General features: G+C 41.1%; 39 protein-coding genes and 1 pseudogene (1 of these 40 running past the window's edge). 18 read left to right on the top strand and 22 right to left on the bottom strand.

The features are described from left to right. The 7 genes from WA1_RS19870 to WA1_RS19900 form a co-directional block, all read left to right on the top strand. Positions 1–392, top strand: the 3' portion of a protein-coding gene (locus tag WA1_RS19870) for a phage tail protein (protein ID WP_017741802.1). It extends 124 nt beyond the left edge of the window; only the last 392 of its 516 coding nucleotides appear in the window; its start codon lies beyond the left edge, outside the window; its stop codon occupies positions 390–392. 27 nt (positions 393–419) lie between these two features. After that, on the top strand, positions 420–2,366 hold the full coding sequence (locus WA1_RS19875; protein WP_066612925.1) for a hypothetical protein: 1,947 nt from the start codon (positions 420–422) through the stop codon (positions 2,364–2,366). Positions 2,367–3,585: 1,219 nt separating this feature from the next. Then, complete coding sequence (locus WA1_RS19880; protein ID WP_017741801.1) at positions 3,586–4,131, top strand: CIS tube protein; 546 nt, start codon at positions 3,586–3,588, stop codon at positions 4,129–4,131. A 154-nt stretch (positions 4,132–4,285) separates the two neighbouring features. Continuing rightward, positions 4,286–6,238, top strand: a complete 1,953-nt coding sequence (locus tag WA1_RS19885) for a VgrG-related protein (protein WP_017741800.1) — start codon at positions 4,286–4,288, stop codon at positions 6,236–6,238. A gap of 163 nt (positions 6,239–6,401) precedes the next feature. Next, a complete protein-coding gene (locus tag WA1_RS19890; RefSeq protein WP_017741799.1) occupies positions 6,402–6,824 on the top strand; it encodes a GPW/gp25 family protein in 423 nt (140 codons plus the stop codon). A 99-nt stretch (positions 6,825–6,923) separates the two neighbouring features. Further along, on the top strand, positions 6,924–9,146 hold the full coding sequence (locus WA1_RS19895; RefSeq protein ID WP_017741798.1) for a putative baseplate assembly protein: 2,223 nt from the start codon (positions 6,924–6,926) through the stop codon (positions 9,144–9,146). A gap of 2 nt (positions 9,147–9,148) precedes the next feature. Next, positions 9,149–10,150, top strand: coding sequence for a phage tail protein (locus WA1_RS19900; protein WP_033334773.1), 1,002 nt, complete (start codon positions 9,149–9,151; stop codon positions 10,148–10,150). A gap of 50 nt (positions 10,151–10,200) precedes the next feature. Here the strand turns inward: WA1_RS19900 and WA1_RS19905 are convergent, their stop codons facing one another. The 5 genes from WA1_RS19905 to WA1_RS19925 all read right to left on the bottom strand — a co-directional run bounded on the left by WA1_RS19905 (position 10,201) and on the right by WA1_RS19925 (position 17,027). Then, positions 10,201–10,788 (bottom strand): pyruvate kinase, encoded by a 588-nt coding sequence (locus WA1_RS19905; protein WP_017741796.1) that lies wholly within the window; start codon positions 10,786–10,788, stop codon positions 10,201–10,203. 200 nt (positions 10,789–10,988) lie between these two features. Continuing rightward, positions 10,989–12,035 carry a type I glyceraldehyde-3-phosphate dehydrogenase gene (gap, locus tag WA1_RS19910; protein WP_017741795.1) on the bottom strand — a complete coding sequence of 349 codons (1,047 nt, stop codon included), beginning with the start codon at positions 12,033–12,035 and terminating at the stop codon, positions 10,989–10,991. A gap of 228 nt (positions 12,036–12,263) precedes the next feature. Continuing rightward, positions 12,264–14,645 carry a phosphoketolase family protein gene (locus tag WA1_RS19915; protein WP_017741794.1) on the bottom strand — a complete coding sequence of 794 codons (2,382 nt, stop codon included), beginning with the start codon at positions 14,643–14,645 and terminating at the stop codon, positions 12,264–12,266. A gap of 447 nt (positions 14,646–15,092) precedes the next feature. Continuing rightward, on the bottom strand, positions 15,093–15,746 hold the full coding sequence (gene rimM / locus WA1_RS19920; RefSeq protein ID WP_017741793.1) for a ribosome maturation factor RimM: 654 nt from the start codon (positions 15,744–15,746) through the stop codon (positions 15,093–15,095). Further along, entirely contained in the window at positions 15,747–17,027 is a 1,281-nt protein-coding gene (locus WA1_RS19925; protein ID WP_017741792.1) for a valine--pyruvate transaminase, read from the bottom strand. A gap of 246 nt (positions 17,028–17,273) precedes the next feature. On the opposite strand from WA1_RS19925, the gene WA1_RS19930 reads away from it, so the two are divergent. The 3 genes from WA1_RS19930 to WA1_RS19940 all read left to right on the top strand — a co-directional run bounded on the left by WA1_RS19930 (position 17,274) and on the right by WA1_RS19940 (position 21,602). Next, positions 17,274–20,210 carry an NHLP bacteriocin export ABC transporter permease/ATPase subunit gene (locus WA1_RS19930; RefSeq protein ID WP_017741791.1) on the top strand — a complete coding sequence of 979 codons (2,937 nt, stop codon included), beginning with the start codon at positions 17,274–17,276 and terminating at the stop codon, positions 20,208–20,210. An 862-nt stretch (positions 20,211–21,072) separates the two neighbouring features. Beyond that, positions 21,073–21,252, top strand: a complete 180-nt coding sequence (locus WA1_RS19935; protein WP_017741789.1) for a type II toxin-antitoxin system Phd/YefM family antitoxin — start codon at positions 21,073–21,075, stop codon at positions 21,250–21,252. Then, positions 21,249–21,602 carry a hypothetical protein gene (locus WA1_RS19940; RefSeq protein WP_017741788.1) on the top strand — a complete coding sequence of 118 codons (354 nt, stop codon included), beginning with the start codon at positions 21,249–21,251 and terminating at the stop codon, positions 21,600–21,602. Before WA1_RS19935 ends, WA1_RS19940 begins: the two co-directional genes overlap by 4 nt. Positions 21,603–22,086: 484 nt before the next feature. Here the strand turns inward: WA1_RS19940 and WA1_RS19945 are convergent, their stop codons facing one another. The 4 genes from WA1_RS19945 to WA1_RS19960 form a co-directional block, all read right to left on the bottom strand. After that, positions 22,087–24,786 (bottom strand): two-partner secretion domain-containing protein, encoded by a 2,700-nt coding sequence (locus WA1_RS19945; protein ID WP_017741787.1) that lies wholly within the window; start codon positions 24,784–24,786, stop codon positions 22,087–22,089. A gap of 291 nt (positions 24,787–25,077) precedes the next feature. Beyond that, the gene (locus WA1_RS19950) at positions 25,078–25,299 is read right to left on the bottom strand and encodes a hypothetical protein (protein WP_017741786.1); all 222 of its coding nucleotides are present in this window, start codon (positions 25,297–25,299) and stop codon (positions 25,078–25,080) included. Between the two features lie 259 nt (positions 25,300–25,558). After that, on the bottom strand, positions 25,559–27,757 hold the full coding sequence (locus WA1_RS19955; RefSeq protein WP_017741785.1) for an NHLP family bacteriocin export ABC transporter peptidase/permease/ATPase subunit: 2,199 nt from the start codon (positions 27,755–27,757) through the stop codon (positions 25,559–25,561). Positions 27,758–27,822: 65 nt separating this feature from the next. Continuing rightward, a complete protein-coding gene (locus WA1_RS19960; protein WP_017741784.1) occupies positions 27,823–29,088 on the bottom strand; it encodes an NHLP bacteriocin system secretion protein in 1,266 nt (421 codons plus the stop codon). 556 nt (positions 29,089–29,644) lie between these two features. On the opposite strand from WA1_RS19960, the gene WA1_RS19965 reads away from it, so the two are divergent. From WA1_RS19965 to WA1_RS59995, 5 genes are all read left to right on the top strand, one after another. Then, positions 29,645–31,156, top strand: coding sequence for a sigma-70 family RNA polymerase sigma factor (locus WA1_RS19965; RefSeq protein WP_201789106.1), 1,512 nt, complete (start codon positions 29,645–29,647; stop codon positions 31,154–31,156). Between the two features lie 30 nt (positions 31,157–31,186). Then, positions 31,187–32,443: a DUF1822 family protein gene (locus WA1_RS19970; protein WP_158516664.1), complete on the top strand. Its 1,257-nt coding sequence runs from the start codon at positions 31,187–31,189 to the stop codon at positions 32,441–32,443. Between the two features lie 55 nt (positions 32,444–32,498). After that, positions 32,499–34,832, top strand: coding sequence for a CHASE2 domain-containing protein (locus WA1_RS19975; protein ID WP_017741781.1), 2,334 nt, complete (start codon positions 32,499–32,501; stop codon positions 34,830–34,832). A gap of 10 nt (positions 34,833–34,842) precedes the next feature. Further along, the gene (locus WA1_RS19980; protein ID WP_017741780.1) at positions 34,843–35,685 is read left to right on the top strand and encodes a DUF928 domain-containing protein; all 843 of its coding nucleotides are present in this window, start codon (positions 34,843–34,845) and stop codon (positions 35,683–35,685) included. Positions 35,686–35,760: 75 nt separating this feature from the next. Next, positions 35,761–35,895: a DUF6887 family protein gene (locus WA1_RS59995; RefSeq protein ID WP_017741779.1), complete on the top strand. Its 135-nt coding sequence runs from the start codon at positions 35,761–35,763 to the stop codon at positions 35,893–35,895. Between the two features lie 965 nt (positions 35,896–36,860). On the opposite strand, the gene WA1_RS19985 is transcribed toward WA1_RS59995, so the two are convergent. The 4 genes from WA1_RS19985 to WA1_RS20000 all read right to left on the bottom strand — a co-directional run bounded on the left by WA1_RS19985 (position 36,861) and on the right by WA1_RS20000 (position 39,380). Then, positions 36,861–37,478: a GNAT family N-acetyltransferase gene (locus WA1_RS19985; protein ID WP_017741778.1), complete on the bottom strand. Its 618-nt coding sequence runs from the start codon at positions 37,476–37,478 to the stop codon at positions 36,861–36,863. Between the two features lie 239 nt (positions 37,479–37,717). Continuing rightward, a complete protein-coding gene (locus WA1_RS19990) occupies positions 37,718–38,128 on the bottom strand; it encodes a hypothetical protein (RefSeq protein ID WP_017741777.1) in 411 nt (136 codons plus the stop codon). 6 nt (positions 38,129–38,134) lie between these two features. Beyond that, a complete protein-coding gene (locus WA1_RS19995; protein WP_017741776.1) occupies positions 38,135–38,485 on the bottom strand; it encodes a hypothetical protein in 351 nt (116 codons plus the stop codon). A gap of 31 nt (positions 38,486–38,516) precedes the next feature. Further along, complete coding sequence (locus WA1_RS20000; RefSeq protein ID WP_017741775.1) at positions 38,517–39,380, bottom strand: ATP-binding protein; 864 nt, start codon at positions 39,378–39,380, stop codon at positions 38,517–38,519. A gap of 686 nt (positions 39,381–40,066) precedes the next feature. Between WA1_RS20000 and WA1_RS61750 the strand changes: the two are divergent. Together WA1_RS61750 and WA1_RS20010 are read left to right on the top strand one after the other, a co-directional pair. Beyond that, positions 40,067–40,198, top strand: a pseudogene (locus WA1_RS61750) (IS982 family transposase); the annotation flags it as partial. Positions 40,199–40,460: 262 nt separating this feature from the next. Continuing rightward, positions 40,461–42,899, top strand: coding sequence for an NACHT domain-containing protein (locus tag WA1_RS20010; protein ID WP_017741773.1), 2,439 nt, complete (start codon positions 40,461–40,463; stop codon positions 42,897–42,899). A 218-nt stretch (positions 42,900–43,117) separates the two neighbouring features. On the opposite strand, the gene WA1_RS20015 is transcribed toward WA1_RS20010, so the two are convergent. The 4 genes from WA1_RS20015 to WA1_RS20025 all read right to left on the bottom strand — a co-directional run bounded on the left by WA1_RS20015 (position 43,118) and on the right by WA1_RS20025 (position 45,292). After that, the gene (locus tag WA1_RS20015) at positions 43,118–44,008 is read right to left on the bottom strand and encodes a hypothetical protein (RefSeq protein WP_017741772.1); all 891 of its coding nucleotides are present in this window, start codon (positions 44,006–44,008) and stop codon (positions 43,118–43,120) included. Positions 44,009–44,013: 5 nt separating this feature from the next. Then, a complete protein-coding gene (locus WA1_RS20020; protein ID WP_017741771.1) occupies positions 44,014–44,421 on the bottom strand; it encodes a hypothetical protein in 408 nt (135 codons plus the stop codon). 218 nt (positions 44,422–44,639) lie between these two features. After that, a complete protein-coding gene (locus WA1_RS55125; protein ID WP_148662725.1) occupies positions 44,640–44,843 on the bottom strand; it encodes a hypothetical protein in 204 nt (67 codons plus the stop codon). Beyond that, positions 44,828–45,292: a CHAT domain-containing protein gene (locus WA1_RS20025; RefSeq protein WP_017741769.1), complete on the bottom strand. Its 465-nt coding sequence runs from the start codon at positions 45,290–45,292 to the stop codon at positions 44,828–44,830. The genes WA1_RS55125 and WA1_RS20025 overlap by 16 nt, the downstream gene beginning before the upstream one ends. 193 nt (positions 45,293–45,485) lie before the next feature. Between WA1_RS20025 and darG the strand changes: the two genes are divergently transcribed. Continuing rightward, positions 45,486–46,613, top strand: a complete 1,128-nt coding sequence (gene darG / locus WA1_RS20030; protein WP_272819183.1) for a type II toxin-antitoxin system antitoxin DNA ADP-ribosyl glycohydrolase DarG — start codon at positions 45,486–45,488, stop codon at positions 46,611–46,613. A gap of 46 nt (positions 46,614–46,659) precedes the next feature. On the opposite strand, the gene WA1_RS60000 is transcribed toward darG, so the two are convergent. The 5 genes from WA1_RS60000 to WA1_RS20055 all read right to left on the bottom strand — a co-directional run bounded on the left by WA1_RS60000 (position 46,660) and on the right by WA1_RS20055 (position 56,833). Then, positions 46,660–46,809: a hypothetical protein gene (locus WA1_RS60000; protein ID WP_017741767.1), complete on the bottom strand. Its 150-nt coding sequence runs from the start codon at positions 46,807–46,809 to the stop codon at positions 46,660–46,662. Between the two features lie 551 nt (positions 46,810–47,360). Next, the gene (locus WA1_RS20040) at positions 47,361–50,240 is read right to left on the bottom strand and encodes a CHAT domain-containing protein (RefSeq protein ID WP_017741766.1); all 2,880 of its coding nucleotides are present in this window, start codon (positions 50,238–50,240) and stop codon (positions 47,361–47,363) included. Between the two features lie 160 nt (positions 50,241–50,400). Continuing rightward, positions 50,401–54,984 (bottom strand): nSTAND1 domain-containing NTPase, encoded by a 4,584-nt coding sequence (locus WA1_RS20045; protein WP_017741765.1) that lies wholly within the window; start codon positions 54,982–54,984, stop codon positions 50,401–50,403. Between the two features lie 247 nt (positions 54,985–55,231). Next, positions 55,232–56,173, bottom strand: coding sequence for a DUF1822 family protein (locus WA1_RS20050; protein WP_017741764.1), 942 nt, complete (start codon positions 56,171–56,173; stop codon positions 55,232–55,234). Positions 56,174–56,191: 18 nt separating this feature from the next. Continuing rightward, positions 56,192–56,833 carry a sigma-70 RNA polymerase sigma factor region 4 domain-containing protein gene (locus WA1_RS20055; protein ID WP_017741763.1) on the bottom strand — a complete coding sequence of 214 codons (642 nt, stop codon included), beginning with the start codon at positions 56,831–56,833 and terminating at the stop codon, positions 56,192–56,194. Positions 56,834–57,671 lie beyond the last annotated feature (838 nt).

Consider the following 57,671-nt stretch of genomic DNA (forward strand, 5'->3'; position numbering starts at 1 on the left):
TTAAGACAGAAAAGTATTTAGAAGGAGGAGCCAACGATCAACAACGGGTTATCTTAGGACAACCAGAGTTTTCTGATGTCACTTTAAAGCGCGGTATAACTGACAGTTTTGTTTTTTGGAATTGGGTAAATCAAACAACAGGTCATGGAAAAATTGAACGACGTAACATTAATATTTTGCTTTATAACCAAGCAGGAAAAGTCATGCAATGTTGGACGCTAATTGGCGCAGTTCCTGTTGGTTGGAGAACGGCTGATTTACAAGCTTCTGCTAACAATGTAGCTCTTGAAGAATTGACTTTAGCCTATGAGGGTTTGCGAGTTGAAAAATCAGGAGGTGGTGGAGCCATAAAACTTCGTTCTCGCCATTCTTCTGGATATTTTCTTGGTTAGTTTTGTTATTTATATTTTGTAAAAATTATGCATGACAAACCCCTTGGATTTAAATTTCAATTACCACCACTCCAAACTTTAGGACAGAAATATTCGCCGCTTCAACCACCTTTTCCCTTGGGTAAATCCCTCACTCCCTTGGGACGAAAGCTAGAATTACCAGAGTTTTTATCGCCTCTAATTAAAACTCGACAAGAACCCTTTTCTGTCGATGAAGAAATTGATACCTTATGGTTCAATTTTCCTGATATTCCACCACAATCAGAAATCTTAAATTCCCCAATATCGAGGACACAGATACAGCCATCTGTCACTTTCCCAGAAATTCCATCGCTCGATGTTGAAACTACATCCAATCCAGCAACTGCGCCGTCATCTCTGACAAATACTCCCGCACCAATTGCAATTCAACCGACTGTAGATACATCAGCATCCCCAGATACAACTGTAGAACAAATTGAAAATGCACAACTTGAGTATGCTTCTGTAATTGATGATGATGCTTTTTCAACTGTTGTTCCACCACAACCAGAAATCTTAAATTCCCCAACATCGGCGACACAGACACAGCCATCTGTCACTTTCCCAGAAATCTCATCCCTCGATGTTGAAACTACATCTCATCCAGCAATTACACCGTCATCTCTGACAAATATTCCCGCACCAATTGCAATTCAACCGACTGTAGATACATCAGCATCCCCAGATACAACTGTAGAACAAATTGAAAATGCACAACTTGAGTATGCTTCTGTAATTGATGATGATGCTTTTTCAACTGTTGTTCCACCACAACCAGAAATCTTAAATTCCCCAACATCGGCGACACAGACACAGCCATCTGTCACTTTCCCAGAAATCTCATCCCTCGATGTTGAAACTACATCTCATCCAGCAATTACACCGTCATCTCTGACAAATATTCCCGCACCAATTGCAATTCAACCGACTGTAGAGACATCAGCATCCCCAGATACAACTGTAGAACAAATTGAAAATGCACAACTTGAGCGTGCTTCTGTAATTGATGATGCTTTTTCAACTGTTGTTCCACCACAACCAGAAATCTTAAATTCCCCAACATCGGCGACACAGACACAGCCATCTGTCACTTTCCCAGAAATCTCATCCCTCGATGTTGAAACTACATCTCATCCAGCAATTGCGCCGTCATCTCTGACAAATATTCCCGCACCAATTGCAATTCAACCGACTGTAGATACATCAGCATCCCCAGATACAACTGTAGAACAAATTGAAAATGCACAACTTGAGTATGCTTCTGTAATTGATGATGATGCTTTTTCAACAATCATCTCACCACAACCACCAGAAATCTTAAATTCCCCAACATCGGCGACACAGACACAGCCATCTGTCACTTTCCCAGAAATCTCATCCCTCGATGTTGAAACTACATCTCATCCAGCAATTGCGCCGTCATCTCTGACAAATATTCCCGCACCAATTGCAATTCAACCGACTGTAGATACATCAGCATCCCCAGATACAACTGTAGAACAAATTGAAAATGCACAACTTGAGTATGCTTCTGTAATTGATGATGATGCTTTTTCAACAATCATCTCACCACAACCACCAGAAATCTTAAATTCCCCAACATCGGCGACACAGACACAGCCATCTGTCACTTTCCCAGAAATCTCATCCCTCGATGTTGAAACTACATCTCATCCAGCAATTGCGCCGTCATCTCTGACAAATATTCCCGCACCAATTGCAATTCAACCGACTGTAGATACATCAGCATCCCCAGATACAACTGTAGAACAAATTGAAAATGCACAACTTGAGTATGCTTCTGTAATTGATGATGATGCTTTTTCAACAATCATCTCACCACAACCACCAGAATGTTGTTCCACCACAACCAGAAATCTTAAATTCCCCAACATCGGCGACACAGACACAGCCATCTGTCACTTTCCCAGAAATTTCATCCCTCGATGTTGAAACTGCATCCAATCCAGAAATTCCACCAGTTATTAGTGCAGAGGCGGAACCTACCTCACTTGCAAAACAATCTGCACAAGTTGAAAGTGCTGATAACTATTTAACTGTATCCTCACCAGTTGTTCGTGATGCTTTATCAACTTTTGTTCAACCTCAAGCAGAAACTCTTACAGAGCAAGTTCTAACCTTACCAATCGCAGAATCACAAACCCAGAGTGTTTCACATTTATTACCTCTAGCTCAAAAGTCGAATTTCCATATTTCACAATTGATGGCTGAATTTTTAGATAAATTACCAAAAATTTCTCCGGAAATATCGTTATTATCTGAAAATTCTACAACAGAGCTATCAGAAGCATTACTAGAACAAAAACAACCCTATTTACACAATAAGGAGGCGCGTTTAAGCAAGCAAAGTTTACCTTTTCGCAAACCTTTGGGTAATTTACCTCCTCTGGTGCAAAAGTCAAACTTCCAAATTTACCAATCGGTAAATGAATTGACCAATATTTCTCAAGAAATACCAATATTACCAGAGGACACAACACAGCGATCGCTAATCGATCGAGAACATTCCTCAAGCATAGAGAGATCGCCCCATATCAAAAATATACCGGAATTATGGTCAAATATCTCCGAATTGCTCAACCTATCTGATGACGATGTAAACCAAAATCAATCTTCTCTTAATTCCTTAGGCTTTACTCAGTCAGCAAATCTGATAAACGATTTAATACCATCACTTGATGAATTTATTCAGTCAAATAATCAGTCTGCTGACAATCATCAATTTGAATCGGAAATTATTAACCTTAAATCTCAAGTTCCAAAATTAACAAAAGATGCTACTGCTAAAAACTTACCTCTTGATGCACAAACGTTAGAAATTCTAGCCCAACATATTTATACTCTTTTACAGCAAAATTTAGAAATGGAGCAGCCAAGGCTAGGAAAAAAATATTCCGGCTACCCATTTTGGTCTAATAATGATGTGAATTACAGTTATGAAAGTTATTATAAAAATTCTAAAATTTCCAAAAATAGTTATGTAGAAAATAATAAAATTACACCGTTCGATCCCAAATTAAAAGAATTAAGTGATGAAATCTATCTTCTCATTAGAGGACGATTAGAAATAGAGCGAGAACGACAGAGTAAATACTATATATTTAGTATTTATTAGTTTATTAGTATCTAATTTAGTTTTTTGGAGGAAATTATGGTAGTAAATGTATCAGGTAATTTGGTCAAAGCTCAACTAATATCCAAAGATGGTGTACCGCCCATCAAATTTATGTTTAATCCGAATGAATTAATCTTTACAAGAACTGCTGAAATTTCTGAAAACTCCGGTGCTCGTACTGAAGATAAAGGATTACCGAAAGTGAGCTTTTCTCATGTGACTGCTTATGAAGTCACTATCAATCAAATCATGTTTGATACTTACGAAGAAGGTAAAAATGTAGTTACTAAATATATTGAACCATTTAAAAAAGCGCTAGAATTTGTGAGTACAAAAGAACGTACACCCATTTATACGTTTAGCTGGGGAAACCAAGTATACTTGCGAAGTTGCTTTATCGAAAGTCTCACCTATAAACTAACTATGTTTTTACCTAATGGTACTCCAGTACGTGCTGTTATTGATAATCTAACTCTAAAAGAAGCCGAGCAACCAAAACCAAGTGGTTCTGTAGGAACTCAAAATCCAACCAATCAACAACGTCAAGAACCAAGTCTTACTTTGAGCCACACCACTAAATAGAATGAACGCGGATTCTGGCTGGAAGTTAGGATTAGCTTTTTGTCCGAATTTGTTTGCACAAAATGGCTGTATTTTCTTTCCTTCTGCCCTCTGCCTCCTGCCTTTCCTCAATAAAAACCAAAAATCCGTACTTTTATATTCATAGCGAGTTATTATGCCTACTTACCGCGCTCTACCCATACTGGAAATAGAAGGTAAAAAAAATCCTCCTACTTTAATGGAAGATATTCTCCATATTTCTGTAGAAGAAAGCCTGCATCGTCCAGGAATGTTTACTTTGATTATCCAGAATGATTACTATCCTGGTCGAAACGAAGATAAACCTTGGCGTCACAAAAACTTATTACAAATTGGTAAATCTGTTAAAATTGGTTTTAATTCCAGCACCACAGAATCCCCTGATTTTGTTGATGAAAATCCAGGTCAAATTCTAGAAGGCGAAATTACAGCAATTGAAACTAATTTTACTAATAAATCCCAAGCTCATTTCATAGTTCGAGGTTATGATTATTCTCACCGCCTGCATCGGGGACGCTATAATCGTTCTTTTGTCAACAAAACTGATAGCGATATTGTTAAACAAATTGCTCGGGAAACAGGAATCAAAACTGGTACTATAGACTCTAGTGGTGTTGTCCATGAATATCTGTTTCAAGAAAATCAAACTAATATGGAGTTTCTGCGAGAAAGAGCAGCACGTATTGGCTTTGAGTTATTTATCCAAAATGGCAAACTTAACTTTCGCAAACCCAAAGCTGACAAGCAAAAATTAACCCTTAAATGGTTAACAGATTTGCATAGTTTTCGCGTTCGCGTTACCAGTGCAGAACAGGTGAAAGAAGTTGAAGTCAGAGGTTGGGACTACACGCAAAAAAAACCAATTATTTCTAAAGCCAAAACAGGTCAAGTTATTACTCAGACGGAAAATGGTAAAGGTAATACTACGAGTAATAAATTTAAGGGTAAACCACCTACGCCAAAAATGATTTTGGTAGACCAGCCAGTGTTTAAGCCCAAAGAAGCTGATACAATGGCGCAAGCTTTATGTGATGAACTTGAAGGACAATTTATTTACGCAGATGCTAAAGCTGAGGGTGACACACTCATTCGACCAGGACGAGTTGTTAACCTGCAAGAGATGGGTCAGCATAGCGGTAGCTATTATGTTACAGAGACTCGCCACACTTACAGCGATCGCATTTACATCACTGAGTTTAGCGTTCGCGGTTCGCGAGGAGGTGACTTGTTATCAGTTATAGCCCCTCAGACTCAATTACAACCAGGTCAAACCTTTCTCGTCGGTATCGTTACAGATAACCAAGACCCCAAAGGCTTAGGTCGAGTAAAAGTCAAGTTTCCTACCTTGACTGAAGAACATAATAGTAATTGGGCGAGAATAGTAGCTCCGGGAGCAGGTTCTAATCGCGGGATATATTGGCTACCAGAAGTAAACGATGAAGTGTTGGTTTGCTTTGAACACGGCGATATCCACCGTCCTTACATTATTGGCGGAGTTTGGAATGGTAAAGACCCAACTCCCAGAACAATAGCCGACACAGTTGTTAGGGGAAAAGTGCGTCTGCGAGAAGAAAAAACCCGTTACGGTCATAAAACAACCTTTGTTGATGAAGATAAAGGTACTGAGAAACGAGGATACTATATACAAACAGGTACTCGCACTGGTCACTGTCTGCGACTTAATGATAGCGAGCAGTTTATCGAGTTAGAAACTATCGGGGGTCATAAAATCCGCTTAAATGACAGACAAAGAATTGTAGAGATTGCTACATCAGGCAGACAAAATATCAGTTTGAATGATATGAATGGCGATATCAGCATAAATGCTAGGACTACGATTAACAATACCGCAGCTGCTACCATTAGTTCTAGAGCTGCCAACATAAATTTACAGTCTAGTAGTGTAAATACTATTAATACTGGTGGTACAAATATTATGACTGCTGGTGGTGCAACTACTATTAATGCTGGTGGTGTAATTACTATTTCTGCTGGTGGTGCAATTGCTATTAATGCTTCCGCAATTACGCTTAATGCAGGCGTCACTACAGTTACTGGCGCACTGATTTTACATGGCGTACCACTATAAGTTTTACCAACTGTCGAGACGCTTAGTCCTACAAATAAAATTGTTGGCGGTTGTCTTACTGTGGTGATTGGTTGTTAAGTGCTATTAACCTTGTAAAGCCCTGCATAAGTTGAGTTTCATTACAACTATTAATATTGCAGAGATACATAAATACACACCTGGTATGGCACAAAAAACTGATTATATCGGTGCGGGCTTTGCTTTTCCCCTGAGAGTAAACGTACAGGGAGGAATTCAACTAAGTGCAGCTGAGCCAAATATAGAAGAATCTATTATGATAATCCTCCGCACGGGATTAGGCGAACGCCTGTATAGACCTGATTTTGGCTCGCGCTTATCTGAGCTAGTCTTTGAACCACTAAATATTCAAACCCTTTTGCTGATTCGTCTTTATATAGAAGAAGCATTATCCATGTGGGAACCACGCATCATTTTAAAAGAAGTGCGTGCTGACCCAGACCCCATCCGCAGCCAAGTCAATATCATTATCGAATACCAACCTAAAAACAGCCCCGAACCCCGCAGCTTGGTCTACCCATTTTATTTAAGGAACGGGGAACAGGAAATTTTAGATTTTGGATTTTAGATTTTAGATTTTGGATTTTAGATTTTAGATTTTGGATTTTAGATTTTTAAGCGAATTACAACCAACAACTAACAACCAACAACTAACAACTAGCATAAAATGGACTTTAATTTTTTACCCAAATTACCAAAATCAAATCTTGACGATCGCACTTATAAAGATTTAGTTGAAGAGTGTATTCTCCGCATTCCTCGCTATTGTCCCGAATGGACAAACTACAACCCCGGTGACCCAGGAATTACTTTAATTGAGATGTTTGCTTGGCTCACTGACCAAATGTTACTGCGGTTCAATCAAGTACCCAGGCGCAATTATATCACTTTTTTAGAGTTGATGGGAATTCGCCTGAATCCTCCAACACCTGCAAGATGCGAACTTACATTTTACCTAACTCAAGCTCAACCCGATATTGTCAAGATTCCCTTTGCTACAGAAGTATCTACTTTGCGAACCGAAACAGAAGAATCGGTGATTTTTACTACTGACCGTGAGTTGGTAATTGGTAATCCGCAAATCAAGCATTTATTAACAGCAGATACACCAGAAGACATCCCCCAACAATTAAGCGATCGCACTCCAGAAAATGCTCAGTGGGAAAATTTTTACACCACGCGGTTGTTCGAGAATTCGATCCCTGGAAACTGCTTTTATCTGGTACTAGAAGACCCCGAAAATTCCTTAGAGGGTAATGTAATCTCTCTTAATGTCAAAGGCGAAGCAGCTCAAACTACTGGTATTAACCCTGACGATCCTCCCCTTATCTGGTCAGCTTGGAATGGGAAAAATTGGCAAGAAATTCTTCGGGTCGAAGATAACACTAAAGGTTTCAGTTTTAGCGAAATCGCTCAACCTTTAGATGGAGCTGACATTATTCTACATTTACCGCAACAATTGCCCAATACTGTCTTTGGTAATGGTTACAAAGGTCACTGGATACGCTGTATTTACACTCAGCCCAAAGAGACACAACCTAACTACAGTAATTCTCCTAGCATAATCAGTCTAACAGTAAACTCTGTTGGTATAGCTGGAAGTGCTACTCAATGTATCCGTATAGAACATGAACTGCTCGGAGTCAGCAACGGTAAAGCAGGTCAAGTCTTTGAATTACAAAGCGACCCCATCCTAAAGCGGATTCCACATTTGGGAGAACATATCCAAGTCAGGCTCCCAGTTGGAGAAATCCAAGATTGGGTGGAAGTTCCCGACTTTGGCGAATCTAGTCCCGATGACCTCCACTACACCATTGATTCCCAAACAGGTACAGTTCAATTTGGACCCCTGATTCGAGAACCAAGTCAACTTAAACAGCATACACATCAACGGGGATTAAAACAACCAGGGGGAAGAATTGTCAAGCGAGAGAGTGCTAGAACAAACAATTTAGCAACTTATATTCCTCCAGTCGCAGAGGATACAGAACTAGTTGCTTTAGAAAGACAATATGGTAAAGTGCCTCCCATAGGTTCCGAAATATACATGGTTGCCTACCGCACGGGAGGAGGTAGCAAAGGCAACGTCCAAGCAGGAAAAATCACTGTAATAAAAAATTCAATTCCTTACGTTCAAAGCGTTATCAACTACGAACACGCCCGTTCTGGAGCCGATGCAGAATCTCTAGATGAAGCTGTAATGAGAGTGCCTCAGATGCTACGTACCCGTGAAACAGCCGTAACTCCGGAAGATTTTGAGCGGGTAGCAAAAGAAGCTGCTCAAAAGGTTGTTGCTCGCGCCCATTGTCTAACTAAACCGGAACAAACAACAGCTGGGATAGTGCGTTTACTAGTTGTACCTAAAAATGTAGAGACAGATACCTTTGATTTTCGCACCGGAATGAGTCCAGATGAATTTGCTCTCTCTGAGGAACTCAAAGCAGAGATTTTGCAATACATGAGCGATCGCAAACCTTTGGGCATACAAGTAAAATTAGAGTCACCTGAATATGTTGGGGTAAGCGTCAAAACTCAAGTCATATTAGAACCGCACTACAACAATCCCCGCGACCAAGAACGAATTCGCTCTCAAATGCTCGAGCTTTTATACCGCTTTTTAAATCCTCTAGTTGGCGGTTTTGAAGGTAAAGGTTGGGAGTTGGGGCGTCCCGTGTATCCTTCAGATATAGTAGCCCTGTGTCAAAAAATACCTGGTATTCGCTATTTAAGCGTAGTCGAACTATTTGGGCTGTTTAAATACGGTGAAGAATGGTTGCGTGCGGATATGCCAGAACCAGAAATCGACCCTGGTCCGATAGGACTGATATGTTCTTGGTCAGATACAAAATCCGAATTGCAACCGAGCCACATCATAGAATTCAGAGATTAGCAATGATTCAATCCATATCTCAGCCAATGTTGGTGCTGTCACTCACCTCGATGCAGCTCCCAGAAACCACAGCATCAACATCTTTATCCCTAAAAGGGGACGTCCGGGAAGAGCTAGTCAACCAAGATTTGCTAGGGCGTCCTGGAGAAACAAGCGAAATGTTACTTAAAATAGAAAACACTTCAGGTCGTCCATTACGATGGAAACTGGAAATTGAAGGAGATTTTCCCAATAATTGGTATAGTTGGAGTCAGCTAAACTTTGACGAAATTGATCCCAACCAAAAGGTTGATAAAACAATTTCTTTTCATATACCAAATGATTTTTTTGAAAATCAATCGGCATTAAGTTCCGAAAAACGTCAACTCAAAATTAATTATCAAAGCCAAATTTCCCTCTATTTACAATCAGGTGACTCTCAACAACTCATAGACTACCGAACCTTTAACTTAATTGTACGCCCTAAAACTTCTTACCAAAACTTATTACCAGAAATTTATCGAGAAGCAGACTTTGCGGCAAGATTTGTCAGCATTTTTGAGCAAGCTTTCGACCCCGCAGTTCAAATCGCAGAAACCCTTTGGGCTTACTTAGACCCTTTAACTGCACCCAAAGCACTACTCCCCTTTCTCGCCCATTGGGTAGCTTGGGAAATTGATGACCGTTGGACTCTTGACCAGCAACGGCGTTTAATTCGGAACGCAATAACGCTTTACCGTTGGCATGGAACTAGCTGGGGTTTGCGTCTTTATTTACATCTTTACACGGGTTTACCGTTAGAGCAAATTCAAATTCGAGAAATTTTTAATCAAGGTTTTGTGTTCGGTCCAACACGCATCGGTGAAGACTCTATGTTAGGGGGTGGTCGTCCTTATCATTTTCAAGTCGAGCTGCAAGCAAATAATCTCGAACAAATAGATGAAAAACTAGTCCGAGAGATTATTGAACGGCAAAAACCTGGCTTTTGTTCCTATGAGCTTGATATTAAAATTTCAAGCTTCTAATGGTTTAAGATTAGTCGCCAATGCAGAACTCGGCGTTTAATTTATCTCAGCTAAGCAGAAATAGGCTGTCCTATAGTATGTACTTTTACTAATCCTAAATTTCCACGAGCTACCATAATGCCGTCAGCAACTTCTATAATTTTATCGATGTTCTCTACTGCTTCTCGTCTTTCGATTTTGGCGATAATACGAATATTTGTATTTGCTCCTTCAATCATCCTTTGTGCTGGTTCTAAGTCTTCAGGCGATCGCACAAAGGAAACTGCTACTAAATCTACACCAGATTGAATCCCAAAACGCAAATCGCCCAAATCTTTTTCTGTTATGGATGTTACAGGTAAACGTGTCTCTGGCAAGTTCACGCCTTTTTTACTAGATATCAAACCGCCAATGATAACCTGTGCGCGAATCTTATCCGCATCGCGATCGCTAACAATAACTTTGATGCGACCATCATTAATGAGAATGGGTTCTCCACGTCTGACCATAGCAAATAAAGTTGGCAACGGCAGAGGGATTTCGTCAGCACTTTTGCCTTCTTTTTGCAGTACAAAAGTGACTTCTTGACCCGCTTCTACAGTAAAGCCCTCTTGTGGTACGATTCCCAACCGAATTTTTGGACTGCACAAATCTTGCATAAGAGCAAGAGGCTATTAACTAGTTAGTACTTTGCTAATATTTCCTTACTTTTCTTCAAGTATGCTAATATGAGCGGTATGGCTTACATACCACTCAGAGTTGGGTTTTGGTTTTTAATCTAACTGTATCATTTTAATACAATCTTGCATTTGTTGGGTTTCGCTTTCGCTCAACCCAACCTACACCATCCGTGTTGTGTTTAAACTGCGACAGCAGTGCGTTCTAACAATCCTTCTTTTTGTGCCATAGCCAACATCAAGTCAATGACACGATTTGAGTAACCCCACTCGTTGTCATACCAGGCAACAACTTTAAAGAAATTAGAGTTAAGTTCGATACCAGCACCAGCATCAAAAATACTGGAACGAGAATCGCCCTGAAAATCTGTGGAAACCACTTCATCTTCCGTGTAACCTAAAATTCCTTTTAGCTCACCTTCAGAAGCCTCCTTCATAGCAGCACAGATTTCTTTGTAACTAGTAGCTTTAGCAGTTTTGAAGGTCAAATCAACAACAGAAACATCGGGGGTAGGAACTCGGAATGCCATACCGGTTAACTTACCCTTCAACTCTGGTAAAACCAGTGCGACTGCTTTGGCTGCACCTGTAGAAGAAGGTATAATGTTTTGTGCTGCACTACGTCCTCCCCGCCAGTCTTTTTTACTGGGACCGTCTACAGTTGGCTGAGTCGCAGTCATTGCATGAACTGTAGTCATTAACCCTTCGGTTAATCCAAATTTGTCATTGAGTACTTTAGCAACAGGTGCCAAACAGTTAGTAGTACAACTAGCATTGGAGACAACTGTGTTTTTTCCTGGATCGAACAAGTGATGGTTTACACCCACTAACAGGGTGGGAACTTTATCCGGGTCTTTAGTAGGAGCAGAAATTATAACTCGCTTTGCTCCAGCTTGCAGGTGGTTTGCAGCACCTTCAAACGTGGTAAACAAACCTGTAGATTCCACAACATAATCTGCACCTAATTTACCCCAAGGTAATTCCGCAGGATTTCTAACGGACACGCAAGGAATGAAATGTCCATTGACAACAATACCATCTTGCTTTGCCTCGACCTGACCCTTATAACTACCGTGAGTTGAATCGTACTTCAACAGGTATGCCAAGTTATCTGGTGGTACTAGGTCGTTTATGCCAACAAACTCGATGTTAGGGTTGTCTATACCAGCACGAAACACAAGTCGCCCAATACGACCAAATCCATTGATGCCAACTTTCAGCTTACTCAAGATGAAACCTCCTGTTTCGGGATTGGGATTGGGATTGGGAGTTAGGGATTGGGAATTTTTCCAAATTTTCAGTCCCTTCTTGACCCAATCCTGCCAAAATATGTTAGATAAAGCCTAGTTTAATTGGCATCTTTTAAGATTTGTGAGGAAGGGTTAGTGGTTAGTAGCTACTGGTCACTGGTCATTGGTCACTGGTCACTGGTCACTGGTCACTGGTCAACTAACAACTTAATACGGCCACTTCCATTCACGAACTTCTGGCATATCTTCGCCGTACTTGTAAATGTAGTGTTTGTGCTCAATGAGCTTGTCTTGCAGTGTCTGCTTCACGTAAGCTGCTTTATATCCCAGTTTCGATACGCGATTTATTACGTCCATCGCTAGGTGGAAGCGATCTACATCGTTGACTACTGCCATATCAAAAGGTGTAGTTGTTGTTCCTTCTTCTTTATAACCCCTGACGTGGAGGTTTGCATGGTTCTTGCGACGATAGCTTAAACGGTGAATCAACCAAGGATAACCGTGGAAGGCAAAGATAATTGGCTTGTCAGTCGTGAAAATGCTGTCAAAGTCGCCATCGTTGAGTCCGTGGGGATGTTCGCTTGCGGGCTGGAGTTTCATTAAGTCTACGACGTTTACAACCCGTACCTTGAGGTCGGGGAAGTTTTGCCGCAGAATGTCTACAGCCGCCAAAGTTTCTAGTGTAGGAATATCTCCCGCACAAGCCATCACTACGTCTGGTTCCCCGCCTTGGTCGTTACTTGCCCATTCCCAAATACTTACGCCCTTGGTGCAGTGTTTGATTGCCGCATCTATACTAAGGTACTGCAATGCTGGTTGTTTTCCAGCAACGATGACGTTCACATAGTTGCGGCTCCGCAAGCAATGGTCAGTTACCGACAGTAAACAATTGGCATCAGGTGGTAAGTATACCCGAATCACGTTTGCTTTCTTGTTGACCACTAAGTCAAGAAAACCGGGGTCTTGATGGGAGAAACCATTGTGGTCTTGACGCCAAACGTGAGATGTGAGCAGGTAATTGAGAGAAGCAATTGGTCTGCGCCAAGGAATATCATGGGAAGTATCAAGCCACTTAGCGTGCTGGTTAAACATGGAGTCTACAATATGGATAAACGCCTCGTAGCAGGAGAAGAAACCGTGGCGACCCGTCAAAAGATATCCTTCCAACCAACCCTGACAAGTTGTTTCGCTTAGAATCTCCATGATTCTACCGTCGGGTGAGAGAGCATCATCGTAAGGATATTTCTCAGCTACCCAAGTTCGATCTGTCACTTCAAAAATAGCATCCAAGCGATTTGATTTAGTTTCGTCTGGACCAAAGATGCGGAAGTTACGGCTATCTAGGTTACGTTTCATGACATCCCGCAGGAATTTTCCAGATACTTTTGTGGCTTCACCTACAGTTCTGCCAGATTCGGTAACATCGATCGCATAATCGCGGAAGTCAGGCATTTTCAAATCCCGCAGTAAAAGGCCACCATTAGCGTGAGGGTTATCACTCATGCGTCGGTGTCCTTTTGGAGGTAGTTCTAACAGTTCTGGGATCGGTGTACCGTTCTCATCAAAAAGTTCTTCTGGTTTATAACTTCTCAACCACCCTTCCAAGAGTTGTAAATGTTCTGGGTTTCCTTGTAACTCGCCAAAAGGAACTTGGTGCGATCGCCAGTAATCTTCTGTCTTCTTACCGTCAACTTCTTTGGGACCCGTCCAACCTTTAGGGCTCCTCAAGATAATCATAGGCCATTGCGGGCGTTGGGAGAAGCCATTATTACGAGCGTCTTCCTGAATTTCTTTAATCTCGTGAGTTATGGTTTCTAAAGTTGCTGCCATCAACTGGTGCATGGTTTCGGGATCGGAACCTTCCACAAAATAAGGTTTGTAACCGTAACCTACAAACAGGCTTTCTAACTCTTTGTGGCTCAACCGTGATAGCACTGTTGGGTTAGCAATTTTATAACCATTCAGATGCAGAATTGGAAGTACCGCACCATCATGAACCGGGTTAAGAAACTTGTTGGAGTGCCAGCTTGTTGCAAGGGGTCCAGTTTCTGCTTCGCCATCCCCAACAACGCAACCAACAATCAGGTCTGGGTTGTCGAAAGCTGCACCATAAGCGTGGACGAGGGAATAACCCAATTCACCGCCTTCATGAATAGAACCGGGAACTTCCGGAGTACAGTGGCTACCGATCCCGCCAGGGAAGGAGAACTGTTTGAAAAGTTTTTGTAATCCCTCCGCATCTTGGGACACATTTGGGTAATACTTGCTGTAAGTGCCTTCCAGAAATGTGTTGGCAACTATTCCAGGACCGCCGTGACCGGGACCTGCAATATAAATCATGTCCAGATCGTACTTTTTAATGATCCGGTTGAGGTGAACGTAAATGAAGTTCAGACCGGGAGTCGTTCCCCAATGACCTAACAATCTAGGTTTGATATGTTCTATTTTCAGTGGTTCTTTCAGTAGTGGGTTGTCGAGTAAATAGATTTGACCTACAGAAAGATAATTCGCTGCACGCCAATAGGCGTTTATTTTCTGCAGTTCTTCATCTGATAACGGCTTTGTTTGCGGACGGCTAGCTAAAGTCATATCAAAACTCCATCACAAAAGGATGTTTGCAGATTCCCACGAGTAAGTTTATTTGCCTGCGGTATGGGGATTATCTTACCGATAACACAATAGTATAGAACCTGGGGCTATACGAACCTGACCTAAAAGCGTAGGTTTTTCTGAGGTACTATACCCTTTTAGATATCAAAAAAACCAGATAAATAGGTTTAATTACCTTTATGAAAGGCTAACAAATGAAGTCAATTCTTGGTTGATTTGTAACAAATATTTTATTTCAATCTAAAAAAAAATTATTTTTTAATCATTAAAATTCTATTTCTTCCGCTTATCTCTACCTTTTGATAGAGGCTTAATATATAGGACTCCTATTTGATTTTTGAAGTATACGTAGGTAGGGCTAAAGCCCACCAGAAGCTTTATGTGGTGGGCTTTAGCCCTACCTACTAAGATTTTTTCATAAATCGTTTAATTGTGAATTTCCAACAATCCCAATGGAGGCGTAATCTCAACACGACCAGCTTCTAAATCAACAACTGGAACAATTGCCGTTACAAAAGGAATCAAAACAGTCCTTTGTTCTTTGTCTCTTAAAGAATCTAGCTGCACCTCTAGCAAGTCATGTCCTGCTGAGAGGAGATCCACCACCGTTCCTACAAACTCTCCAGATTCTTGCATAAAGACTGACAAACCAATCAAATCCAAGACATGATACTCATCTTCCCCCAATTGAGGACGATCGCTCTCCAACACCAGTAACTTATAGCCCCGCAACTCATCAGCCCGATTGCGATCGCCAACTCCAGCTAACTTCACGATGTACAAATTTTTCCCTTCGACATTGCGTCCTGCTATCAACTCAATAGGTTGCGGTTCCATGTAACCCGGACACCACAACCACCGTTTTCCAGGAACCTCAAATCGTTCGGGAAAATCCGAGTTCGACAAAACACGGACTTCACCATGCACTCCCTGTGGAGAAACAATTGTACCAATCGCTATCCAACCATCAGGGACAAGAGGGGGAGACGAAGGAGAATTTTTCTTTTGCTTCCCCTGCTTCCTCATCTTCCCCTGCTCCTTATTCTCTTTCTTCGCGCTCTTTGCGTCTTCGTGGTTCATTCAAACATTTACAGCCGATACTTGATAAATCTGTTGCACAACCTTTGCCAAACGCTCCATACCAGTAGCAATTTCCTCATTACTACCAGTCAAACTAATACGGACACACTGCTGCTTGTGTACCCACTCCTCCTGCAAGCCAGGGAAAAAGGTACTGCCAGGTACAACTATAACACCCACCTTCTTAAGTTCCTGATAAAACTCCCAATCCGTCATTGGCAAATCTTGCAACCATAACCAAGCAAATATCGCCCCTTCACCTCGATGGAGAAACCAAGGTAAATCCTCAGGCATGAACTCATTCAAAGTACTTTCCAAAACGGTAAACTTGTTTTGGTAAAAAGGACGAATCACAGAAGTAGAAATTTCTGCTAGCGCACCAGATTTAATCGCGATCGCAGCAATTGCCTGTCCGTACCTTGATGCATGGAGACAAGCATTGGTTTGGAAACACTCCAAAACTTGAATCACCTTTTCATCCCCGATAGCGATCCCAACACGTTCTCCTGGCAACCCTGCTTTCGACAAACTCATGCAGTGAACGATGCCATCTCCAAAAATCGGTGTCAAGTCAGTAAAGTTCAATGCTGGGAAGGGAGGACCGTATGCTGAGTCAATAAACACTGGCACATCATAAGGTGCAGCCAGGGCAGCAATTTTCTTCACCTCGTCATCAGTCAGGACATTACCTGTGGGGTTACAGGGACGAGAGAAGATAACACAACCTGTTTTTTCTGTAATCGACAAGTTGCTAAAGTCCGGGCGGTATTTAAACTTGTGCGCCCCTGCATCTATATCTAGTGTTGGTTTGTAAGCAACAAGTGCTTCTGGCACCAAAGTGACACCACCATAACCAGTGTAGTCCGGACTGAGGGGTAAAACAATTTTTTTCAGTTCTCCGCCAGTGGTGTAGCCGCCAAAAGCATTAGCCGCATAGAAGTAAAGACTTTGACTGCCTGGGGTAATCAAGATGTTGCGATCGCTCAAATTTAACCCATAGCGGTGATTAAAATCATTGACAACAGCCTTAATCAATGATGCATAGCCCTGACTCGATCCGTAGCGGCAAACCACCTCGCCATAATCTGGGCTAGAGAGCAGTTGTGCAGTACAATCTCGCCATAACTGCTCAACTTCTGGCACAATCAAGGGATTGCCAGCACTCAAATTTATCAACTGCCCTGTACTAGATCGTAAAGTTTCGATAATATCCTTCATAATGGCTCTAACGCCAGTTAGTTTGGACATATTGACGCCGAATTGAGTCAGGGCAGGGTTCATAAGCGGTACAAAATGACTGTTAATTTACTACATGGACAGATTTAAGGCATGGTTGCTGCTGACAAAAAGAAGTTTGCCAGGAGCCACACTGCCACTTCCTTACCACTGTAACTAGAGAATAGCAGTATCGTACAGCAGTACTTCCTTTATAACTGTTCTTCTCTGTAGAATAAAGATACAAATCTGATAAAAAATACATAGTACAGACCAGACGCAGGCTCAAAAATTCCTTAAGATCTATAAAATATGCTTATTGGTAAAATCACGGGTTTGCCGGGAGAGTGCTATCGATTCAAAAGCAATGAACCTTTACTATTATATGAACCGCAGACAGTTTGGGTGTTGAGATCGGGTTCAATGTCACTATTTGCGCTCGCAGTTAACAATGGCAACCCAGAGGGAAAGCGGCGTTACCTGTTTAGTGTTAAATCCGCAGAAGCAATGTTCTCAACAGCACCAGAGTTTCAAAGCGAGCAGATCCAAATTTTAGCAGTGTCACTTGAGGAAACAGAACTGCTCAAAATATCCCGACAAGATTTTGAGTACATGCTCGCAAACAAACAAAGATATGCGGTGGATTTGGTAGAGCGTTGGATACATCAACTGGGTTCGGCTGTTGCTCGCGAACCCGATCGTAGCTTAAATCTGCGCGGAGCGGAGCCGGGAATTCAGTTCTTCTCCTTAGCCAGTGGCGAGGTATTTCGACCTGAAAATAGCGTATCTTGGGTACAAATCCAACGTGGTTATGCCAAATTAATGGGCTTTCCCGAACTGGTTTTTGAGCCTGCATCTGGTTTATTACCTTTGAGTGCTGATATGTGGTTGCTCTCTGAGGACACATTAGACTTAAAAAGTCTTCGCACTGAAGAGATCCAAGAAGCAGATACTTTAATGGTGAGTCTGGCTCAACTGCAAATGGATTTCCTACAAATGATTCACTTGCTCTCTCAGCAAGAAATTCAGCAAGAAATTTTGAGGTGTCAAGAAAGAGAAAACCTCAAACGTCAGGTGATGGATGAAACATTAGGGGAACTGTCATCCGTACTGCAACAACGGGAAACAAGTACGGAAGCGCAAGTGATACATGGCAGTTTCCCAGACCGAGCTCTGTTAGCTGCTGCTGGGGCTGTCGGACGTGCTTTAGGGATTAGGATTTGCCCTCCATCTCAGTCAGAAGACTTCAAACGCCTCAAAGACCCCCTAGAAGCGATCGCCCGTGCGTCACGAATTCGGATGCGTCAGTTGCATCTGGTAGGGAACTGGTGGAAACGTGACTGCGGTCCGATGCTAGCATACACTTTAGAAGGGGAAAGTTCAGTAGCTTTGTTGCCAGTTCAGGGCGATCGCTATGAAATTTACGATCCTCTCAAGCAAACTCGCACCCCCGTAGATGAGCAAAGCGCTGCTACGCTCTCCACCACTGCTTATGTATTTTATCGACCTTTGCCCGATAAAGACCTCAAAACCTGGGATATATTTCGATTTGCACTGCAGGGTCATTTTAAAGATATAGTTATCATCCTATTCATTGGAATTGCTGTTTCTTTACTAGGGATGGTAACGCCCCTGGCTACTGCTATTCTCATGGACAACGTCATCCCAGATGCTGACCGGGGATTATTGCTACAAATTGCTTTGGGTCTTTCCGCAACAGCTTTTGGAGGTACAATCTTTCAACTGACTCAGGGGCTTACCCTAGTAAGACTGGAGACGTTTGCTGACTCATCCACTCAAGCGGCGGTGTGGGACAGACTGTTGAAACTGAAAGCATCTTTTTTTAGTCAGTATTCTATCGGGGACTTAGAATCCAGAGTTTCTGCCATCAGCAATATCCGTTCCAAACTGAGCGGTACAGTTCTCAAAAGTATTTTCTCTGGCGTGTTTGCCTTCTTAAACCTGGGATTGCTTATCTACTACAACGGTTCGTTAGCTGCGATCGCGATCGTCGCAGCAGTTGTAAATATAGCCCTGACTTTTATCTCTGGTATGCTCACCCTCCGCAAGGTTCGTCCCCTATTGGAGCACCAAGGACAAATTTTTGGCGTGATGGTGCAGTTAATCAATGGGGTTGCCAAATTGCGAGTCGCTGGGGCGGAAGAACGCGCTTTTGCTTACTGGGGTAAACAGTATAGCCAGCAACTCAAATTGATGTTGAGTACCCAAGTGATTGAAGACATTCTTGCCATCTTCAACAAAGTTTTGCCCGGTCTTACATCTTGCGTGCTGTTCTGGTTTACTGCCATACTACTACAACAGAGCCAGCAAACAGAAGGCAGCCAAGCACTATCCATTGGTACTTTCCTGGCGTTCAACGCTGCTTTTGGCATCTTTATAAGCGGTGCCACCAACTTGAGTACAACTATTGTGGATGTTCTTCAAATTGTACCTTTGTGGAAGCGTGCCCAGCCAATTTTGCAAGCCGAACCAGAAGTTAATAATAGTAAAGCAGATCCCGGCCGGCTATCCGGTAGAGTCGTTGTAGACCACGTGGTTTTTCGTTATCGGAATGATGGACCCCCAATCTTAGATAACGTGAGTCTTCGGGCTGAACCTGGAGAATTTATTGCTTTGGTAGGGACTTCTGGAAGTGGTAAATCAACTTTGTTTCGGTTATTACTGGGATTTGAAACTCCAGAATCTGGCAGTATTTATTATGATGGACAGGAGTTGACAGGATTGGATATTCATGCATTACGCCGACAGATGGGTGTTGTGCTGCAAAATAGCCGCTTGATGTCAGCTTCCATCTTTGAAAACATTGCTGGTGGAGCTAATGTTACAATTGATGAAGCATGGGAAGCTGCTCGGATGGCAGGTTTTGCAGATGATATCCAAGCAATGCCAATGGGTATGCACACTGTTGTCAGTGAAGGAGGTGGTAATCTTTCTGGCGGACAACGGCAAAGGTTGTTAATTGCAAGGGCATTGGTATTGAAACCACGAATTTTGCTATTTGATGAAGCGACCAGTGCCTTGGATAACAGAACCCAGGCTATTGTGAGTGAAAGTCTTGACCAATTAAAGGTGACGCGCATAGTTATTGCTCACCGACTCAGTACAATCCGCAATGCTGACCGTATCTATGTGCTTCAGAACGGTCGGATTGTACAGCAGGGTAGTTTTGAGCGGCTTGCCAAGCAAGAGGGGTTGTTTGCTCAACTGATGATGCGGCAGAAGCGTTGAAGAAGGCAAAACCAAAAGGCAAAAGGTGGGTATATATAGCTTAACATAATAGGACTTACGCAAAGCCCCCCTTTTTAAGGGGTTGGAGGGATCTGCAACACGTGCAAACCCCAGAATATCGTTGACGTTGCGTAAGAAAACACGTAGGTTGGGTTGAGGAACGAAACCCAACATTTACAGACATTTGTTGGATTTCTCCAAGGGGTTACCCAACCTACAATTTCCTCAGCCCTTGCAGTATTGACTCCCTTCCCGCCCAAAGATTACCTATCTAAATGAACCGCAAAGACGCAAAGAGCGCAAAGAAAGAGGAACATATGTTCGGTAGTCTATAGGCGAGTTTTGCTAGAACTACCTATTGAAGAACGTAACTTGTTAAAACCGCTACTAAATTTAGGGGAAACATCAAATTGAGATTGAACCGAAATGATGATTGGCGATCGCTCTTCCGGGAAAACTTTTTGGTTTACTGATATTGGGTTATCTCGATCAATTTTCCCGCTAGCCCAAGGCTGTGGCGACCAAGGTGCTCACCCACAAAACCAGGCACTTTCTCAAAAAGCAAAACGCCTCTAGTACATGAATTCTGGAGGCGTTTTGGTCGGGTTATAAAGTTCATTTAGTTATTGTCTGTATATATGGACAGTTTAGTCGGTAAATTCAAATTACGGAGTGAAGAACGCATGAATATATCTGGAGTTTTATCAAAAGACTATTAAGATGGGGCGAACGCGAAAAAGCCCCAGCCAGTACTGGACAATTCACACCCAAATATTTAGACTAGTCTAAAATCAGTCTAAAACTTTATGGAATCAATCGGCTCATACGAAGCAAAGACACACCAACAAGCCTTCTTGAACGAGTGACAAAAGGAGAGGAATTTACGATCGCAAAGTATGGAGTCCCGATTGCACGACTCGTTCCTGTAGAAAAAAGAGTTGATGAGATGGTAGGAAAAATTTTTAAAGGAGATTTGATACATCGAAACGCACTAGATAAAGCATTAGAAAAAATCAAAGAATTAGAAGGTACTGATAAATGACAACGAATCAACCATCAACCATAGAAGAACGATTAAGCAGGCTAGAAACTTTATTTGTTAACGTTGGCGAGAAAGTTGCTCAGCATGACGAAACAATCGTGCAACATGACGGTAACATTGATGTGCTAGTAGCCAACATCCAGGAACTAAAAGAAACCGTCCAAAATTTAACTGAACAAACTACCCGCAACGTTAATAGATTGGCAGAAGAAGCTGCACTTGACCGTCAGCAAGCTGCACTTGACCGACAAGAGTTCCGTAGACAGATGGAGGAACGCCAAAGGGAAATACAGCAAATTTGGCAATACTTGCAGAATCGCAACGGGGGAAGTTCACCACCGCAATCATAATATGTCTCAAAATGTTGTATACTTTGCACGGTCATAAGCTGAATAATTCAAATGAACAACATCCTTTGTAGGGGCGCAATGCCTTGCGCCCCTACACTTGGGTTCAAAAGCGCAATCTATACCCGTGGGAAGTATAATTTATGGGTTACAGCATTGTCTACAGTGCATGGTGGACACTGAAATTGTCAGCAGACTTGACAAAAGTACGCTCATGATTCTTGCAAAAAATCCATTTTTATTGAGAATGAACGACGAACGAATCAGTCTTTAGAAAAAACGTGAGTGGTTACTCTCGCAAATGTTGAGAAAGATCCGGGTAATGCGTAGCCTTATAAAGGGGGGAAACTAGATTTGAGGTTCCCTCCCCTTTCCAAGGTCTGGGTTAGGGTGGGGTAAAAACAACGCTAAAAATACAGTCCATTAGTTATTTCAGACTTGTGTGTACACGGTAGCCTTAAAAAGGGGGGCTTTACGTAAGTCCTGTTCATTTTGCAACTGATACGTCACATCCAGATGGGGAATTCCTAAGCTTGTGAGGTGCGATCGCAGGCGCATTAGCTACAAGTATGACATCCCCATTTGGATTGACTACCCAGCCTTGAGCTTCGACAATTTCATCTATAGATGTACTGACAAAATCCGTATTTCGTAAGTTTTCTCCCTCTCTCCCTCTGTCCCTCCCTCCCTCTCTCCCCCTTGGTACAGCAGTGAGTCGCCAATCTTCCCAAACGGGATCGCTGTTAAGTGTGTTGTTAGGAGAAGGAGGTAAACCACCACGTCCGGTATAAGTGAAGCTACTGTTTGCAATTCTGGCACAGATATTATCATCGACTAAACGCCCCACATCCACCACATCTACTGTTAAGGGAACTAATCCTTGACTGGGATCGATATCAGGTGTGTTGACTTGTACTGTGCCATTGAATTCAGGAGTTTTGCCTATGGCAGTGATGTCACTAGTCAGGGTGCTAGGTGAGTTCTGAAATTGAGCACCGAGCAAGGCTTGTGTATTAATTCTAACTCTACCTCCAAGAGATTCATTAGAATCAGCACTAATATCGCTGTTTTCAAACGCTGCTAGAACGTCAGTATCAATGTTGATATTGCCACCAATGACACCAGTACCTGTAGCATTGGCAGTGATTCGACTCTCATGACGCAGTACCACACTTGCGGAGTTAAGATTGATATTTGCTTGTTGACGAATTGGGTCAGTGGTAACACTGCTTGTATTAGCATCAATGCGAGAGTTACTGTCTAAAAGGATAAAGTCAGCATTTACGTTGACATTGCCTGCATTTCCCCGCCCTCGACTTCTAACTAATACTTCCGCCCTATCTTTTATAGTGAATTTATTTGTATTAATTATTACATCTCCAGCCCTTCCTGTTGAATTTTCTCGAGCCAATGCACCCAAAGCACTGCCAAGAAGTTCTACGGTATCAGAAGCATTTACTATTACATTACCGCCACTACCTGTACCAGAAGTACTAGCGCTGATTTGTGCTCCTTTGTCAAGAAACAAAGTCCGAGTATTAATTGTCAAGTTCCCCGCTACTCCTGTTGCACCTCGAGTATTTTGTTGAGTATATAAGCCACCTGGATTCGTTCTCTGAGGGGTAAGGGGAGCACCAATAAGTTCTACAACACCATCATTAGTATTAACGGTCAAGTTTCCTCCCCTACCATTGCTAGAAGTGCTAGCACTGATAAACGCTCCATTCTCAAGACGTAACAGAGGAGTATTGATTGTTAAGTTTCCCGCATTACCTGTAACAGGTTGTTGTGTTTGAGAGGTTAAAGCGCTGAAGAATCTTTGACCATCAAAAAGATCGGTAAGTTGCACAGATTCAGTAGCATTAACAGTCAAATTAGCTCCATTACCCGAACCAAAAGTGCTAGTACTGATACGTGCTCCATTAGTTAGGCTTAACACGCGAGTATTAATTATTAATTCTGTATTTACATTTGCCAACCCACGAACTTGAATAAATAACCCAGTGGGAAATGGATTACTATTGTTATTGATAAGTTTTACTGTATCAGCATTCACTGTCAAATTTCCAACTCTTCCCGCGCCTTTGGTAACAATGCTGACTTGTGCTCCATCTTGCACTTGCAATAGGCGCGTATTGATGATTACATCTCCTGCTGCCCCTGTGGCGTAGTCTTCTGCTTGAGCGTACAAGCCTCCAGGAAACTTATCATTGCCGTTGCCGTATACACCACTCAGTTGCACTTCATCCGAAGTGTTTACAATCAAATTGCCACCTAACTTTGAACCGAGAGTACTGGTTTCAATTACGGAACCATCGCTTAATTTCAGGCTTCTCGCTGTTACTTGAACATCTCCGCCACCATCGCCCGTGGCATCTACTGCTGTTTGTTGAGATAGTTTAATACTTCCCAAATTTTCCAAACCACCATAGCTTAGAGAAAAGCCTTTTTCTACAGGAACGAGATTCACTAAACGATTAGAACCAGCACTACCTAATTCAATTCGCCCTCCCGCCGTCTTGAGTGTTGCCCCTTCTAAGGAGATATCTCCACCTACTAAAGCCAAGGTTTGATTCTCTTGCACGCGCAAAGCGACATTAGTATCTATTGCAGGAGATGGTGGAATCCTTCGACTTCTGATCCCCTGTCCGTCTCCCTGTACTTGAATTAAACCGGGATTTGCCCCAAATTGTAAACCAATGGGAGTACTAACAGTTAACAGAGGTGTTGTTTGCGGGGTTGTACTATATTCAAACCCATCAGCAAACTTTACGCTATTTGCAGTTGTGGCAAACAAAGAGCCACCAATTTCTAAACGAGCATTTTTCCCCAATACAATCCCATTAGGATTGATAAGAAATAAGTTAGCTGCACCATTCGCTTTAATTAATCCATCAATATTCGAGGTCGATTGACCGGTGACTCGAGTAATAATATTTTGAATGTTCTGGACGTTATTAAAGTAAGCTGCGATCCCATTTGGGAGAGAAAACTCGGAAAAACTATGAAATAAATTGCTTCCCGATTGAGTACCACCTTCAATATTGATGATATTGTCCGTTATTCTAACGCGAGAATTTTCTGGTAGATTAGTATCTGGAATAATTTGAGCGCTTGTAGAACTTCCCCACACGAACAGCGCAATACTGTTTGCAATTCCCAACCATCGCCACCAGTTTAAATGCATATTTATTCCTAATACTTGACTTAAAGAATGGCTTGACTACAAAGCGCTTTTCCTCTTTCTTTGCGCTCTTTGCGTCTTTGCGGTTTATTTAAACAAGTAGTCTTCAGGCGGAAAAAGAGTAACAGATCTCTCTCTTCTTACCTCTGCGTACTCTGCGTCTCAGCGGTTAAATAAATGACTTTTGACCCTTCTAGGCGCAGAGAGCGCAGAGAAAAAAGATGAGGAATTGCCGCCTGAACCACAATTTTATGTGTTACCTTGACAGGGTTATATTCCCAGAGGTTCTTCTACTTACATTGGCGTGGGACTCGAATCCCACCATCCATGGTATCCCGTTGCTGATGGACATCCCGGTCTGCCACCACTAACCGCATCTAAATCGTCTTCATTAACTTCTTCTACACCTGGAATTGATTTTTGTTCGGATGCTAACTCGTTATTTTGGTTGTTCTGAATCTTTTGTTGATTTGTATGATTCTCGGTCATGTGTTGGTTTGCATGATTCTCGGTCATTGTCATTATCTCCTTGTTAATTGGCTTTAGTTAATTAATAAGATAATTGGTATCTATTTTGTGAAGGCGGCTTAACTTGTAGAACTAGCTACGTACATATGACCCGCTCCTCTGAGGTTAAAACCCTTCTACTAACTTATAGGAAACACTCAAGTTGACTTATGCAGTTAAGAATATCTCTGGAGAAGAAAAAAATCGGTGAAATCTTTGATTGGCAGGCATTTCAAGTTTTTTAATTTTTTTTAGAGATATTTTGGCATCAAAGAGCATCTCCCTCACTGTGGATCAAATGCGAGTATGCTCCTTCGATTTGTTGCAATTCTTCATGGGTTCCCCGTTGTACTACCTTTCCTCCTTCCAAGACAATAATTTCATCGCAGTCGCGAATGGTACTCAGTCGATGTGCCACGATAATGCAGGTACATCCGCGCTGACGCAGTTTTTGGTCAATAATTTTTTCCGTTTCAGTATCTAGGGCGCTAGTGGCTTCATCCATGATGAGGATTGAGGGGTTATTCACTAAAGCACGAGCTATTTCCAAACGCTGTCGCTGACCGCCACTCAAATTATTAGCCCCTTCTAAAAGGATGCTATCATAGCCTCCCGGTAGGGAGAGAATATTATCATGGATGGCTGCATCTTGACAAGCCTGCACTAAATGGCTTTCAGGTACAGTGGTGTCCCAAAGAGTCAGATTGTCCCTGACGCTACCAGCAAATAATAAAATATCTTGCTCTACGAAGGCAACAGAATTCACTAGAACTGGGCGAGGAATTTGATTTCTGGATTTGCCATCAAACTTAATTTCTCCCTGATTGGGTTCGTATAGCCCGCATATAAGTTTGGCAATGGTTGATTTACCAGAACCACTTCCACCTATAAGGGCAACTCGCTGTCCTGGTTTGATTGATAAATTAAAGTTTTCAATCAAAGGAGCACCAATTTGGTTATAGCCAAAGGTGACATTCTCCAAATTGACATACCCCTGCAATTTGGGCATGATTCTAGAGAAAGTTAGGGGTTCAGAGGAAGTTTCTCTTATTTCCTCTTTCAAATGAGGAACTACAGGGTTTTGCAAAACATCATCCAATCGATTTAGGCTACCCTCAACTTCTTGGAGATCTCTGCCAAGGCTAACGAGATTATTCACGGGTTCCATAAAATTTTGCATCAGTCCCTGAAATGCCACTAGCATTCCAATAGTTAGGTTGCCATCCATAACCCGCAACCCACCAACGGCTAAAACTAGCATAGATGTGATTGTCGAGAGGAACGATGGCAAAATTCCCAGTCCCTGATTAGTTATATCTATTTCCTGTCGGGCGTTGGTCGCATTGGCGTAATAGCCCGCCCATCGAGTAAAAAAATCAGACTCTAAACCAGATGCTTTTAACGTTTCCATACTTTGGAGACCGGAAATAGCTACCCCGCCTACTTTTCCTTGCTCCTGCATTAATCTGATATTGGCGTCTACGCGCCACCGAGATACTTGCTGCAATGCTAAAAGATTTACAGCGACAAAGACAATCCCAATTAAGGTCAACACTGCATCATATTGCAGCATGACTATTATATAAAAAATGACCATGACTGCTGCGATCGCAGTTGTGGCTAATTTCCCCGACAGAAGATCGGCTAACTCGTCGTTCAGGCGAATGCGATTGCTGATTTCACCAGCAAATCTTTGAGCATAAAAACTGACAGGTAAACGCAGGATGTGCCAGAGAAATCGGCTAGACATACTTACAGATAACTTAATCTTCATCCGTCGCAAGAACCTTAACTGTAGTAATGTCAACAGTCCATCCAAGATAGTTGTAAGTATCATTCCTAACAAGAGCGGTCGCAGCCAATCTTGCCTATTTTCCACCAAAATATTATCGACAAACACTTGAGAAAATATAGGTGATACCAGTCCGGGAATGACGAGTAAAAATCCGGCAAAAATGCAATAGGCAAGTACCTCACCAGACCCTTGCAGACGTTCCCGCAAAGCTAGGATAATGTTAGGCTTGCTACCACCTTTTTGGAATTGTGGACTTGGTTCTAAAAACAGTATAAGCCCCGTGAAACTCGTGTCAAATTCTTGCCAGGATACTGACCTCGGTCCAGTTCCGGGATCGTTCAAATAAACTCGCTGGTTGCTAAATCCCTCTACCACTAAGAAATGGTTAAAGTTCCAAAAAACGATGTAGGGACATTGCAACTGTCGCAGTCCATCCAAGTCGGCTTTCAAACCCTTGGCATTCAACCCGTAGCTTCTAGCAGCATTAAGGATATTTGAAGCTTTGCTCCCGTCCCGCGATACCCCACAATCTTGACGTAATTGCGCTAGGGGTACAATCCGACCGTAATAACCCAAAATAATTCCCAAAGCAGCCGCACCGCATTCCACCGCTTCCATTTGTAAAACAGTTGGGGTACGACGCCGAATAACCCCTTTTTTGTCATTTGTCATTTGTCATTTGTCATTTGTCATTTGTCATTTAATCCAAAATCTAAAATCTAAAATCCAAAATGGTGTTAATTTACACCAGTTAAAGATTTGAGGAAAGGAAAAACAAAGCTGATAGGCGATCGCTCTTCTACAGTGACTTTTGCTGTAGCGGTGGTTCCAGAAGAAACTTTCATCTGTGGACCCTTGGAAGAAGACCACTTGTATTCGCTGAAAGTTGAACTGTCTGGGTGTAGTTCTGCAAACACTTGGATCTGAGGACTTTGAGACATCAAGCTTTCCACAACCTCTGAATTGCCTACCACACTTAAAACCCCCTCTTTCGTCACGGGGAAGGCAGAAACATCAGTGACAGTAGCCATAATGCCACCAAATCGTTCGCGCTCTACTGTGGAGGGTGTAATTTGTACTTTCATCCCCTTTTGAATCTTCTTACCATCCCCAATAGAAAAGAAGGTGAGACCAGTTAGCTTAGCTGATGGCTCCTCTGCTTGAATGGTGGCAATACGAGTTCCTTGGGTAACAACTTGACCGGGAAATGCAGTCACTTCTAAAACTCGTCCTTCATAAGGACTAATAACTTGGCTGTTTTTCTGTAATTGCACTTCCAATTGGGCAATATTTTGCACGATCTCTTGGATCTGATTTTTTCGGGTTGTTGAAGCTTGGAAATTTTGTTCAACCAGACTTTTTTCTCTAGCAGCCAGCCCTTGCAACTGAGTTTGGAGGTCGTTGATTTGGCTTTGCTTTTCCTGGTACGCCTGTTGTGCCTGTAAAAGCATTTCCTCTGAAATTGCCCCCTGCGCCTTTAGCTTTTTTAGCCGAGCGAGTCTATTTTTCAGAACGATGGCTAAACTTTGAGCTTCGCGGAAATTTTGCTGTAAGCTGAAGCGTTGTTGTACGAGGGCCTTAATTTCCAGTTCGCTTCGTAAAGATTGCAATGAGTTAGCACTGTGATTCTGAGTTTTTAATTCTAATAGCCTAAGACGCTGCTGCTGTAGTTGTTTCTGAAGTTCAGCTTGATCAAAAATTGCCAGTATCTGTCCCTTTTTCACGAATTCCCCTACACGTAAATTCATGGCCATCAATTGTCCGGTAGCAGGTGATTGGAAAGGCATAACCTTACTGGGATAAATTATGACTCCTCGACCTGTAACCGTAATGGGTATGCGACCAACAATACTCCAGATCGCTGCTGTTGCTACCAACGAACCAAGAGCAGTTAACGGCAACCAATTCATCGGATGGATCACCTGCATGACTTGATCCAGGCGTTCGGGAGAAGATGAACTTAAAAGCGCTTTTTTGCGGAAAAGGTTGTTATTTTGAACCATATGACATTATTTTGTCGGAAAAATTAAGTAATTTAGGCAAAGATATTTCTATAAACTGGAGTTTTTTCCAAACTACAGCGATTGTGACGAATTGGTAGAAAAAATCTGGTTATTAAGGGTGTCAAAAGTAACTCTTATGACTCATTTTGAGTAAATATTCTATATTTGAATGTAAAATTATAATCGTTACTGCAATTTTATATCTACCACAGCCAACGCATTTTGTCCATTCATTGCTGATTCTGAGTCATTTTTACTATCAAATTACAGAAATTACTGACAACCTGCATAATTAGCTTGAGTGACTCCCAATAAGCTCAGTAGGGCAAAAAGCCCATAAAACAAGGCAGTGTAGTTATTACACGCGTATCGTGTAATATCACATTATTGTCCAGTAGAGAGAGAAACGAGAAAAACCAAGATGTTGAGTTTTACAAAGTTGGATAATATTCCTGTACTACCAAAGCGCGAGAACAATCCGAACAAATTCTCTACCTACCTCGCGATCTCCAACAGCACTCGTGGAACGACGCTGCAATGGAAATACCAACCTGTTTTGCAACGTAATATAAAGTTATATGAAGCAATGCATGAAGAATTTTCTCAGTTATTGACTCAAAAAGATAAAATTCTCAAAATCGCCTATTTTTGGCGAACAGTAGCGCTAGACGAACCACAATTATTGGCAGATTGGGAGCCAAGAAATAAAACACAACTTGCTTGCGAACATTTAGCAAGTTACTTTGAAGAAAAATGCTATTGGACTGCTAAAGATTTATGTAATGGTGAAAGCGATTCTTGGGAAGAATATTTTTTTATGGCAAGATTGCTAATTTATAATCCGTTAAAATTAAGCGAGATTTTAGCTAAGTATAATAATTCTTACAATGCAAATTTAGAAACATATGTTAGTCAAATATTAATAAATACTGTCAAATTTTCAGCAGAAGTCAATCGATTTTCACGATGGCGATTGCTATATAAAAAGAGTGATAAAGAATTGAAAGAAGCGCTAAAAGTATTGGGAATTGTAGATCCAGAACTTACACAAATTATTTTTTCTAGAAAATATTTTAAACAAGTTTATTTAATGAACAAAGTTAAAAATCCAGCAAGAAGTACAGGGAAAAAATGGGTAGCTCCTGATGAAGAAGATTTTTCAAAATCTGCACAGTGCTATAACGTGGAAAAGGCACTCCCCACAACACCCCATGAAGTATTTGCTAATTCCAGTAATGTCACTGCTAAACAAATTAAAGATTGGATGGAGATTTGCATTAAATCTTTAGAAAATTATCCAAAATCAATTTTACCAAAATTTTCACTTGATGCCTTACAGTCTGATGGATTTGAAGCTAGATCGGAGTCTCAGACTGAGATTGTGAACGTTGAATGGCAAGGAATATTAGCTAACGAAGACATAAGAGATAGCCGAGATTATCTTGTAAAGAAAGTTAACTCAGTTTTATCTGAGAAACTGCAAGCAATGAAACCAGACAATCAGAAAATTTTGCTATTATATTATGGTTTTGGACTCAATCAAAAACAGCTAGCAGCTAGATTGAAAATTAATCAAAGTACAATTTCTCGTTATTTGACAAAATCCACAATCCAATTATTGGAAACTTTAGCAGGGGTTTCTCAATCCCAACAATGGGTTAAACAATATGTAGAAAAATGGCTGTGTAGAGAATATAAAGCTCCCGTACATTCAGATTTAGTTCAAGCAGCTTTGGTATCAGCTATCAAGAAATTAACAAGTGAAGAACGCGAAATTTTCCAGCTTTATTACGGACAAAAAATAGATAAAATTAAAATTGCCGAGCAATTAAATGTTAAGATTGATGAAATAACTAAAAGACTTAACCAAGCCCAAAATCAGTTACAAGAGAATTTAATGCAAGAGATAAATATTTGGATTAAAGAATATTTAGAGAAGTGGTTGAGTAAATACTACCAATCTCTAGTGAAATCAGTTTTAAAAACTGTGTCGAATTCTGGGAATCAAGAAGTGGATATAGAAGAAAAGATTTCCTTGCTGGAGACATACATTCAAAATCAATACTAACTCGTTAAAATGATTTTACGGAGAGGAAAAATGTTAAGTTTATCAGATTTCGTCAATATTGACACTAAACATATTTGGTTACCATTAGAGACAGCCAAACAAGAAGAAGCATGGCGGCTTTCTCAGCATCACTCGAATGCGATCGCAATCTACAATGCATATCTCAATCGCGTCTGCTTGAGTCACTTACTCAATTGGTTTCAGGAGTGGTTGAGAGAAGAATCTACGTTACAACCAGAGGTATTTCCCTCTGAGGAAAATTTACCCAGTCTTTTGGAAATAGTCCATGGTACAGCAATTAAGGTGGGTGAAACCCGTATCGTATTAGTGCCAACGGAAACGTTAGACATAGAAGAATTGCGCGTACCGCAGGAATGGGTAGATATTCACAGTTGGGCGGCTGATTATTACGTTTCCGTACAAGTCAATTTAGATGGCGATGATGGTGATTCTTGGATGCGAGTTGGCGGTTTTGTCACTCACCATCAATTGAAAAACCAAGGGACTTACAATCAAAGCGATCGCACTTATTCTTTACCCATAGAACAGTTATCAGAAAACTTCACCTTACTGTTTGCGACACTGGGGCTGCGTTTGCAAGCAGAAATTCCATCTGAAGTGACTTTGTCAGCAGCAGAAGCCCAAAACTTATTACGAAAATTGAGTCATACGTCGATTTATTCTCCCAGGTTGTTAGATATACCATTTGAGCACTGGGCGGCACTCATTTCTCACGAACAATGGCGACAACAACTGTATAATCAACGTTTAGGTAAAGAGCAAAATACTGTAACCACTACTGAAAGCACAGCAATAATTCGTACAGAATCTCCACTCATGCAAGTGAATCTCAGTCAATGGTTCCAAAAAGTGTTTGCAGCAGGTTGGCAACCTATTAATGAAGTTTTGAATCCACACATAGGAAATTTAGCATTGGATTTCAGAAGTTCTTCTACAAATAAGAAACTAAACGTTCATGGAGTCAAGTTAATTGATTTGGGAATGCAATTAGGAGGAAAATCTTTAGCACTGATGCTTGCGCTTTCCCAGGAAGAGGAGGAAAAAATTGGTATTCTGGTACAAGTTCATCCCACAGGAAATGAAAAATATCTGCCACCAAATCTCAAACTCATACTTTTAGAATCAGAGAGGGTTTTACAAGAAGTTCCATCCAGAAGTCGAGATTGCTACATTCAACTCAACTATTTTAAAGGTTTACGTGGAACCAAGTTTGCTGTCCAACTAACTCTTGGTAATTTTACTATGACAGAATATTTTTCAATTTAAAAAATTAACAAATTCCCGCTTAATTTCATCCTGTTCTCTGCCTTTGACTTCAAAGATGAGCAAGTTAGTTGTTATCAACTTGGAAAAAGGTAACTTAAACGATGGCTGTTCCCCTGTGACTGCACAACTTTGGGAAAATAACAGTTCGCGTCCCATCAAATTTACAGGCGCTTTACCTCCTGCTCCAGAAATTTCCGAACTGTACAAACGCTTTCAACTCATATATCAAGCACTCCATCAACGATTGGTAAGCCGTTCGGGACTCGAGATAGAAGCAACAGGTTTAACTAATGTTAGTGAAGTCGATTTTAGCGAAGTTCAAGAACAGTTAGATGAAGCCATCAATTCTTGGCTAAATTCCGATTTATTTCGTCCAATTGACCAACAATTAAGAGAGCGATTGGCTTTAGACGAAGAATTTCAGATCGTTATTGAAGCCAGCGATCGTCTCTTGCGACGGCTACCTTGGCATTTATGGAGTTTTGTGGAACGTTACCAGTCCTGTGAAGTCGCTGTCAGTACACCAAAATATGAGCGAGTGCAACTATTACCCAAACAAAAAAAGAATAAAGTCAACATTTTGGCAATTTTGGGTAACAGTGAAGGAATTGATGTCCAACAAGATAGAAAGACTCTCGAACAATTACCCCATGCATCAACAGTATTTTTGGTAGAACCTTCACGTCAAGAGTTAGATAAATGGCTTTGGAAAGAACAAGGCTGGGATATTCTGTTTTTTGCAGGACACAGTCACAGTCAAGACGATAAAGGTGAGATACATATCAATCAAACCAGTAGTTTAACGATCGCTGAGTTGAAAAATGCTCTGAAATATGCCATTTCACGCGGTTTAAAAATGGCTATTTTCAATTCCTGCGATGGCTTGGGACTAGCACAACAGTTAACCGCTCTGCAAATTCCCCAAATTATTGTTATGCGGGAAGAAGTACCGGATTTAGTAGCACAAGAGTTTGTGAAACATTTCTTAGGGGCTTTTTCGGGCGGTCAATCTTTCTATTTAGCTGTGCGTTACGCACGCTTAAGATTGCAGGGTTTGGAAGATGAATTCCCTGGTGCTTCTTGGTTACCCGTGATTTGCCAAAATCCAGCAGAAGACCCTTTAACATGGCTTGAGTTACGCGGTAAAACTCACACGGTTCTTTCCCGTAAGTTGACGGTGCGGGCTTTACAAACTGCATTTATGGTGAGTGTCACCATCGCTGGCTTGATTGCAGGGGTGCGATCGCTAGGTTTTATGCAACAATGGGAAATGTCAGCTTTTGACTCAATGATGCGAATGCGACCTGAAGAAGGATTGGATGAACGTCTTTTGGTAGTTACAGTTACAGAAGAAGATATTCAAGCTCAAAAACAAAGACAAAAATCATCACTCTCAGATAGTACATTACAAAAACTATTACAAAAACTAGAACTACACAAACCAAGAGCCATTGGTTTGGATATCTATAGAGATTTCCGGGTAGATTCTCAGTATCCAGATTTAGCAAATCGTTTACGAAAAAACAGCAGCTTTATTGCTATTTGTCAAGTTAGTGGTAGCAAACAACAAGCAGTTGGTATTTCACCACCACCGGAGATTCCAACAACTCGCACGGGTTTTAGTGATGTTGTATTCGATAGCGATTTGGTCGTCCGCCGTCATTTACTATCCATGACACCAGACTCGGAATCACCTTGCAAGTCGCACTACTCCTTCAACTTCCAGTTAGCACGACAATATCTAGCCAAACAAGGGATTAAATTCCGTCTTACTAACGAAGACTACTTGCAAATTGGTAAAGTCGTCTTTCGACCCCTAGATGCTCCCACGGGTGGCTACCAACAATTTCATACAGGGGGACACCAAATACTGCTCAATTATCGCTCTTCACGGCAGATTGCCAGACAAGTCAGTGTTGCACAAGTCTTGAGCGATCGATTAAAACCCGATTGGATCAAAGATAAGATTGTCCTGATTGGCGTTGACTCACAAAGTGCTAAAGACTATTTTCTCACTCCTTATAGTATGGCAACGACCCCCTACCAAGAAATTCCAGGCGTACTGCTGCACGCACACATGGTGAGTCAAATTCTTAGTGCTGTTTTAGATAACCGACCACTTCTGTGGGTTTTACCTGCATGGGGTGAAGTTTTATGGATTTGCGGTTGGTCTTTATTAACAGGAATAGTAACTGCGTACAGTTGGTCACAATTAAAACTTGCAATTTTCATCACTGCTGAATTACTAACTCTTTACAGTTGCTGTTTTATTATCTTGCTGTATGGCTGTTGGATGCCATTCCTTCCCTCTGCATTGGGAGTCTTGGCAACTGTATTGGGTGTGAATATATACGAATCTTTACTCAAAAAAATAACTGTAAATAATTGAGAATTTAATTATGATTGGAAGAAAATTTACTTTAGCAAATTTAGCAAAAAATGTGTTATTGTTGATTATTATATTAGTAATAATTAATTTCACTCAATTATTAGTACAATCTCAGCAATCAAACACCGCCAAAATACGTTTTGTTCAGCCTGCTTTAGAAAGGTACCCAGACAATCGTGGCGCACCGAGAGACAGAAAAGGTGCAGGAACGCGGGGTGATTGTCCGGCTGCGAACAAACGTCTCACCGCTTTGGTACCTTTGGTGTCAACAACCGCAAATCAGAAGCAAGCTGCAACACAATATGTTTTGAGCTTAACCGCAGCAGAACATCCAACTTTTTGGTTTTACGTTCCCTATGTACCTAAGAACATTAACTCAGTAAAGTTTGTCTTGCTCAATGAAAAGAATAACTCTGTCACCAAAGAACCAATTGCGATCGCTCCACCCAATACACCAGGAATCATCAGCGTTAGTCTTCCCACAACAGAGAAACCCCTCGTAGTTGGACAATATTATCACTGGTATCTCTTAATTGATTGTAACCCCCAAAGCCGTTCGGAAGATATAGCAGTTGAAGGCTTAGTGCAACGCATCCCCCTTAACCAAGATTTAGCTCGTCGTCTACAAGCAGCAACCTCACGTCAAAGAGTCGCCCTTTATGCTCAAGCAGGGATATGGCAAGATGCGATAACAACTTTAGGAGAACTCAGGCGTGCTAAACCCCAAGATCCAGCGTTGGCGGCTGATTGGAAAGATTTGTTGGAGTCTGTAGGGTTGGAAGAAGTTGCTACAGAACCTTTGGCAAGCCTTTATAAAGTCAATCTTAAATCGCCAACATCATATATTACGTAGGTTGGGTTGAGGAACGAAACCCAACATTGAATCGAATTGTTAGGTTTGGTTTACTAGTGGAGAGGTATTAATAAGATGAGTGATTATTTAAGCCTTAATTATCAAGAGTTGAAGCAATACGTCAAAGCCAATCCCCAGGATGAAGAAGCTTTCCAACACTTTCTAACATTGATGAGAGCAAAGCCTGGAGTAGTGGTAAGCACTCCATAGAAGAAGCTTTCAAATTTTGTTTTAAGGTTATTTTTCCCTCGCCTTAAAAAAGAGGGAAGATTGGAGGGAGAGGCCTGCTGAACTCACGTTATACTTAACTCTTACAGACTGATATTTAGATATCCGGATTTTTTATACCTATTTTTCTAAAATCTTCAAGAAAGGAAAGGCGTTTGAAGTAATCAAGGGATTCTTGTGGAAGTTTGAGGAGAGAGAGTCTATCCCATTTTCGTTGAGCGTAATCGCTACTGAGGCGTTCAATTGCTTCATATTGCTTGGCAAGTATCTTTTTTAAAATCTGGCTTTGGGAGTAGAAATAATGAATTTTATGATAACTCAGCAGTAAGTTTTGTAATATGTTATAAACTGTATTGGCTTGGTTCTCTACTTGCTCGTCTTTATAAAGAAAAACACAGGTGAGTTTTTTTGATTCGATGAAATCTTCACCTACCTGGTTGAGTGTGACTGTTTGGGGATAAACATAAAAAGGACAATCTAAAAATTCATTAACGATGAGTTCCTTGGTTGAAATAGTTTTGCTGTAGTAATGACTTAAGCATTCTGCGGCGATCGCATCTGTTGATTGAGATTGAGATGTAAGAATCCCTGCTAAAATGACTGTTTGTCCGAGTTCAACATCAAGGTGGTTCAGGTGTTCGCCGAGATTGGCAAATAATTCAAGGGATTGCTCTCCTTGTACTGAAGGAACATATCTGGTGAGACGGAGAAAGTAGGTATCATTGAACCATACAGACCGTTAGAACTCAAATACCAACTTTTGACCCAAAACTGGTAAAATAACCAAGGTTGGTGATGCCGCTCATCACCACCACGAGAAATTAATACTTTGAGCCATCAGGTCAACGTTTTGGCTCTTTCGTTGAATGCTCTAATCAACTCAATTTGTAATTGAACATAATTTTGAACCATATTTTGACTCTTTTAAACTATATCTGATGCAGAATTCAGTTCTGGGGCTTTCTCTTCATCGTCCAAAAGCGTAAGTTGCTTTTTGAGATGTTAACTTCTGTAACTACTGCGAAACCATGCTTGTGGTAGAAACGTACATTCTTCTCAGTAAACGTTTCAAGGTAACAAGGCAAACCTTCAACATCCGCCTGTTTTAGTATCGGCTGTAGAAGTGAACTGCCTATACCTTGGTTTTGATAAACAGGATCTACACCGAGAAGAGACAAGTACCAGTGCTTCTCTGGCATATTAAGTTTATGATGCTTTTCTATATTGTTTAGTAATTTGATTACCCGCTTTACCGCACTGAAACCAAGCTGAAAGGGTAATACATACATACCTATTTTAATCATGGGTATAAAGCTTAAAGAAAAAGCATCTGAAGGTATCCAAATGGCAACACCTTTCAAGCTATTATCAGTTGTATAAACATGACCAAAAGCAAGACCATAGCGTACTGTAAGGGTACAGAGCCATCCTACTAGACGTTCTCTTCTGTTACCTTCTTCAAGGATTATATAAGTGTAGGCAGGATCATTATAGAATGCCCTTCCAAGTAAGTGGTTTGCCTCATTAATCTGAGATTTATCAAAGTGAATTATTTTGCTCTCCATTATTTAATAGACCAGCCGTTTTTCATAACCCTTACCAGTTCCTGATTTGAATTGGGGAATGTCATTGACAAAATTACCGTATAATCTGGTTTTCAAGTACCTATGTTCTGGATAGACGAATAGAGCGATCGCTTCTGGTTGCGATCGCTCTTTCCAACACCATCAGACCAAACCCTTATTATTTCGTGAAATTTCAAAAATTTTCAGTCTACTGGTATTGCATCTACACCTACTACTTGCTAAAATTTTAAACTTAATTCAATATGCCCTTTTTGTTGAAGTTCGTTTAAAACATCAGAGGGAATATTAATTACTCGTTTCACTTCAGCATCAACAGGTATTACAAAAGTTTTATTATCTCTCTCAGTGTAAGTCCGAATTTCCATGAAGTTCCGTTCATCATCCAAGATGAGATGGCTGCCAAGAACTATATCACCTCTGGCTTTCATATCTTCTTGTATCCGTCTTACATCTTCGTCGATTCGCTCAAAATCCAACAATCCTTCTTGAACACAGACTAACTTAGAAGTTTTTAACTTAAAAGTTTCTTGTAACTCCTCCTTAACTGCGTTTGCGAGTTTGTTTGAAATGCTCGTAAGATTGTTGGATAGCTTACTAAACTTATCTTGAAGGGATTCTTGTGCATTCATAACAAATTATATTTTAAGTTGCTGTTGCGTAAGTTTTAATCTCGCTTTTTGCTCAAGTTGAGCCTTAATTTCATCAGGAATTTGTGAGTGAGGAATCAATTCTTCTCTGTATTCAGGTCTTATCTCACCAGTGTAAATGTTTTTAACATAAACCACTATTTGCTTATAAATCTGACGAAATCCTTTTTTTACCAGCTCAACCAAAGGATCTGATGTAACTTCAATTGCTATGTTGATGCTATCAAGGATCAAGCCAAGCATTCGATCGACCCATTGCTTTATTTGCTTCCAAAAATGACGAACAGCAACTCCAGCCAAAAAGCCCACTGCTACATAATAAATTAGTTCCGCAGACATAAACTTCCTCCTTCGTAATGTTTTTCTCAGATCAATTCATAGTAGTTTCGACTAAAACCGGAGTTCTATTGTGTCTTTGTTTTACTTCTTTGTACCGAGCAATTTCTTCTTTGACTAAAGGCTCATCAATACTCTGTACCTTTCCAGTCAGCAATGCCAAACCTAACTTGATAGTGATATTTCTGATATCACCACCACAAAGACCATCGCTAATTTTTGCCAAATCCTCATAACTTACTTCCTTGGGTACATTTTCCGATAAGTGAAATCTCCACAGATACTCTCTCATTTCTAAATCTGGAGCTAAAAACTCTATATTGAAAAGAATTCTTCTCAAAAAAGCCTCATCATAGTTATCAAAAAGATTTGTGGCAAACACAATAATCCCGTTGAATTTATCTAAGTGAGTGAGCAAGGTACTCTTTGCTGAGTTCACACCATGATCGGCTGCTAGTGATGGGTTGGAGATTCTTTTACCAAGGACAGCATCAGCTTCATCAAAGAATAGTAGGCTTTTTGTCTCTTCTGCTGTTTTGAAAACTGATGTTAAGTTATCAGATGTTCCTCCTACAAAAGAAGATTCAAGCTCACCATAGTTGGCTTTAATGATTGACACGCCAAGTTTATGAGCAATTGCTTCAGCCGTTATACTTTTACCCGTACCTGGTATGCCAAAAAAGTTAATGCTCAAAGCACTTCCTGTTTTCAGGAACCGATTAAATTCCCAATCAATCAAAAGTTTATCTTTGTGTTGTATGTAAGCAACCATCTGGTTAATTTGGTCAAGCGTACTTTTGGATAGCACTACTTCTTCCAGAGTCCACTTCGGCTGCTCTATTAAAATCTGTACTTTCTCTTGCTTGTTCGATCTATCTTTGACGATTTCATACTCCATGTTAATACCTTGTATTCTTTTACATTGCCATGCTACACGGGTACTGAGTTAGGTCGAGGGAGAGTATTAGAGGTTGAGCCGAGATGCGTGTTTTTTCCAGCAAGATGACCCCAAAAGGCTTGATTTCTCGTTACCAAACACGGCTTTTTTGACCTGACTGTAACAAATTATCAAACTCATATAGGACAATAGTTTTCAGACCATCTTGCAGGTTTTTACATGAATCTCGGTTTCATGCCCATAAGGTTTACCTCATCAGGGATCAACTGATGGAGGGGTATTGCAACAATTCACAAATGGTGCATTATTATAAATTGTTGCAATACCCGTGGGAAGATGACTAGTATTTTGGGAATAAATAGCAGTCACCGTAACCTCTCAATCAGCTTGTTCCCATTCTCACAGTCTGATGCTTACACTTGGGTATAGATAAAGCTTTGAAAAAAGCTGACTTTTGTATAGGTTTAGTATAACTTTGGCTTTAAACTCAATATAGGTATAGCTTTAAGGGGATATGACGAAATACGTGCAAAATTACCCACGTTGTAAACTTTTGTAACGCAGAGTCTCAAAACCCTTGATTATTCGATGTTGAAACATCCAACTTCAGTGCAAAACATTCCCTAAAACAATCATTATTTTGAGGTGAATGGCTACAGCATAGACTCAATGCTGATTAACGATCTATTGAAACAGTGTTTAGTAGTATTACTTGTGTCTTTCCAAAGTCGATTCATGCCTGTACTTACGAGGGGTTTTTACTGAAGCTGCAAGCATTTATTTTTGCATTTACTCTTCAGCAGGCATTCATTGAATGAGTTAAATGTAATACTAAAGCCTAGTTCGGCGCTTGTACTTTCGGATTTCACCAAAGTGGTGGAAGCGCGACCCGCTTCCACCACTTTGAAGTGCGCGATCGCATTCAGTAGTAAATTCGTATTTCATAACCCGCAACTTGAGTTAATATTTGAGGAGCATCTCAATTTTGTAAAAAATCTGGGGCAGAAATCTGTAAAACTTCCATTTGAATTGGAAGTTTAGTTTGTTCCTTTAAAAGTCAGATGCTATGACTGTTTAACCATGCCTAGAAACTCGCTCAAAGCCTGCAAATCAGGTATCAGTAAAGCAAAAATAGCTTTAATTAATAAAGATTGGACACAGGCTGAACTAGCACAACAGGCTGGGATACTTACTCGTCAGCCAGTGGTAAACTTCTTTGCAGGCAGAGGAGTAGCACAAGAAAATTTTCTTAAAATTTGCAAACTACTGGATCTAGATTGGCGAGAAATCGCTGATATAGACAAAAATTTAACTAATTCAGTTACTGTATTAGAGGAAGCTAATGCCAGTATTGATACTTTAGTGGAAGAGGTACGTAAAAAGATAAAGCCGTATATTCAAGAACGTTGTAGTTCAATGCGGGTGCTGGATATGAACCAGCCTATTACATTAGATAATATTTACACTTGTGTCAATATTTTGGAGAAAATCACTGGACTCCGACGGGTAGAGATTGCGGATCTGTTAAATAACTTTGATCCAGAGAAATTCGACCGTCTTAGACTCAGCGGCGTAACTGAGGAGCGAGTGCCAGGGATCCAAGCAGTGCAACAGTATAGTAAGTTGATAGTATTTGGTAAACCGGGAGCAGGAAAGACTACATTTTTAAAATATCTGGCAATTCAGTGTATCGATGATCGTGTTCAGAAGAATCGCTTCCCAGTTTTTATTATACTGAAAGATTTTGCAGAAAAACCCGAACAGCCGAGCATTCTGGAGTATATTACCCACCAGTTATCTATTTGTAAGTTAACAGATGCCAGCATAAAAGTAGAGCAACTGTTAGAACAGGGGAGGGTATTGATCTTGCTAGACGGGCTAGATGAAGTAGGAGAAAAGGATACGAAGAGGGTTTTAAAGCAAATTCAAGATTTTTCCAACCAGTTTTATACTAATCACTTTGTCATCACTTGTCGTATTGCTGCTAAGGAATACACGTTTGAAAAGTTCACCGAAGTAGAAATTGCAGATTTTAACGAAGACCAAATTGCCACTTTTACTCAAAACTGGTTTCAGTTAAGTGATCCAGTTAAAGGTGAGCGTTTCATCCAAAAACTGAAAGAAAACAAGCCAATTCAAGAATTGGCAACTAATCCCCTACTATTAACTTTGTTTTGTTTGGTATTTGGCGAAGCTGGAAAATTTCCAGACCATCGTTCCGAACTTTACACCGAAGGCATAAATATATTGCTGAAAAAATGGGATGTCAACCGGAACATTGAGCGAGATCAGGTCTATAAAAATCTATCCTTGCAGCGTAAGAAAGACTTGCTGAGCTACATTGCTCTAACCACTTTTGAGCAGAAGGACTATTTTTTTAAGCAAAAGACCCTTGAAGGATACATTACTAACTTCATCTCCAACTTCCGCGATGCTTGTACTGAAACGAAAGAATTAGAACTAAACAGCGAAGCCATTTTGAAGTCGATTGAAGCGCAGCATGGGCTATTAGTAGAACGGGCTAAGGGCATTTTTTCATTCTCCCATCTTACATTTCATGAGTATTTCACAGCGAAAAAGATTGTTACTATTACTGACTCAGAGGAATTAGAAAATACTTTACAAAATTTAGCTAACCGTATTACCAAAAAACGCTGGCGGGAAATCTTTTTGTTGACATCAGAGATGTTGGCAAGTCCAGATTATTTGTTGCGCTGCATGAAACAACAAGTCGATGCACTTCTATCAACTGATGAAGATCTACTGCGCTTTCACTTGTGGGCTGATGAAAAATCTTGTTCTGTAAAAGCGCCCTATAAACCCGCCGCAATTCGAGCCTTCTACTGCAACGTTGTCCACGATCTCAACTATGAGCTTGCCTACGACCTGGCCTCCGACGGCGAGGGTGAAGTCGCCGTCGCCTTCATTCATACCCTTGCCTACGACCCTAACATCGACCTTGACCTCGACCTCAAACGCGCTATCGCCTTTGCCGAGCTCCTCAATCTCAACAACGAGTCCAACCGTGCTCTTGCTTTTGCCCAGCTCTTCAACTGCGACCGCGACATCAACAACTACAATGCCTTCGTCCGTGCTCTCGACTTTGACCTTGCCCTGGACCTCGTCCTTGTCCGTGTCCTTGATATCTCCAGTCACTACATCAGCGAGTTTGACATCACCAGCAACTACGCCAGTAACCTCGACCACACATTGCAGTATACGCTGCTACAACTCAAAAACCAACTTCCCGACCTAGAGAGCGATTCAGAAGAGTACAAGCAATGGTGGCAGAAAAATGGTCAAGCTTGGACTGAACAACTCAAAACCGCAATGATTTTACATCGCAATATTGGTTCTAACTGGCAGCTTAGCAACTCCCAAAAGGATCTTTTGAAGCAGTACTACGACGTTAATAAGTTGTTGGTTGATTGCCTTAATAGCGATTGTAAAGTGAGCCACGAATTAAGGCAAGAGATTGAAAATACATTACTATTGCCAAGTAGCGGTATGCTGAAGTAAGTTGCAGATAGAACGCTTTGTGAAAATTTTTAACGCCGATACTCAAAACCCTTGACTTAAGATTGTTTCAATACGGAAGGAGGAGAGGGTTCTTGAGTCTTAACAGTCCTGTTGCAGCTTATACACAGGTACACAACAGACATATACATCCCAAAGACTAATCAATTGACTTTGAGCACCAACGATATGATTGCTTTTAGCTTGTCAGCCCCAATATCCTAATCTTCATCATTGTTAGTTACAGATATATTCATGACTACCTGATTTTCTGAAGGATGTTTATAATGAGGCTGGTTAATTGGGGGACATAAATAATCAAAGGAGCTATCAGTATGCTCCAATTGCATATTACGGGGTGCATTTAAAGCTATAACAGCATCTCCAATTTTTTCACATCTTTTACAGTCACAAGCTGTTGCACCCGTTGCTAATATTTCTTTCAGATTATTAGCAATATTAAGAAATCCTCTGGTGTTTGTATTTCGTGGTAGTTTTTTGGCTATTTCAACTAATTTATCTACTTCTGAAGGATGCTGCTTTAAAAGAAACTGCTCTATTTGACATTTACTTCGGCAGGTTTTAACATCTCCAAATTCCGAAACAAATTTTCTCAAACCAGGTACAGGGTTTTTTAAATCAACATTAAGTGATACAAGAGCGCGAGCGCAGGCTGTAGAATCCTTTGTTTCCTTAAATTTTGTTCTCAACAACAACTCAAAACGCTTGATATAGCTTGCTAAAAGGTAGAGAGCTTTTTCTTTATTTTGAGGATTGTCAAGATGAAATTGATAATCACTAAAAAATTGAGGGATAAACTGCAAAACAGCCTTAAGTTCGCTGCCTTTAAATCTATTGCTCCATAGACTAATGGCATCTCCTATAGTATTAATAGCATCGAAACGTAAAATAAAATAAAAAGAAATTAAATTAATTAGATAACTCCGTTTTATTTCCATCTGAATATAGGTGGAAATATAAAGCTGTTGGTTGCCAATGAGAGCATTTAAATAATTTTGGTAGATTTGTGTAGCCAGTAATAATGAACGAACAACTGAGGTATCTAAAAAACGCTCCTTATCTTGTCTTTCTTCAATTAATTTATCTGACATAATCTTTAGAACTCTAACTCTTCTTGAGAGTTGTCGTCAAAATTGATGCTAAAAGGTAGGGTATTAAAACCTAGCTTTTCTAAAGCTATAATTGAGTTTTCAACTTCTGTATTATCAATTTTTCCCCGAGCGACTAAAGATAAGAATAAATTATAAGCACCTTGATACTGTTCTGCCGTATAATCAAGCCAGCGATTTTGATGTGCTAATGCATCATGTAGCGCTACCACTACTTCTGTATATGGGTCACCCATACATTTATCAACCATCTCACGCATTTTCCGTATTATGCTGTCCGCAAAAACTGCAGAATAAGGCTCTCCTGCACATCTTGATAGTTCTTCTAAATCTGATAACAAAGATTTGGTAATTTGTGCTGCACTAACTTCTAATACCTTTTGTTCTGTATTCATAGTATATTACTCCTTAAATATATATAATCAGAAAATTCCTTTTTTGTCGATGCCTTGGAGTTGCTGGCACGCAGCGGTAAGCAAACTTGACTCCCGATTTGGTAAGAGTGCGTTATTGAAGGTCTATCATATGTTGACAATCAGCACTGACAACGATAAAGTAACAATTTTGCCAATAAGCTTGTTGTTGTCCCAGTGATTCATGTTTTAACAACCAGTTAATATAAATCCTGCCCAATAATAAGGATTGTCGAATGTTCATCGTGCAAACGTTTCAGCGCCCTCTCCAAACGAAACTTTTCTTTTGGTTCTAGTATACTCAAATCCCAGGTCTTTGCTCGTTCTCTGAGTTCAACAGCCGTGGAGCGTCGCAGCCAGTTTTGGGCATGAGTGCAAAGCAACTGCTTTATGAGCGCTCGCAACTAAATTGCCTGTAGAACTCATCAAAGAGGAAGGCGGTGGCAATAGAATTGACTTTCCATTGACTTCCAATGACTGCTTTTGCTCCAGCCAGCAGAAAGCCTGTTGCCAATCCCAGATGTTCATCGCTGGGTTGAAAGGCATCTACAAGCCCCGTACAGCAAGCTGAGAGAGTGACTAAATCTGCATTCTGCATCTGCAAATCGCTCAAGATGCTACTAAGGGTGAGGTTCTGTGCGTTGTCTTGGGAAAGCATGAGATAGGTATCGAGAGGTTGCTCGAAATTATACTCAGCATGACCGGAGAAATGGAAACAATGATGACTTTCTGCTAACTTTAAAACTTGTGCTTTTGATGCGTGTTGTCCTGCTAGAATTTGATGTTGAACAAATTGTCTGCGCTGGCGGATGCTTGATACTTCTGCTTTGACAAATATTAAATCTTTATCCAAAAATCCTTACCAACTTTAATTTAGAAACACCAGTGAAGATTTATTCAAGTTGGTATTATTAAAATTTTTCATACATTAGTGTCAGAAAATTTAAATTAAGTTGCTAGTTTTTTAGTATAATTTAGTCATAGGTCAACAGTAATTGGTAATAAATTATTACTAGTTAGCAAGTATCAATTACTCAGACTAGGCATTGAGCCGCGTATCTCGGCTCAATGCCGACTACATCTGTCAAAATAGCAACTATAATGATTTAATACCAACAAAAGCGATGATTGAAATTAAGCAAGGTAACTTATTAACAGAACCAGCCCAAGCCTTAGTAAACACAGTTAATTGTGTGGGTGTCATGGGTAAAGGTATAGCCTTGCAATTTAAACAAGCTTATCCAGAAAACTTCCACCAATACGAAAAAGCTTGTCGTGCCGGACAAGTGCAGCCCGGACAAATGTTTACTGTTGCTACAGGTAACTTATTTAACCCTCAGTACATTATTAATTTCCCCACCAAACGCCACTGGAAAGGTAAATCTAAATTAGATGATATCAAAACCGGACTGGTGGCATTAGTCGCCCAAGTACAGCAACTAAGTATTACCTCCATCGCCATTCCCCCACTGGGATGCGGTAACGGCGGCTTAGACTGGGCTGAAGTAAAACCCTTAATCGAATCAGCCTTTGCCCCACTACCAGATGTCCACGTCATTATCTTTGAGCCAAGCGGCGCACCCGCAGCAGCACAAATGCCAGTGGTCAGCAAAACACCAAATATGACTCGCGCCCGTGCTTTATTCATTCGCTTGCTGGAATTGTACGGCATTCCCGGTTATGAATTAACTAAACTAGAAATCCAAAAACTCGCTTATTTTTTGCAGGAAGCAGGTGAACCACTGCGCCTTGAGTACGTAAAACATAAATATGGCCCCTATGCCCATAACCTAAATCATGTTTTAAAACACATAGAAGGGCATTACATTCGCGGTTATGGAGATGGCACAGCCAAAGCTGAAAGCGCAGAGATTTACGTCTTACCAGCCGGAAGGGAAGCAGCACAGGCATTTTTAGCCAATGACGCATCAGCCCAGGAGCGGTTAGAGCGAATTAGCAACCTGATTATCGGCTTTGAAACCCCTTATGGCATGGAATTATTGGCCACAGTTCACTGGGTAGCTACCAAAGAAGTTCTAACCGCCCAAGATAGTGAGCTGGCGATACAATTAGTGCATACATGGAGTCAGAGAAAACGCACCATCTTTAAAGCAGAACATATACGCAAAGCGTGGCAGCGATTGCAACAGCAGAATTGGTTAAGTGCAAATTGAAATCGAAACGGATCGGGATAGTTTTTTCCCCGAGCGCATTCATACGCTAATTTTTATCCTCACTTCCACAAAGAATCGCTTCTGCAATATCTTTTCGCGTTGCACCCGTGTAAAATAAGGCGCGAACAAGCAGATCGACAGTAACAGATGGATCTCCCGCCTCTATTTTTGCAACTCTTGATTGACTTGAGTTCATACGTTTTGCGAGAGTTTCTTGGGAAATGTGTTGACTTGTCCGAAACTTCTTTAAAATGCTGACTTAACGTTAATTTTAATTCTACAAGTTCAGATTCTGCTGGAGAAAGTTCTAAAAAATCTTCCACTGTGCCAACAGTCCACCCAGCAGCTTCTAAACGCTTGCGTTTTTCTATATCCATAAGAACTCCAATTGTCTGATTACTACATCTCGTCTTTACCTCACCACTAAGCCAAACGAGCGGTTTGTCATTTGAATGCATCATTTATCTGTTACTGCTAGATTATGTCAAATCTGACATATTGGCAAGTTTATTTTTTTAAAAATAGACTAATTTTGTACGTTTTTGTACCTCGTATATGTCCTCACCAATGCTAGTAGTCAGGAGAAAGTGCAATTGATAGGCTTATCTAGCTTTTCAGCTCATGACCACTTCTCAAAATTTCCTCGCAATCTTTGGTAACGTTTTTTAGAAAAAACCAGTAGTAGAGAATTGCTACAGAGACTTTTTCCGCAAAATCCAAAATCCAAAATCTAAAATCCAAAATCGTTTAAAGCCAATTCCCTACTAAGACATAAGGTGCCCAGTAAAATGGATGTCCTTTATCTTGCAAAACGAACAGTTGGGCGCGACGTAAAGCTTCTGCTTTGGTTATGTTGGGGTCTAATGTTAACTCTTGATAGAATTTACTCATCAGCATAGATGTAGATCGATCGTCTACTTGCCACAATGAGGCTAGGGTACTTCTTGCGCCAGAACGCACAGCGACTCCCGCTAGCCCTAAAGCTGCTCGTTTATCTCCAGCTGCTGTTTCACAAGCACTCAGGACAAGTAATTCGATGGGGGGCGGTACGCGAGATGAACGTCGGAGGACTTGTTCTCTTGTTTGGAGTACTTCGCGCAGTTGCTTAATATTAATCTTGCCATTCCAAGCTAGTATGAATGTTTCTTGGAGTTGGGAACTGAATTTGCCGTGGGTAGCGAGGTGAACGACTCCGTAAGAAGCAGAACCGACTTGGTTTTCAATACTTGTGTCCGTAAAATCTTGGTTGACGAGTTGTTTGGAGGGAATAACTGCTGCAATTTGCTGCAATTCATCGGCGACGTTGGGTAAAGGACTAAAATCGAGGCGAGATTGTGTGAGTCCAGCTGTTAAAGCTTCAAATCGTTCCCGTTTTAGATTGGGTGCTAGGAGTTGCAAGCCAGGTGATAGGGCAATGCTGTACTTTTCTATAAGATACTGTTTGCCATCGTAAAGTGCAGCCATCGGAATGTTCCGTAACGAACCATCTAACACAAAGACGAGATTTTTGACTTTGCTTTTCTCCAAATCTGGAATGGCCGATTTGATAATCCAGTTATACACTTCTTGGGAAAGCTCTTCGCGATCGCGGAATGTGTAGCGTTGTTCTAGTTTTTGTCGCAGTTCTTCTAAGGTGCTTTCTACTTCGGCTTTGGGTTTATCAGTTGTGTAGTGTCGTAATTCTGGAGAAAGCGGTAATTTGACAATTGTTTCTATACGATCTGCCAAAATAATTGAGTAAAAAACTGCTGTGGGTGGATTAGTATTATCCACCACTTCGTCAATTTGCGTTGGCTGGACGGTAATACAAGCATCTCGAAAAAAGTTGTCTAGTTCAGCCAACTGTAAAGTTTCAATGGCATCACGAGCTTGTTTTAAGTTTTTTTGGCTGACTTCTTCTTTTATTCCTGCTTTTGCGGAGGAGATTTGGGAAGGTTGTAAAAGCAATGCAACGAGCTGTCGATAAATAGGTTCTACTTCATCCCGAAAGTCAAATTGAACGTCGGGATTGAGGGCTACCAAGTCACTACGTATAGATTTCAAAGTTTCCACTGCTGCAGTGTAAGCTGTAACTGCACCTTTAATATCGTCCCGAGCAAGCAGCAGGCGTCCTAGTTGCCATTGCCATTGATAAGCAATGTCAGGAGCATTAATCATCTGGGCAAGATTTAAGGCTGATTCAGTATATTGCTGTGCTTGTGACCATTGTTTAGACATCTCGTAAATTTGACCGAGATAACCTAAACTATAAGACTCAGCACGTATATCTTTGAGGTCTCTCGCTTGTTGCACAGCCGTATTTAATAGCTCAATTATCTCCCGATCCCCATTTGCAAGACAAACTAAACTCTGAGCAAAGTTCACCTTGGCATAGACTGCGCCTCGACTGGAAGTTAAATTTGAGAGCGAAGATTGAATGGCTCGCAAATCCTCATTCGTTGGTTGCTCTTGAAGAGACTGTAATACCTTCAAGCGATTCAGTTGTGCTTGTACGGCAGTTAGTGTTGAAGTTGACGTATTCGCACTTTTCTGGTAATAATCAATTGCTTTTGTGTAGTAAGACTTGGCATTATTTGTTTGCATACCCGCTACGCGGTTCTCCTTCTGGGAGAAGTTCAAGGAGCGATAAGCCGGGTACGGCTTGCGCCAAGGGCGATCGCTCTGGGCTATTGTCCCTTGTCCGCAGTGCGACGGTAGAAAATTATCTTCAGCGTTGAGAGTATCTTGGAGTAGATTTCTGTTGCCCAAGGCAAAAGCAGCATTGCCTAAACTCAGTAAAATAGAACTTTCTTCTTGTGATGCTGGCAACTGTTGCGTCAATGCCAAACCTTCTGCCAGCACCTGCTGGGACTTATCTATATCCCCACTTGCTAGCAAGACATTGCCGAAACTTCGCAATCCAGAAACTTTCACAAGGGAGTTTGGTATGGAAAGCAAATTTTTTTCTATCTGCGCGAATATTCCCATTGTCCGTCGGTAAAGCCCCAAAGATTGGAAGGTTGTAGCTTGGTTAATTAAACTACCTGTCTTCCCCACAGCATCGCCAATTTCGGCATAGATGTTGGCAGCTTTTTGCCACGATTCCAATGCATTTTCAGCTTGTCCCAATGCTAATTGCAAACTGCCTTGAGTGTTGAGAGCTAAGGCAAGAACTTGTTTGGTGTCACTCGTATTCAATTTTGATTGGTTTAATAAATTGAGGCTAGTTGTAATAGTTTCACTGGCTTGCTTCCACTGTCCTAATTTTTGCTCAGTTAAAGAAAGATAGTTTAACGCCAAAGCTTGGTTGAACGCATCTTTTTGGGACTCATAAACCCGTGCAGATTGCTGGAAACTTTGCGCCGCCTCAGCAAATTGTCCTGCTTGGTATAAAGTCTTCCCTTGTTGCATCAGTTGTTCTGTGTTTGAGGGTGCTTTAACTTGTTCGTTAGTGGAAGAGACTGAAGTAGAAGCATAAAATAACTTCCCTGTAGGTAAGGAGGGGTTCTGAGCCATAAGTCTGGAATCAGATAGCAACAGAGAAACACCACTACTGAAAATCAGCCCTAGCAAAACTAATAGGATAATTCGCAACCTAAGAAATGCAGGCTTTTTTCTAGCTATGTTCCAAAAACCAGGTTTCGCCATCCTAAACCCCCTCCTAAGAGACTTCCAATGAATACATTATTTGAGAACAAGAAAGAAGCAATGTAATGTAAGGATGAAACGCTAACGCCTTCTTGACCCGAATCCTCGTCTATGGGCAAGCTAAGAGTTGCTCAACACCAGAATTCTACCAAAAATGCTTTCATTTCTTACCAATTCCACGACAAAGATGCCGATCGCTCTCACTCACATTGGGGTTATTTTCCAAATAATCACGCGCCCAATCGCAGGCGTGCGCGAGTAACCCGTCTGACTCTAAGTCTAAATTCCACAAAATCAATCTTCCGGTGTTGTCACCAGAGGCTAGGGTATGAGCGTCGGGGCTGAAGTTGAGGCTCCACACGGAATCATCATGCCCTTTGTAGGTTTGTAATTCTTTACCGTCAAGATTCCAGAGTTTAACGGTATGGTCTAAACTGGCGGTTGCAATCGCTTTGCCATCCGGGCTAAACTGAACTCGGAACACTCCAGCATTATGCCCGGTGAGGGTTTTGAGGAGTTTACCTTCTGTTGTCCAAAGTTTGACAGTTTTATCTTCGCTGGCGGTTGCGATCGCGCCTTGCGCGGCTCCCTTTGGGAGCATCGCTTTACCGTCGGGACTGAAACTGATACTATGGACTCCATCAAGATGTCCTGTGAAAGTTCTGATTAATTGACCTTCTGTTGTCCACAGTTTGGCAGTTGTGTCCCAACTGGCAGTGGCGAGAGTTTTGCCGTCAGGGCTGAAACTGACACTGTTGACAGTATCGTCATGTGCCTTTATAATACGCAGTAATTTACCATCTTGTCTCCAAAGCTTGACGGTTTTATCCTTGCTGGCAGTGGCAAAAGTCTGACCATCGGGGCTAAAATTCACACACCAAATCCACTCTTCGTGTCCCTTGAAAGTGGTAATTTTCTCTCCTTTACGACTCCAAAGAGTGACAGTACCATCAGCAGTTGCAGTCACAATTGTCTCTGCATTTGGATTGAGGCCGAACGCAGTGACTGCACTACTATGCCCTTTAAGGACAGCGAGTAATTCACCGGAACGCGCCCAAAACTTGACAGTCCCGTCCCCACTGGCGGTAGCAATTGTCTTGCCATCAGGGCTAAAACTCACGCTGTAAATCGTTTTGTTATGCGCTGGCAGAACCATGAGTTCTTTACCAAGTATCCTCCAAAGTTTGATAGTTTTGTCCTTACTAGCAGTAGCGATCGTCTGACCATCCGGGCTGAAACTGACGCGCCAGATCCAATTGTTGTGTCCGCTTAAGGTTTGGAGTTTCTCGCCGTCAATGCTCCAGAGGATGAGGGTTTTGTCAGTACTAGCCGTCGCAATTGTTTTGCCATCAGGGCTAAAACTGACACTAGTGACTGAATCTTTATGACCGTCCAAGCTTTTTATTTCCTGACCCTCAAGACTCCAAAGTTTGACAGTGCGATCGCTACTCGCAGTCGCAATCATCTGACCATTGGGGCTAAAATTAACGCTCCAAACCCAATCTTTATGTCCCTTTAGGGTGTGAAGTTCTTTTCCACCAAGGTTCCAGAGTTTGGCAGTGCCATCAGCGCTGGCGGTAGCAATTGTCTTGCCATCTGGGCTAAACTTCACACAATAGACTGCTTTGTTATGCGCCTTAAAGGTTGCGATCTGTTTCCTTTGAGGAGTCCAAAGTTGAATATTGCCGCCAAAATCCGCAGTTGCAATAATTTTCCCATCTGGGCTGAAACTGACACTGTAAATTGCGTCTTTACTCTCCTGAAGATTAGCAATGAATTGACCGGAACTCTGCCACAGTTTGACAGTTCCATCCCAACTTGCGGTGGCAATTGTTTGACCATCAGGGCTAAAATTGACACTATGAACCAAAGCTTTATGCCCCTGAAGGGTTTGTAATTGAGTGCCATCTAAATTCCACAGTTTGACAGTTTTATCCTTACTGGCAGTGGCAATGATTTTACCATCCGGGCTGAAACTCACATCTGTGACCTCATCTTTATGCCCTGACAATCGATTGCGCTCTTTGACTTTATATATAGCTTCAAGTAATAAAGCGCTCACTTCTTTCTGAATCTCAGCTTTTTCCCCAGAATAAAATGCCAGAGGAGCTAGAATGTCATTGAGTTTTTTCGATGCCCTCAAACTTGTTATGAGTGCATCAAACTCCTGATTTGATGTCAACAGTGCTTCTGACGTTGCATTGATAGCTTTGATTTCGTTTTTAGTTGCATTCTGCTTTTGCCACCAAGCTACCCCAGCTAAACCTGAGGCTAACACCAAACCTATGGTGAGTCCTAAAATAATAACTCGCCGTCTGCGCTTGCGTTTGTTGTTCTCTCGCTTCCGCAGTTCCAGACTGTGCCTAATAAAACTTCTCTCTTGATTACCCAGTTCCGTTAGGCGTTGGATGTACCAATCTTCGGCATCAGAAAGAGGCTTCCCTCTCAACAGCGCTCCTTCGTCAAAATTGCTACTTTCCCAAGTCCGCATTGCAACTCGCAACTGTTCTTGCCAGCAGCGAAATTCCCTGTCTTGTTGCATCCACAAATTCAGCCGATTCCAATTCTGAATGAGGACTTCATGGACGATTTCTACGGTTTCTGAGCCAGTTTTCTCATCGCGTCCCGTGACGACTAAACGAAATGATGCCAAACGGGTTACTAAATCCCAATTTTCCTCCCCCACTTCAACCCGTGTAGCAATCCGGCGGGTATCTGCTGTTCCTTCTCCTGGATGCACGAGTTGCACGAAAATCCGTTGCGCCCTTTCCTTTTCTTCAAAGTTTAACTGGTTGTATGCTTCTTCTGCATAACAAGCCAATGCTGCTTCTACTCCCCCTATTTCGTTGTAAGCAGTGTGTGTCAGTTGTGCATCAAGTTGTTTTGCCCAAAGCTGAGTTAGGGCAAACTCTAATAAGGGTAAATTCCCTGGTTCTGCATTTACTGTGGAAAGAATACGTTCTACAAGCCCGGACTCAATTGTCACCCCCAGTAACGCCGCAGGTTTTTCTACCGCATCTTGCAGTTCAGAGTCTGTCATTGGACCTAGTTTTAGGTCGGCATACTGCAAGGCATCGCTTAAGGGACGGTAAGACAGTGCTTGTCCGAGAAAATCAGCTCTCAGGGTGATAACAAGAGTAAAATTGTGGCAGCGAGCGATCGCTTCCAATAATCTATCTAAAAAAGTTTTGCGCTCTTGTGGGTTTCTGCAAAGAGTGTACAGTTCTTCAAACTGGTCAGCAACCAGCAACAGACGTTTGTGAGGATTTTCTCCGATAATATCGTCCACCACATTCCGCAAAGTATCTTCAAATAGCTGCAAGTTAGTCACAATGTTTTTAATGGAGTCCAGGCGGCTAATGCGTTCAAGATTGGGTTCTGTTTGAGAAACAATTGCAGAAGCTAGAGAAAACAAGGGTCTTGAACTTGGTCGAAAGTCAATGATATGCCAGTTACCAGCATCTCGCAAACGTTTTACCAAACCTGCAAAAACGACACTCGATTTCCCACTACCGCTAGAACCGATGACAGCAACCAAGGGCTGATGTTGTACGGCGTCTGCTAAGATGTCAGTAAAACTTTCTCGCCCAAAAAAGAATTGGGCATCTTTTTCCCGGAAGGCGAACAAACCGCGATAGGGACAGATTTTTGTGAAGCGACGCCCTAGATTGTCCCAAGTTGGCTGTGCTGTAGCAGGATTTTGGAAAATGACTGGTAACCAAGAAGCACAGGGATATTTATCTTCAAGACCGTGTAGTTTTAATCTTGCTTCTTTCTCTGCTTGATATAAGGATTTACCATCACAAGCAAAAGCTGTGAGAAAATATTTTAAAAAGGTCTGTGCTACTCGATCTGGTACTGGTTCCCGCATGACAATAGTTTGAGGAATGTGGAGTGCTTCTAACTCATAGGCTAATCCCAAGCCATCACAAGAATTGAAAATTGCCAGTTGCAGACCGTGACTAACAGCATTTCTTAATGCATACTTGAGTTCTTCTATTGTTAAACTATCCGTTTGATTGATATATATTCGACCACTGTCTTTCTCAGTCTGGCTGTGACCTGCAAAAAATAGGATGTCCCAGTTTTGGTTCCACAACTGTTCGTTAATATCTTGGCGTTGGGGTTCTATTAAAAAAGTAGGCTCGGCATCTAATAATTCTTTTAAGAACAGTCTATCTTTTTGAATATCAATACCAGTACTGTTACCCAATATTGCTAAAATTTTAACTTTGTCTCTATAAGTTGGTGCTTTGACTCTTGCAGTTTGTTGATATTCTGATAGACTCAAAGCCATCTCAGCTTTAGGGTAATCTTCAATTAAATCCCATAAATGCCAAGGTATTTGATGCAACTGGGAGCAAGATGTACGAATTAATATCCGTGCTTGTTCATGTGAGGATAAATATTTTATCCAACTCTCTCGTATAGGTCGAAAGGACTCAGCTAGCAACCAATTATTTAAAGATTTTTTTAGTTTTTGAGCAGCATCATTGCACTTTTCTAGTTCATGCGTTATGGAACTAACATAGGTAACTTTTACTGCTTTGACTGCACGATTAGAGTTACCTAAACTATGATAGTTTGATTGCCATTTATGAACAGCCAGAGCCAATTTAGGTGCTTTTGGCAAATGACTTATAACTTCTCGAAAGGGTCGTTCATTTTCTTGACCAATTTCTAACGTTACTTGTACACCATTTTCTAAATCCCCATCTAGCTTTAAAACGATTAACTTTTTCATAGGCTGCAATCTACTTTAAGCCTGTCAATTATTAATAAATTCACGGTCGGCGATCTGACGGGGCGAATAGAATTCGCTACTACACAAACGAAGGGGCGAATAGAATTCGCTACTACACAAACGAAGTCCGCCTACGCGGACTTAAAAAGAATCCAGGTTCTGCAACCCACGTAGGTGGGTTTTGCTTGTATAGCCGCGACTTATAGTCGCAAAGGCAAGTATGAATTGAGACTTCATAAACATCCTCTTAGATGACAAAATTTTCTATGACGCTGACATCTCCCATAGTTATTTTTACACTGAAGTTATCTCCTAGGGAAGCACTCAGTTGTAATTCAATTTTTCTATTATCATTTTTAGCTTTAGCCTCCATAATGGCGGTTTCTTCCTCATCCAAAATCATGACATGAAGTAAGGGTGGTAAGTATTCTTGACCGTTGTTTGGATGTAACTCCACAATAATTTTTATTTCGTTCTTGTTATCTTTCTCGTGACCGATCTTAACAACTATCCCTACTGAAGTACTATTAGCTTGTATCCCGAAATCAATCAGCTTAGCCCTTTCTACAATGCTGCTACATCCTTCTTTAGTGCTTCTAAACTGCAAAGCTGGTTCATTCTGTAAAAGAGATTCAATGGGTTGCCAAGCTGCTTCAAAAGAGTTCTCCAACCATTTTTGTAAATTCACAAAGTTTTGATTGGATGGTTTGGCTTTTTGTAGTTTTGTACATTCTTCTAGATATTCTAGTAAGTTTTCTAGAGGTTGTAATTGATTGATAGGTAAGTCACTCATTGATGCCTTTTTAACAAACCCTAATAACTTGGCTTCTTGTAATGTTTTGCTTATTTGCACGGCTACATAGCCAATCCGGTCTGATGTAACTTCTGGCGGTATGTAGACAGTCTGTGAATTTTCTAACACGGGACGGCATTCTAATTTACCCAAATTCTTAATGCATAAATCGGCTACATCCATAAGAGTTTGGTTGAAGGGATTCCAACTGTCACTAGCTTCTAGTTCCGTTTCAAATCCCATACATTCTAGGTAAAAATTCACGAAGGATACACACAAGATATTCAGCAATACCTGCTGACCTTTTTCGGGTGTAGCTTGCTGTTTTGACCATTTTTCAGCCAATCTCCGAGAGACTGGAGATATCAGACCAGTAAATGTTGAAAGAGTTGTCATATGACTCAAGTTTTTTGTTTATGATACATATCGTTCGCACAATTCTTTGAATTCATGGCGAAACTTATCTAAACTCCTTTGATAAAAGTTACTTAATGTTGGAATGGGAATGCCGAATTCTTCTGAAATGTCTTTCCAAGATAGACCAGACCATTTTTTGATCGCTATTTCTTGAAAATTCACCTTGGGATAACTTTTGATCCGGGTTTGTCGAAAAACTCCTTGTGGATCTTTTTCTATATACCGTCTGATTTTCAAGAAATCAGATATATAATCCTGTTCGTTGTCTTTTGGTGCCAAATCTTCTAGGTTTTCTAGAAAAGATGCTTCTACCTTTATTTCGTTGGCTTTACCAACGACTTTGGAAACAGCTTCTTTAAAAAAACGCTTACTGAGTAACATATTGACCCAGGTTGTAAATTCAGCACGTTCGGGATCGTATTTGTCTATATTTTTACAGATGTATAAGAATAGGTCTTGTACTGCCTCCTCATATATATGTTGATAGACTTGAGAAAATCTCCCTTGGTATGGGGAGCAAAGTTTACGCGATCGATAAAGACCCTCGATAAGCTTTGATAACGCTATTCGTCTAGCCGTTGAACCCAGGGGGTGTTGTTGGGCTTTTAAAGCTAGTTCTTTCAGTTGGGACTCCTTCATATAGAAAGAAACTCCTATAAAAGTTTTCAGAAGATAAGCACGGCTTTTATCCAAATCAGCTTATAAAATTTATAAAACTTTACAAGAAGCTGTTTGAGGGTTTTAAGGAGGGATTTTGGACAAGGAGTTGGAAGAGGGGGTTTTTAAGAAGCCAAATCTTCACCAGACGTGCTTCTCAATTGCGTAGTTGTTGTAACACGGCTTTCATTTATCTTATTGGGAGCAAGCCTCGCGGTCTATGCACAAAGGTGTATTGTCAGATATCAAAATTGGTGTTTAAGCCAGCACAATCGGTTAGTGTGCTATTTAACAATTGTCTTTATTGTTGATAGTAACGGATCTCGAACCGATAACCTTGTTGAAATTCGGTTTTACAGTTTCCCAAATACACACAACGTTATCAGGAACAAAATCCATGTATAGGAATTCATAATGTTGGGCGCTAGGAATGCCAGTTACTTCTCTATGTCATAGTTTATTCTACAGCGACAGTGATGCGAATCACTTGCGGTGGAAGCTTCGCGCCATTACATTCCTCAGTGATTGCTTGCAGACTTCAATAATTATAAAGTTTTGTAACAAAACTGTGGTCATTTGGATAAGTGGGATTGCGAGCACCAGAGTCGTAAGTAGAGCAAGGCAATTATTAAAACAATGAGCCTTGAGGTTCATGGTTAATCTCAAATAAAATATTTATACGGCAGAAGTTTATGGGATCGTACTACTTTTTCAAACGTCACTGTTTTAGAAATTCGTCCGGGGAAAGTTATAAACGTCAAGGTCTAGCAAAAGACTTAATAGGCTTTGATATCAATGTTTTAGCTTGCTCGAAAAGATT

It is taken from the genome of Scytonema hofmannii PCC 7110 (genome assembly GCF_000346485.2).
Classification (GTDB): Bacteria; Cyanobacteriota; Cyanobacteriia; order Cyanobacteriales; family Nostocaceae; genus Scytonema; species Scytonema hofmannii.

Coding starts and splice junctions, on each gene's coding strand:
- WA1_RS19900 (WP_033334773.1), top strand. CDS start 9,149: ATGATTCAATCCATATCTCAGCCAATGTTGGTGCTGTCACTCACCTCG.
- WA1_RS19980 (WP_017741780.1), top strand. CDS start 34,843: ATGATTGGAAGAAAATTTACTTTAGCAAATTTAGCAAAAAATGTGTTA.
- WA1_RS20050 (WP_017741764.1), bottom strand. CDS start 56,173: ATGACAACTCTTTCAACATTTACTGGTCTGATATCTCCAGTCTCTCGG.
- WA1_RS59995 (WP_017741779.1), top strand. CDS start 35,761: ATGAGTGATTATTTAAGCCTTAATTATCAAGAGTTGAAGCAATACGTC.
- WA1_RS19945 (WP_017741787.1), bottom strand. CDS start 24,786: ATGCATTTAAACTGGTGGCGATGGTTGGGAATTGCAAACAGTATTGCG.
- WA1_RS19915 (WP_017741794.1), bottom strand. CDS start 14,645: ATGACTTTAGCTAGCCGTCCGCAAACAAAGCCGTTATCAGATGAAGAA.
- rimM (WP_017741793.1), bottom strand. CDS start 15,746: ATGAACCACGAAGACGCAAAGAGCGCGAAGAAAGAGAATAAGGAGCAG.
- WA1_RS20045 (WP_017741765.1), bottom strand. CDS start 54,984: ATGAAAAAGTTAATCGTTTTAAAGCTAGATGGGGATTTAGAAAATGGT.
- WA1_RS20015 (WP_017741772.1), bottom strand. CDS start 44,008: ATGTCAGATAAATTAATTGAAGAAAGACAAGATAAGGAGCGTTTTTTA.
- WA1_RS20010 (WP_017741773.1), top strand. CDS start 40,461: ATGCCTAGAAACTCGCTCAAAGCCTGCAAATCAGGTATCAGTAAAGCA.
- WA1_RS19905 (WP_017741796.1), bottom strand. CDS start 10,788: ATGCAAGATTTGTGCAGTCCAAAAATTCGGTTGGGAATCGTACCACAA.
- WA1_RS19985 (WP_017741778.1), bottom strand. CDS start 37,478: ATGGAGAGCAAAATAATTCACTTTGATAAATCTCAGATTAATGAGGCA.
- WA1_RS19950 (WP_017741786.1), bottom strand. CDS start 25,299: ATGACCGAGAATCATGCAAACCAACACATGACCGAGAATCATACAAAT.
- WA1_RS19955 (WP_017741785.1), bottom strand. CDS start 27,757: ATGACAAATGACAAAAAAGGGGTTATTCGGCGTCGTACCCCAACTGTT.
- WA1_RS19890 (WP_017741799.1), top strand. CDS start 6,402: ATGGCACAAAAAACTGATTATATCGGTGCGGGCTTTGCTTTTCCCCTG.
- WA1_RS20040 (WP_017741766.1), bottom strand. CDS start 50,240: ATGGCGAAACCTGGTTTTTGGAACATAGCTAGAAAAAAGCCTGCATTT.
- WA1_RS19940 (WP_017741788.1), top strand. CDS start 21,249: ATGACAACGAATCAACCATCAACCATAGAAGAACGATTAAGCAGGCTA.
- WA1_RS20020 (WP_017741771.1), bottom strand. CDS start 44,421: ATGAATACAGAACAAAAGGTATTAGAAGTTAGTGCAGCACAAATTACC.
- WA1_RS19880 (WP_017741801.1), top strand. CDS start 3,586: ATGGTAGTAAATGTATCAGGTAATTTGGTCAAAGCTCAACTAATATCC.
- WA1_RS20055 (WP_017741763.1), bottom strand. CDS start 56,833: ATGAAGGAGTCCCAACTGAAAGAACTAGCTTTAAAAGCCCAACAACAC.
- WA1_RS19990 (WP_017741777.1), bottom strand. CDS start 38,128: ATGAATGCACAAGAATCCCTTCAAGATAAGTTTAGTAAGCTATCCAAC.
- WA1_RS20000 (WP_017741775.1), bottom strand. CDS start 39,380: ATGGAGTATGAAATCGTCAAAGATAGATCGAACAAGCAAGAGAAAGTA.
- WA1_RS19925 (WP_017741792.1), bottom strand. CDS start 17,027: ATGAACCCTGCCCTGACTCAATTCGGCGTCAATATGTCCAAACTAACT.
- WA1_RS60000 (WP_017741767.1), bottom strand. CDS start 46,809: ATGAACTCAAGTCAATCAAGAGTTGCAAAAATAGAGGCGGGAGATCCA.
- WA1_RS19960 (WP_017741784.1), bottom strand. CDS start 29,088: ATGGTTCAAAATAACAACCTTTTCCGCAAAAAAGCGCTTTTAAGTTCA.
- WA1_RS19995 (WP_017741776.1), bottom strand. CDS start 38,485: ATGTCTGCGGAACTAATTTATTATGTAGCAGTGGGCTTTTTGGCTGGA.
- WA1_RS19885 (WP_017741800.1), top strand. CDS start 4,286: ATGCCTACTTACCGCGCTCTACCCATACTGGAAATAGAAGGTAAAAAA.
- WA1_RS19895 (WP_017741798.1), top strand. CDS start 6,924: ATGGACTTTAATTTTTTACCCAAATTACCAAAATCAAATCTTGACGAT.
- WA1_RS19875 (WP_066612925.1), top strand. CDS start 420: ATGCATGACAAACCCCTTGGATTTAAATTTCAATTACCACCACTCCAA.
- WA1_RS19975 (WP_017741781.1), top strand. CDS start 32,499: ATGAGCAAGTTAGTTGTTATCAACTTGGAAAAAGGTAACTTAAACGAT.
- WA1_RS19930 (WP_017741791.1), top strand. CDS start 17,274: ATGCTTATTGGTAAAATCACGGGTTTGCCGGGAGAGTGCTATCGATTC.
- WA1_RS19970 (WP_158516664.1), top strand. CDS start 31,187: ATGTTAAGTTTATCAGATTTCGTCAATATTGACACTAAACATATTTGG.